This is a genomic window from Thalassolituus sp., from assembly GCF_984348125.1.
Genome location: NZ_CFHJLR010000014.1, coordinates 57,672 through 110,206, shown reverse-complemented (window position 1 = coordinate 110,206; position 52,535 = coordinate 57,672). Strand labels below are relative to the sequence as shown.

Sequence of the window (52,535 nt, the reverse complement as noted above, 5' to 3'; positions counted from 1 at the left end):
AACTGTCGAGGGAATAGCGGTTAACAATGAAATTGAACCATACAAGCCGCTGAAATTCGTTACGGCCACAAGAAAAGCGTGGCCTTCACTAGGACTCGCTTCGCTCGCCGTCTAGCGGGGCGTTATACAGGGCGTTCGTCTTGACGTACGTACCGAGAGGCGTACACTTGGTGAAAAGTTAAACACGCAAGAGGTGCGTTATGACCGGAATCACTGCAACTGAGGCGCGCAGCAACCTTTATCGGTTGATTGACGAGACCGCCGAGTCCCACCAACCAATCGTCATCATGGGTAAGCGGAATAAAGCTGTTCTGGTATCCGAAGAAGACTGGTCTGCTATTCAAGAAACACTTTATCTGCTCTCCGTACCCGGTATGCGGGGGTCTATTCGGGAAGGGATGGATACCCCCGTGGATGCATGCGATGAGGAGCTGGACTGGTGACATGGAAGTTGGTTTACACCAAGCAGGCCCAGAAAGATGCAAAAAAGTTGGCCTCCAGCGGCCTCAAACCAAAAGCCCAGGAACTGTTAGCGCTAATAGCGGAAGATCCTTATCGCAAGCCGCCTCCGTTTGAGAAGCTAATTGGTGATCTTGCGGGGGCCTATTCGCGTCGCATTAATATTCAGCATCGCCTGGTCTACCAAGTACTGGAGGACGAGCAAGTGGTGAAAGTCCTCAGACTCTGGAGCCACTACGAATAATGCATAACCAGCCGCTGTTGCCGGACAATTTTTCCACCGCTTCGCGGCTCCAAAATTGCCGCAAAGCTCAGCGTTAGGCTAAAAGCTTAACTTTCATTATTGCGTCTTTGTTGCTGATAGTTGGAAGGTGTCATTTTCATTTTCTTCTTAAAGAGACGACGAAATACGCTATCGTCCGTATAACCCAGAGAAAGGGCGATTTCCTTTACGGACGTATTGGTGGTTGCTAACAATGTGCAAGCATGGCTTATTCTAACCCCGTCAATAAAGGCTTTGGGGGTTTCTCCGGTTAACTCTTTTAACTTACGATTTAGCGTACGTTCAGATACAGCCATTATTTTTGCCAAATCACCAGCGCTCATGGTTTGGTAGTGTGCTTTACGAATGGTATATTCCGCTTTTGCAAGGAATGGATTGTTTGAAGCCTGATACCCCTCCGGCACATACAGGTTTTGAGATTTTGGTATCGCATCAACGACAGAAAAATCAGCCACAACCTTCGCCGTTTCAATACCAGCAAGCTTTTTCACTACATGCAATGCAATGGTAACCCAGGAAAGGGGGCCACCAGCAGTGATGATACCGTTATCATCAATTAATTCACTTGCCCATACCGCATTCGCCTTTGGGAATCGTTGCTTTAATTCATCATGTAACCACCACGTGGTAGTGCATTTTCGGTTATTAAGTAAGCCCGCCTCTCCAAGTGCAAATACACCGCTACAAGAGCCACACATGAGCGCTCCTTTTTTATATTGTGTAGCCAACCATGAGCAGGTAAGCATATCTGTAGTGGTTTTCGGTGGGTGTCCTTGACCATTTGGAATAAACCCAGGTACCAACACTGCATCGCAATGCTTAATTGAAGCAAAATCAGAGTCGACCTCAAAATTACGCCCATGCCCGTCAGTTATCGGCTGCCCATCATGATTCGCCAAAATCACGTTTGGGTGCCAGTCCACCTTCGAAAGTGCTCCATCTCCAGACTTCTGCACAAAATGCAAACCACTTAATGCAAAGATATCAACCATGCCCATAAGCCCTGATGGTAAGGCGTTATTCACTGAAAGAATCACAATTGTCGTCATTCATACACTCCAAAAAACAATGGCAGATATTGCATGTATGGTGTCTTTTTTGTCACTACTGGTCAAGCTGAGCCAAACCCTACAATGGCACCTCGATTTCAACGTAAGGGGAATTTATGAAAATTTTCAATCCTATGCGTAAAGCAAGTATTTATCTAACTGTATTTCTATTCATTTTAATGAATGCGTCTATATCACGCTCAGAAGTACCAAAACAGGAGACTATCATGAAAGAAGCAACCTATATTCCATTTGAGGCTAAGTCTGGACAAGACAAAGAGCTAACTGCTTTTCTAAAGGAAGGCGCAACATTGGTCGCGCAAACTGAACCCAATACCTTGTATTGGTATGCGCTTAAAAAAAACGATGGCAGTTTCGGAATTTTTGATTTTTTTCCAAATGAAGCGGGCCGGTCAGAGCACTTTGCAGGGAAAGTAGCAGCCGCATTAAATACCAATGCAGATACGCTCGTAGCGCATGGTTGGGATAAGGGGGTTGTTGCTAATATTTCTAACTTTAGCATTTTATCCTATAAAGAACCTGACACAGACTTAGAAAATGCTACAAGCGCAACTTATATAGTGTTAAAAGCCCAACCAGGAAAAGAGCAAGAATTACAGCAGCTATTAATCGGAGCCGCATCTGTTGTCGCACAAACTGAACCAAAAACGTTGTTATGGACATCACTTAAATTAGATAGCAACACTTTTGGTATTTTTGATACCTTTACCGATGAGGGTGGAAGAGAAGCTCACTTTGCCGGGAAAGTTGCTGCTGCCCTCAAGGCCCAAGCGGATGATCTTGTCGTTGGCGGCTGGGATAACGGTGTTCTAAACAACATTCATAATTTTGAGATTATTGCAGAAGCTGGTAAATAATTTTGGTCTTCTAGCTTGTATGCTCACAATTAGCCTGACAAAGTGTTCAACTGGACCCTGAAAAGCGCGGCGGGACGCGCAAAAAGCGCCCGCCCAAAGGCCGAGCGTTAGTTTAATAAGGAAAGGAAATCACTTGTCAGAAACGCTGAGAGCTTTGAAGCCACCTGGACTAAGGTCTGGAATGATTGGCCTGATTTCCCGTTTTCAGGCACCTACTGGCGCCTTCGCCGTGGTGATCTGGTGTTCTATCGCAGTAATACAGGCATAGGCGGGGGATACCAACCACGTTGTTTTATCACTCGGCCCTGACAACGCGGACAATATTAAAGTTATTTCGTTTGGCGAAGGTTTGCAGAATCCGGCGCAGCCTGCCGTCACTCGCGGTAAGTAAGTTGCTCCGCCCTGGTATTGAAGGGTTTTAACTAGCACACTACTACACCCTCTGTGAAAGCTGGCGAATATCTTTCATCGGCGGCGCCCCAAACAGACGGCTATATTCTCGGCTGAATTGTGAGGGGCTTTCATAGCCGACCTCAAAGGCCGCTTTTGATGCATCGAGGTGTTCTGCCAGCATTAGTCGACGCGCTTCATTGAGCCGCATTTTCTTCTGAAATTGCAGTGGGCTCATCGCAGTCATACTGCGAAAGTGGTTATGAAATGCAGAGACGCTCATTCCCGAGTTATTCGCCAGGTCTTCGACTTTTACTGGCTTACTGAAGTTTTCTTTCATCCATTCGATGGTGCGGGCAATCTGGTAGCCATGGTTGGCGTTCGAGGTAATAGCGCGTAAGCGTGGGCCTTGGTCGCTTTTCAGTAATCTATAGAAAATTTCTTGCCGAATAAGGGGGGCGAGAGGCACGATATCTTCTGGCTGACTCGCAAGACTAAGAAGTCTGCAGAAGGCATCATTCAAATTTCCGGGCACCCGGCTGACTCCGATTCCGCAGCGGTCTGTCTGTTTCTTATCCGGCGTTATCTGATTATCTATCATTAGTTGTGAAATCAGGCGAAGGTCGAGTTCCATGGTCAGGCCCAGATAGGGCTTCTCGGGTGAGGCTTCAATAATTTGCGTGACGACAGGAAGCTCAACTGAGGTTATCAGGAAGTGCTCGGCGTCGTAGATGAAGGTCTCTTCTCCAAGGAATAAGCGTTTACGTCCCTGGCCGATCAGGCAAATGCTCGGAGCTAGCATATAACTGGTAGGGTCGGTGGGTTCGGTCCAGCGGTGAAGACTCAGTCCTGGTACATCGGTATCTATGCGGGCTTTCTGTCCGATAAGGCTGGCAATGAGGCCGCTTAGCTTGTTGTCCAAGGCGCTATCTGAACTACTTATTGAGGTGTTTGTGGACATTCGCTCGCCCTGTCGGCTGCTTTCGATTAGGTCTCTTTATATTAGCACTGGCTTGAGGGCAGGGTTGAGGCTCTCTGTTGTTGATTGTAGTAATAGGCAAGGATCGGCAATTTATCGGCAAGTGTGATTGTGTGTGGTGTCTTGAATAATAAGATCTCAACTGATTCGTTTGTATCACCGTTGCACCTTAGGGTTGCGATCTTTCCGCTGGAGATATTACCTATTACACTCTATTCCTCAGGCTTCTATGTTATTCAGTAGCTTCTAAGGGCTTTAATCAGAGTGTATCCAGCGGATCAACATCGATGTGCCAGCGTACTTTGTTGAAGCCTTTTAATTCCTGAAGTTGTTTCAATGCCGCATCGAGCGTCTGGTGCAAGGCCTTACGCTCGCTGCAGAACACCTGTAGCTGAAAACGGTAACGACCGTTTCGGCGTTCCATAATTGCAGGCACCGGGCCGAGCAGTGTGACGGGGGCGTCTTTCTGGCCGTATTGTTTTAACCAGTGTTGCAGTATGTGCCGGGCCTGTTCGAGAAAGCGTTGAGCCGTCGCTCTGTCTTCACATTCGCTGCGTAGCATGGCCATGTGCGAGTATGGCGGCAGTTGCTGATCTAAGCGCTCGCGCAATATCGAGAGTGCCAGCGCGTGATAACCGTCATCGATTAACAGGTTGAGTTGCGGGTGGTCGGCATAGAGGGTCTGAATCCAGACATCGCCGGGAGACTCTGCCCGGCCAGCACGTCCGGCGACCTGCTTAATTAACTGCGCCGAGTGTTCCATTCCCCGGAAATCCGCACTGAATAATCCAGCATCGCTGTCGAGTATTACCACCAGTGTGACATCGGGAAAGTGATGGCCTTTGGCCAGCATTTGCGTACCGACCAGAATGCACGGATCACCAGTATGAATTTCTTCAAATAAATCATCGAACGCCTGCTTCGTACGCACGGTATCACGGTCAACGCGCTTTACGGGTGTTTGCGGAAATAACACGGACAGATGGTCTTCAATGCGTTCAGTGCCCTGACCGATGGGTTCAATATCCGGCGAGTGACACTCCGGGCACACTTTCGGCACGGGTTGCTGATAGTCGCAGTGGTGGCAATGCAGGTGCGGAGGATATTGGTGCAGTGTCATGCGCGCATCGCAGCGTCGACACTCTGCATTCCAACCGCATTGTTTGCACGCTAATAAGGGGGCAAAGCCACGACGGTTTAAGAATACCAAGACCTGCTTGCCGCGATTCAGGTGTTGCTGCATGGCGCTGAGTACTGGTTCGGCAAAGCCGTGCACCAGAGGTTGATGCAGAATACTGTGGAGCTTCATGCCCGGTGGTCTGGCATTTCCGGCACGACGGGTCAGTTTTAAATGCAGGTATTTGCCTGTTAATGCGTTATGCAGACTCTCCAGCGACGGCGTTGCAGAGCCAAGCAAGACAGGTACCTGAGCCTGATGGGCACGCACGAGTGCAAAATCCCTCGCCGAGTAGCGCAGGCCATCCTGCTGTTTAAAGGAGCCGTCGTGCTCTTCGTCGAGAATAATCAGGCCCAGGTCCGGCAGGGGGGTAAACACCGCTGAACGGGTACCGATCAGAATCCGCGCCTGACCTTCACGCGCCTGTCGCCAGCCTTGCAGTCGTTCACGATCATTCAGACCCGAGTGAAGCAGTGCGACGGGCACATTAAAACGTTCCTGAAAGCGGCGCACGGTCTGCGGTGTCAGGCCGATTTCAGGCACCAGCAGCAGCGCCTGTTTTCCCTGTTTTATTACCTTATCGATAAGCTGGAGATAGACTTCAGTTTTGCCTGAGCCCGTCACGCCTTCAAGCAGACAGGCCTTAAATTTCCCCAGTACGTCAGAGACTTTTTTCACCGCCGATGCTTGCTCGTCATTTAGCTGCAATGCCGGTCGGACGGATTCAGGTAGTGCAGGGACTGGCAGTCGCGTCTGTTCCTCGATTAATCCGAGTTCGGCCAGCTTACGGCACTGGGCCAGCGAAAAGCCCTGAGCTGTCAGAAATCGATGAGCAATGTATTCCTGTCGCTGAAACTGCTGCCACAATGCCAGCTGCTTGCTGCCTTTGAGTGCTGGCTCTGTATTGGGTGAGGCGATACGTTGCCAACCGCTCTCATCGGCTTCGTTCAGTCCGGCTCCGCGCCGCAGCATGGTTGGTATCCAGTGTTCGAGCACGTCACCCAGGCTGTGGTGATAGTAATCTGACATCCAGCGGGCAAGACTGAGGTCACGCGGAGCCAGTAACGGTGCGTCATCCAAGCGTGCTAACAAAGGTTTGAGCTTATTCGTGGGAACTTCACTGCTGTCACGAGTGCCCAAGACAATGCCAGTGAGCAGCTGTCTGCCAAAGTCTGCACGAACCCGCTGACCGGGTTGGTAGTTTTCTCGGGCGTCACCCTCTACCGGCAGGTAATCGAAGGTGCGTAACAGGGGGACGGGCAGAGCGACGTCGACAACATAAAAGGACATGAAAAAGCTTGCTGATACGGAATGCTCTGGTATTATGCGCGTCCTTATTGCCCTTGCAAGGGCATATTGTATCTATAACAAGCCAGTAGCGCGGTGCATACCGATATTGGGCCCAGCCTGAGAGATCAGGCGAAGAAAGTGGTCCCCGGGATGTGGCGGCGCGAAGACTGTGAGGTGATTTATGAAAGACGGTATTCATCCTGAGTACGCTACCCTGGAAGCAACCTGCTCTTGCGGTAACGTAGTTAAGACTCGCTCGACCAAGCCAGGCACTATGTACCTGGACGTATGTTCTGCATGCCACCCGTTCTACACTGGTAAGCAGAAAGTTCTGGATACTGGCGGTCGTATCGACAAGTTCCAGAAGCGTTTCGGTGGCTTCGGCGGTAAGAAGTAATCGACGCGTTCTGAAAAAGCCCGCTTCTGCGGGCTTTTTTGTGCCTGCTATTTCTTCTGTATCCATCTTTTCGTTAGCCACCTTCTGTAAGCGCTTACTGACCACTTTGCGCTCTGGTCTCTGAGCCTACTGATTTGATACTCTGAAATGCAGTCGGGACGGCCCGGCCAGCATTCTGCTGAACACCACTGGACGGCCAGTCATCCTGAAGCCTATGGGAGACTGATATGCAAAGCCGCACCAACCCACACAAGCAACCCCCCCTCCGTCGATTCTCATCCATCCCTGTGATTGATATTTCAGGTTTGTACTCCGCTGTGCCTGCTGAGCGTCAGGCGGTTGCAGACAATATCCGCGATGCCGCAAGAGACGTTGGTTTTTTCTATGTCTGCGGACATCGCATTCCCGGGACAGCGACCGACGATCTGGTCGCGTCTGCAAAGCAGTATTTTGCTCAGCCATACGAACAGAAGATGCAGAATTACATCGGTTTGTCGCAGAACCACAGTGGTTACGTTCCAGAGGGCGAAGAAGTCTTCTATAGCCCGGGCTCAAGTTCAGACGTGAATAAACCCCGGGATCATAAAGAGGCGTATGATGTTAACTACGACCTGAGTGATCTCAGGTATCGGAGGCCGATGCTTGGCCCAACGCTCTGGCCAGACGATGCCGATTTCAAAGCGAAAGTGAGTTGTTACTACGGCCACGGAACCGAGCTCGCAAAGGTTCTGTTCAGGGGCTTTGCTCTTGCACTAGGGCAGGAGGAGACCTTCTTCGATGGCAAGCTGATTCGTCCACCGAATCAATTGCGCTTGATTCATTACCCTTACGACCCGGGCGTGCAAGACACCCAGGGCATTGGTGCGCATACGGATTACGAATGCTTCACCTTACTGCTACCCACCGCCGATGGCCTTGAAGTGTTGAATGGTGAAGGGCGCTGGATTGATGCTCCCGTCATCCCCGGATGTTTTGTCGTTAATATTGGCGACATGATGGAAATACTGAGTAACGGCCATTTTAGAGCAACGACTCACAGGGTGCGTAAAGTGAAAGAGGAGCGTTACGCATTCCCGCTCTTCTGTACCTGCGATTACGATACGGTCATTGAGCCTGTGATGGCCCCTTGTGAAGGGGCTGAGAAACAGTATCAGCCGGTCAGGTGCGGTGATCACTTGTACGCTCAGACCATCGATACATTTGACTACCTTCAGAAGCGACTACGGCTGGGCGAAATAGAACGTCCTGAAACACAACCCGACCTTGGCTTTGGCCGCAAGGAGCAGGCTTCATGAAACGGAAACGATGGATAGAAAGCCTGGTGGATATCGCTTGCGGGCAGGGCGCCGTCTGGCCAAGGAACTCGGTTCCTGAGTGGATGTGCGGTGCTTTCAGGCGGCGGTGCATCAGTTTTGCTAATGGGTTAACTGATACAGACACACGGGTGTTCTGGCTTCAGTCTGGAGCGCTGACGATAGATCTACGTTTGCCACTCGAATACGAACAGCAGGCGGAGCCTGAAAATAAGGCGGATTACGAAGGCTGGTACGCGCACAGTGTCTGGCAACATAACCTGCTCGACTGGCAGGGAGGCGTGTCTTCGCTGAGTGAAAACCGTTGGCCCGAGCCCGCAGAGCTAAGGCGTGTGGGCAATTGCATGATGGAGTTCGCGCCAAGCGGCGCCTATGTTGAAGACTGGCGCTTGTTAAACAGTGTGCCGGGTTTATTCGTCGGTCTGGAATTGATCGGTGAAGAAGACCTGACGACCGGTGCCAGCCGCGAATTACAGGGAGCGCTTATCCTTGCGGGTGATTACATGGGTGCTGTGTTAAACAGATCAGCGGAAGAGTTTATTACGGACATCGGCGAGCTTGAGGGCGATGAGTTCGTCGTCCGCCACTCTCGCGATATTCATAGAACAGGGAAGCTGATGTTCAGCGCTCTGTTCGAGGCTGACGACGGAGAATTTTTCTACGATACAAGTCAGCCCGAACAGATAAGGCTGGTGGCTGGTCAGAAGTCCTGGTCGTTTCGTATTGATACTCTTGTTGGTGACTTTCACTTCGCCCCCGGTACATCTCAGTCAGAGAGTGCAGAGCGCTGGTTTAAACAATTTCAATCAACGCTTGGCCGTTACCTCCGGCGGGTTGTGTGAGTGCTCTGTCTGGATGACCTATCGGGGTCAGTTAGCCCATGCCGGGCAATTCTTCCAGCGGCTGCTATGCTTAAAAGTCAGGTAAAGCAGTTGGGTTATGGAGCCTCCAATGGAAGACGAAAAAGAGTTTGATCTCAGTGAGGGGCAGCGTATCGCGCTGCTGGAGCGAACGGTGTCTTTCAATCGAAAGGTTGTGATTGTACTTATTGTGCTCTCGGTCGTTGGGTTATCAGCGTTGTCTACATTGGGCATTGTTTCGTTACTGAAAGAAGACGTCGCCTACGCTAAGGCCGCAGAGCTGGAACTGGTGACAAAAGAAAATGAAGCGTTGCGCATTCAGATGGCGGCGTTTGAAAAATCACTGGTGCAATACCGTATGATTATGGACACCAGTCAGGCGTCTGGCTTTAAAGAAATTCTTCTCGATCAGGAGCAGAGCTATCAGACGCATCTCAGTGCGTTAAAACAGGGGATGCGTGATCTCGCGAAAATGATGCCGGGCTCGCGTACCTGGTTGGAGATGTATGACGAACAAATGGATATCGCATTGGAAGAAAGCCGCCAGCGAGTTCAGAAACTGGCGGCTATTCAGACTTCGGAGCTCAGGAAGAAACCTGCAGCAACGTCGCCCTGAATAAAGATAAGTACTTAGCCGCGATGGTCAGAGACAAAAGGATTGTGCTGACGTTCGTGGCCGAAGGTTGAATTCGGGCCGTGCCCACAAATAAATTCAATATCGTCGCCCAGCGGAAACAGCTTCTCGCGGATGGACGAAACCAGTTCGTCGAAATTTCCTTTTGGAAAGTCAGTACGACCAATCGACCCGTTAAAAATAACGTCGCCGACTAAGGCTTTTTTGCTGTCTTTATCGAAGAAGACAACATGCCCTGGTGTGTGGCCGGGCGCATGGATAACCTCAAGTGTCACGTCACCCACTGTGACCGTATCGCCATCGTTCAGCCATTGATCCGGCGTAAATGACTCAACGTTGGGAAATCCGAACATCATAGATTGCTGCGGCAACGATTGAATCCAGAAGTCGTCTTCCTTATGAGGACCAATAATAGGGAGGCCGAGGTCGCGCGCTAAGACTGCGGTGCCTCCAGCATGGTCAATGTGTGCATGCGTCAGCAGAATTTTGGTGGGGGTCGCCCCCATTTTCTCAATCTGCGCTTTGATTTTATTAATTTCACCGCCGGGGTCTACGATGGCGGCTTCTTTGGTGTTGTCACACATCAGAACAGTGCAGTTCTGCTCAAAAGCAGTGACAGGAACAATGGCGATCTGCAAAGCCATGAAGGCCTCCTTAAAATACTTCTACTACGTCAGGTGACTGACCGGCGAATTGCGGCATGGTCATTCCTGCACGCGCGTTAATATAGGTCGGGTCAGTGACTGTGTACTGGCGGCCATTATAAACGACTGCGTTGCCTTTCACCTGACCTGTAAATTCAACGGCTGCGGCCACATGCCCCGGATAATCCAACAGTACGACGGGCAGGCCCAGCAGGTCGTGCACCAGTAGCGAGAACAGTGCGGCTCTGTCTTCGCAGTCTGAGGCTGCATAGTGCAGGGTTTCAAGTGGGAACAGGTAGTTCTCAGTATTAAACTGCTGCTCGTCGGTCTGATACTGAAAGGCGTTCTGGACAAAGTTAAGCAGGCGGTTTACCGCGACTTCTTCAGAGTGCCCCTGTAACAATGGCTTCAGTTGTCTAGTGAGCTCGGCCCGTGTCGCAGCGGGCAGATCCAGAATCGGATAGCGTGGCAGGTTCAGCTGGGGCATGGAATCCAGATAACGGATCTGCTCCGTTGGGTAGCTGACGACAACATTCACTGTTTCTTCGCCTTCCTCATAACTGAGCGTCCGCTTGCGGATATCTCCCGCACCATTAAAGCGCTCAGGCATTTTGAAGGCCACCGCACGTGACGCTGTCTCGTGCTGCTTGCCGTAGGTGTAGACCTTTCCTGCGATTCGTACATCACCATTGAGTGGCAGGGCGTAGTAGCGTTCACCACTGAGAGTAAAATAGGTGACGCCATACACATCGTCGTCAGCAGGCATTAACAGGTAAAGGCGGTCGTTGTAGGCAAGGCGGGCGTCATAGCCAAGTTTTACGAGCATAAACCAGCTCAACATAATGCGGCTGTCGGCATTTCCCGCTACGGCCTCAGAGTAGTCTGATACAAGCCGTGCTGTTGCCCAGTCGCTGAGGGACAGAGACGTCTTAGTGGCATTGAGCTGCTCTAAGGCGGGTTTGAAATCACTCCGTGCTAACGCTTCCCACGCTGAGGCTATAGCGTCGGAGGAGGGCCTGGATGAAAATGCACGTGGCATGGCTTTGTTGTAGGGCAGGCGTAAAGCGTGACCATAAAAGTTAATACTGGCGGCAGGGCCTTTAATTTGTGGCTGGGGTGCCACTTTGACCGGCGTTTGCTCTGGCGTTGTGTTGTCGGGCAAGTGCGTTGGCGTCGGAACAGGCACACTTACGACTGGCGTAGGTTCGGTTGCTATGTCTTTAGGCTTCTCTTCTGGCGCATCAACAGGCGAATAAATCGGCGGTGCTTTTGGGATGTTTGTGGGTTTTGGGGCCTTATCTTCTTCCTCGCCTGATTCGGTATCGACGGGTTCCCAACGCTGCTTCAGAAATCCGATAAAGGCTTTGTCGTTTTCGTCGAGATAGCTCTGAAATTCTTGCTGAGTCGTGGCGCGCCAGCGTTCGTAATCGCTCATACCTGGGTTCGCGACGACAGAAAGAGTAGCTGCGCTGGCGACGACACCGCTGGCTATCAGGGTGCAACGGATAAGATGTTTCATTGGATCTCCCCCAAAACAAAAAACCGGTACAGAGTTACCCCGGTACCGGTCTGGATATCATACGCTGAGCTGACTCAGTTCATGTTCAGCATTTCTTCGCGCATTTCGTCGAAAGACTTCTGAGCCTGAAACTTCTGCCACAGAGCTTTCTCGTTGTTCATTGAGGTTTTCAGGGCCTCTTCTGCCAACTGGTTAACGGTGTCGGCGTCGAGACCAACGAGAACCACCATGCCGCCGCTAGGCGTAGGCATCTGACGGAAGATCTTGCTGCCAGTCAGTGTCTGCTTGGTGATCTGTTTGGTTGTCACAGAGTTTACCTGATCAACTGTTTCGTCGTCCGCTGTACCCGTGGTTTCGGCGTACTGTTTGATCATGTTCTGAACTTCTACCTGCATGGTCTGAGCAAGTTCAACGCGCGCGGCAGTCGCTGCCATTTGCTTCATGAAGTTTGCGCCAGCGGCAGATTTATCGGCGTAACCGACGGCGGTCAGGTCGACGCCATCAACAGGGGCACCACAGACCCACGCAGGAGCAGGCTGCATGCTGCCATCGGCGAAGACACACTCAGCAACTTGAGGTGCCGGTTCGTTAGAGGAACACGCAACCAGCAGAGTGGCGGCAGCGGCAGTAAACAGGTGACGGATATTCATCCTTAATCTCCTACAGGTATTTTCAAAAGACTCGTTCGAGAATAGCCGAAGCAATATTAAAATACTACCGCACTCAGACGGCTACTCTCACCACTTGTGATCTGAGTCAGAATCAGTGCTGATGCCCGCCAATGCCGTGGGCGTGGCCGTGATCAAGCTCTTCTGCAGTCGCTGCACGAACTTCCAGAATCTCGACGTCAAAATGTAAGGTTTTTCCGGCAAATGGGTGATTAGTGTCAACGTCTGCCATGAAACGACCGACCTTTACGATGGTCACCTGACGCTCGCCCTGATCTGTGTGTACAGAAGCGACCATGCCTTTGCTCCATTTCTTTGAGCCCTGCAGGTGCTTGACTGGGACGCGCTGCACCGAACCTTCAACGCGGTGACCGTAGCCATTTTCTGGTGTTACAGTGATTTCGAGCTTGTCTCCGGCCTGCTTGCCTTCGACAGCTTCTTCAAAGCCCGGGATCATGTTGTTGTGGCCCTGCAGGTAGGCAATCGGATCATGGCCCGCAGTGGACTCAATCTGTTTGCCATCGGCATCTTTAAGGGTGTAATGCAGCTGAACAACCGTATCTTTGGCGACAATCATGAGCGTTTCCGTAGTCTGTGTATGGTGTGGTTAACTGTGATCATTAAGGCGCGAAGTATCCGGTATCCGCGTGTTTACTGCAACGCTGGCGCCTCTGTGCGATAATCCACCCCTGTCCGGACTGGCAAATTTGTCTTGCCAGTCTCAGGAGGGGAACCCGGTGAAAATCCGGGGCTGTGCCCGCAACTGTAAACAGTGGCTTTTATCCGGTCGACTGTCAGCCAGATTGCCTCCCGGACGTGCAAACCAATTTCTATGATCGAGCGGGTTACTCGATGATGAGCTCTCTGTTCGGGCGGCTTAGGCTGCGTTCCCGAAGTGCGTCCATCATCCGTATTCCGCCCATAATGTGACGATTAGCGTGACAATATTTGTACCGATGCGCGGATACCCATGGTGAATCAGTCCTCAAACAACAGCTACACCTCTGGCGATGCTGAACTCGCGTATATCGCTGTTGAGCACTTATCGCTGACTATCGGTGCGAAAGCTACGAACGCTATTCTGCGGGATATTTCGTTCGCTGTGGAATGCGGTAGCCTGGTTGGTATTGTCGGGCCGAATGGTGCAGGTAAATCGTCGTTACTCAGAGCAATCTATTGCCATCGCTACGATCAACCGGCCTCGCTGGCGGGGCAGGTGATGATTGCCGGGCACCCGGTACACCTGATGAGCAGACGCGAGCGAGCCTGTAAAATCGCGGTTGTGCTGCAGGAATCGGCACTGCCTTTCGAGGTGACCGTGCGCGAAGTTCTTGCAACCGGCCTGACGCCTCGTAAGCCACTGCTGTCGTTTACCAGCAAAGATGACACCCGGTTAATAGAAGGGATAGCAGCCGACCTCGATCTGACGCGTTTTATTGATCGTGATTTCGGCTCTCTTTCAGGTGGAGAGAAGCAGCGGGTGTTGATCGCCCGCGCACTGGTACAACAACCTCAGATTCTTCTTTTAGACGAACCTACCAACCACCTCGATATTCAGCATCAGATAGAGACGCTAAGCCTGGTCCGGTCATTGGGTGTTACGGTACTTCTTACCATTCATGATCTGAACATGGCCGCGGCTTACTGTGATCAATTGCTGGTATTGAATAAAGGTCAGCTGGTGGCCAACGGTGAACCCTTCCAGGTGCTTACCAGCGAATTAATTCAGGATGTATTTCAGGTTGCCGCAGATGTTGCTGTGATCCGTAACACTTATACCCATGAACGCCGTATTCGTATTGCCTACGATATGCCTCCGAGTCGGACTATTGCTCCCGGATCAGCTGGAGAGCGCAGGGAATGAAAATGCCGTACGGGTTAACTGTTGCAATAACTTTTTCTGTGCTTTGCCTTTCGGTGATTGGTGCGGCGGCACAAGGCGCCTTTGATCTGTCGCTTCTGAATGTCTTTCAGGGCGTCATTATCTGTCCATGGACGAATGATTGTGCGTTGTCGCCGATCGAACAGCAGATTCTTACGGATATTCGCCTGCCGCGGATTTTTATGGCTTTACTAACGGGCGCTGGTCTGTCGATTACTGGCGCTATTCTGCAATCAGTAACCCGTAATCCGCTGGCTGATCCGTATTTGTTTGGTATTTCATCCGGGGCCGCTCTAGGTGCGGTGCTGGCCATGTCTGCTTTCACTGGGGCCTTTTCTGGGTTTCTGGCGGCGACGGGCCTGAGTGTCGTATTTAACGTGACCACCGGGGCGCTTGCGGGCGGAGCGCTGTCTGTTTTTCTGATGTTGACGCTTGCTGGGAAATCAGCGGTTCAGGTCGAAAAGCTGCTGCTTTCCGGGGTGGCAGTTTCTTTTATGCTCAGTGCATTTACCAGCCTTGTGATTTATTACTCAACGCCAGAAACTGCAGCTACATTATTGTTCTGGCTGATGGGCAGTTTTTCGGGCAGCAACTGGGCTGATCTTATTTTGCCTCTTTTGGCTGTGGTGCTTGGCAGTGGTCTGTTTTTCATATTTTCGCGCTGGCTCGTCGTGATGCAGCTGGGCGAAGAAAGTGCCGCTACGCTAGGTGTGCCTGTACATAAGTTGCGGTTGGGGATGTTGCTGGTGTGCTCGGCAGTAACGGCGATTCTGGTTGCAGAGGTCGGCGGCATCGGATTTGTTGGGTTGATGATTCCCCATATAGTGCGGTTGCTCGTCGGCGGGCAGCTGCACAGGGTACTGCTGATGTCTCTGTTGGTTGGTGCGACCTTTATGATCTGGGTGGATGTCCTGGCTCACTCTTTACTTCAGGATCAGGTTCTGCCCGTTGGTATTGTGACATCCGCGCTCGGCAGTCTTTTCTTTTTTATTATTCTTAAGCAACGACAGAGTCGTTGATGGCAGGTGTTATGTTTTCCGTTTCTCCGGTGTCCCGCTCAAGGGATGCTGCCATTCAGCAGCGTATTGATATGAAAACCAAGCCGCCCGGCAGTCTGGGGCAGCTTGAATCATTAGCGGCTCAGCTGGCAGCGATCACCGGTGTCGAAAAGATCCGACTGCATAAGCCTGCCATGTTGGTATTTGCAGCAGATCATGGCATTGCAGAAGAGGGGGTGAGTATTGCGCCTCCTGCGGTGACGCAGCAGATGGTTAAGAATTTTATTAATGGCGGTGCGGCAGTGAACTGTTTCTGTCAGGTTGCCAGCATGGCTTTGTACGTTATTGATGCAGGCATCCTTAATGCCGTTGAGAGTAGCCGCGTTATAAATCAGCGCCTGGGAGCGGGCACTAAGAATATTGCTAAAGCGCCGGCAATGGCACGCGAAACCGCAGAATCAGGACTAGTACTGGGGGCTGAAATAGTGCGTCAGCGAATCGCAGAAAGCAGTAATGTTTTTGCGTTTGGTGAGATGGGAATTGGTAATACGTCGGCGGCATCGGCGGTGCTCGCTGCTATTCTTGGGCGTTCAGTAGAAGAGACTTGTGGTCGTGGTACAGGCATTGATGATGATGCCTTTGAACGCAAAAAATCGCTCATCGCTGAGGCACTCGAGCGTCATCAGTCGACGCCTGAACCTGACGATACGATGAATATTCTGGCTTCTCTCGGTGGCTTCGAAATTGTCCAGATCACCGGTGCTATGTTGGCCGCGGCTGAGAAGCAATGTGTCATTATGGTTGATGGATTTATCGCGTCAGTAGCGGCGCTGGCGGCGGTCAGAATAGCCCCGCAGGTACGGGATTATATGGTCTTCTGTCACCACTCAGAAGAGCAGGCTCACACTCTGATCCTGGAGGCTCTCGATGCTAAGCCGTTACTGGATCTTGGATTGCGACTGGGAGAAGGAACCGGCGCAGCGCTGGCGTACCCGCTATTGCAGTCGGCGCAGTCTTTTTACAATTACATGGCGAGCTTTGATGATGCAGGTGTCACTGCGGTATGAACAGGTTGAGTGAACAGCTGAACCTGTGGTGGATTGCCGTGGCCTTTTTTACGCGAATACCGGTACCGGCCTCGGTCGAGTTCAGTCAGGCGAGCCTTAACCGCGCCAGCCGTTATTTTCCGGCAGTTGGATGGCTGATCGGCGCTCTGTGTGCGACGGCTCTGTGGTTGTTGATGTTGGTCTTTCCTCAGAATGTTGCTGTCTTGATTTCCATTGCAATCAGCCTGCTGCTTACCGGTTGCTTTCATGAAGATGGTCTGGCAGACACCTGTGATGGGCTGGGCGGCGGATGGACCCGCGAGCAGAAGCTAAGCATTATGAAAGACTCCCGCATCGGCACGTACGGCGCTGCGGCTCTATGGGTGTCACTTACGCTGAAATTCGTTGTTTTATCCCAGTTGATCAACCCGGTTCTGGCACTTCTGGTCGCGCATCCTTTGAGTCGAATTATTCCGACAGTATTTATCGCTGCTATGTCTTATGTCTCTGACGTTGATACCTCAAAAGCCAAGCCTTTGGCTGAGTCAGGCTCGGGTGCGGATACGGCTATTGCGATAATCACAGGTTTAATCGCGCTTATGTTTATCAACAACCCGTTCATTATTCTGTTCGTCTTACTCGTGTTGGCAGGCGTTGCGTACGTATTTCTTAAGCGTCAGATTGGCGGGTTTACCGGCGATGCCTTAGGAGCAGTTCAGCAGGTCAGTGAACTGGCTATTTATCTCTCGTTACTGGCTCTGAGCGGGAGCTTCTCTTGATTCACTTAGTGACGGGCGGAGCCCGATCCGGAAAAAGTCGTTATGCCGAACAGCTTGCTAATGAGCGGGCTGAGATTACCTATGTGGCGACAGCGACACCGGGAGACGACGAAATGGCGGCGCGCATTCAGCGTCACAAGAAAGATCGACCGGCGCACTGGGCGCTGGTTGAGGAGCCTTTTGAGCTGTCCTCGGTCGTGAGTGTGTCGTCGTCAACGCTCCTGATTGACTGCCTGACGTTATACCTCACTAACTGGCTCTGCAATGAACAGCGTTGGCCCGACTTTGAGCAGGAAAAATCCGAATTGCTGAGCGCACTGAAAAAAGCCTCGGAAGTACCAGGGCAGGATATTTTTATTGTCACCAATGAGGTGGGGAGCGGCATTGTTCCCCTTGGTGAATTAAGCCGCCGGTTCGCTGATGAGGCAGGGTGGCTGAATCAGGCCGTAGCCGCCATCGCCGATGACGTTACTCTGGTCGTTTCCGGGTGCCCACTGGCATTAAAACGTAATGGAGTACTGCTTCATGGCTGATGCTCATACTTCGTTGCCGGTAAAAGGCTGCCTGATGGTTCAGGGCACAACGTCTGATGCTGGCAAGAGCCTGTGTGTGACCGCGCTATGTCGGATACTTAAGCGCTGGGGTATTTCGGTGGCGCCATTTAAGCCTCAGAACATGGCATTGAACAGTGCGGTAACGAACGATGGCGGAGAAATCGGGCGGGCTCAGGCGCTTCAGGCCGAAGCCTGTGGTTTGCCTCTGTCGACGGACTTCAACCCGGTATTGTTGAAGCCGAATTCGGATATGCGCTCTCAGGTCATTATTAATGGTAAGGCCGTCAGCGAGCTCGACGCACGACGTTTTGGCAACATTAAAGAGCTCGCATTTGACCATGTCTTAGCGGCATTTCAGCGACTCAAAGAACAGTACGATGTGGTGATTGTTGAGGGCGCAGGCAGTCCGGCAGAAGTGAATCTTCGCAAAAATGATATTGCCAACATGGGCTTTGCCGAGGCGGTAGATTGTCCTGTCGTTCTGATATCGGATATCGATCGCGGCGGTGTGTTTGCGCATCTTACAGGTACGGTAAATATTCTTGCGGCCAGTGAACAGGCAAGAATTAAGGGCTTTCTGATCAATAAATTCCGCGGCCGGATCGAGTTACTCCAGGACGGCCTCGACTGGCTGGAAGACTACAGTGAGAAACCTGTACTGGGAGTACTGCCGTACATTATGGATCTGCGTCTTGATGCTGAAGACGGAATAAACCGGGCTCTGCATGAAGAAAATCTTAATCAGTCAGACCAACAGCGCATTGTTATTAAGGTGCCGGTGCTGCCACGTATCAGCAATCACACCGACTTCGAACCGCTACTTCAGCATTCTGGCGTTGTGCTTGAGTATGTCACTGCTGGTGGTGACCTGTCGGGCGCTGACCTCATTATCCTTCCGGGCAGTAAGAGTGTTCAGGCTGATCTGGCTTACCTGAGGGAGCAGGGGTTCGATCGACAGATTCTTAAGCACCTGCGCTACGGTGGCAAAGTGCTCGGTGTCTGCGGTGGTTTTCAGATGTTGGGTCAGAAAATTTCTGACCCGGAGCAGGTCGAGGGCACGATCACAGAGTCCGAAGGTCTTGGTTTACTTGATGTCAGTACTCGACTCACCGCAGAAAAGCAGCTTAAGAACGTAGACGGTGTGCTGAGTAACTCCGGGAATAAGATCAAAGGGTATGAAATTCACTGTGGTATCAGTGAAGGGGCAGGCCTGCAGACTCCCTTTTGCTGTCTGACCGATCAGCAGGGAAATTCATACACTGACGGTGCCATATCTGGCGATGGCCAGGTGATGGGGACTTATGTTCATGGCCTATTTGACCACCCGGAAACCTGTGAGTTTATTCTTGAGTGGGTATCTGGTTCACCGGGAACGGCAGAAGATTGGCAAGCACTGCGTGAACGTGAAATTGAACGTATCGCTGATATTTATGAAGAGCATATCGATATGGACGACCTGTTGGATATCATTCAGTAGGGCAGCTGTCACAGATCATTTTTTAAAAATAGAAATTATCAAATATACGAGGTCAGGTAATGTCGAAGTCAGAAGAAGAGTTGAAGCAGGAACGCCATAAAAAGAAAGCGCAGAAACAAAAAGAAAAGGTTGATGCCAGTATTGCGAAAGCGACAGAAGAGCGCGGTATCGTGATCGTGGTAACAGGCAATGGCAAAGGTAAATCAACCTCTGGCTTCGGTACGGTTGCACGCGCTGTAGGCCACGGATACAAAGCGGCGGTTGTTCAGTTTATTAAGGGGCAGTGGGACTGTGGTGAAAGAAACCTGCTTGAGAATAATGGCGTACCTTTCGCCGTCATGGGCACAGGCTTTACCTGGGAAACACAGGACCGAACGTCTGATATTGCCGCAGCAGAAGAGGTCTGGGCGCACGCTAAGGAATACCTTGCTGACCCTCAGTACCACGTTGTTCTGCTCGATGAGCTGACTTACATGCTCGGTTACGATTACCTCAATAAAGAAGAGGTGTTGAACGCCATCCGTAATCGTCCTGAAAATCAAAGTGTTGTTGTTACCGGGCGTGGCGCAATCAAAGAACTACGAGACCTGGCAGATACCGTCAGCGAAGTAAAAGATGAGAAGCACGCATATCGCGCGGGAATAAAAGCCCGTAAAGGTGTGGATTGGTGATCCGCTGCTTCTTTGCTTTCGCATTGATGCTGTGTGCGTGTTTCGCAGTAGCATCGAAACCGATAGAGCGAATCGTTGCCCTGTCCCCGTCTTCGACCGAGATGCTGTTTGAAATGGGTCTTGGTAAAAGGGTTGTGGGTACCGTCGAGTGGGCAGACTTCCCTGAAGCGGCAAAAGCTATTCCGCGTATTGGTAGTTACGCCGGTATTAATATCGAGGCGCTTATCGCGTTACAGCCCGATATTGTCGTGGCATGGAAGAGTGGCAATAAAGAATCTGATCTTCAGAAGCTTGAAGCGCTTGGGGTGAATGTTCTTTACATCGACCCCAAAACGATGGATGCCGTAGCTGATGATATGGAGCGTTTGGGTAGCGCCGTTGGAGAACCTCAGGCTGGGAAAGAAGCGGCAGGTCGTTTTCGTGACCGCTACAGCGCACTAAAGCATCAGTTCGCCAATGCCGATCCTGTCCGGGTTTTTTACCAGTTATCTTACGAGCCATTGCGCACGGTCGGGCAAGGCAGCTGGGTCGATGCTCTGATCAAAGATTGCGGCGGTGACAATGTGTTTGGCAAAGCACCGTCACACTACCCCGTTGTGGCTTTTGAGAGTGTGATTGCCCGCGACCCTGAGGTCATCATTATGTCGAGCCACACGAACGTGGTGAACTCGAAAGAGGCTTTGTGGAGCGAATGGCCATCCGTCGCTGCTGTCAGGGAGGGGCACCTTATTCCGGTAAACAGCTCAGCGCTGCTGCGTTCTGGCCCGCGGGCGACGGAAGGCCTGGCGCTACTCTGCAACGCGATCAACCAGGCACGGTGACCTGTCTAACGGTTACCGGCAGATCTTCTACTTGAAATGCCGGTTTCTGCCCCCATCTGTACCGAAAGCGACACATCATTTACATCTGAGACACAAGGTACAGAGTCATGACAACGATTGTATCCGTGCGCCGTGGCGACGAAGTCGTCATTGGAGGCGACGGTCAGGTTTCACTGGGCAATACCGTAATGAAAGGCAATGCCCGCAAAGTCCGCCGCTTATACGACGGTAAAGTCCTCGCAGGTTTCGCTGGTGGCACTGCTGACGCTTTTACCCTGTTTGAAAAGTTTGAAGCCCAGCTGCAGCAGCATGGTGGTCAGTTGACCCGTGCAGCCGTTGAGCTGGCAAAAGAGTGGCGCTCAGACCGTGCTCTGCGCAAGCTCGAAGCTATTCTGGCCGTGGCAGACCACACCGCCTCTCTGATTATTACCGGCAATGGCGACGTACTGCAGCCCGAGGATGACCTGATCGGTGTTGGATCAGGTGGTAATTATGCATTGGCTTCGGCTCGTGCCTTGTTGGAAAACACCGAGCTTGGCGCTCGTGATATCGTCGAGAAGAGCCTTAATATTGCTGGCGAAATCTGCGTGTTCACCAATACCAACCTGACCATTGAGTCGCTGAAAGAGAGCGATGTAACCGGCGACACTTCAGGAGCAAATGCATGAGCCAGATGACACCTCGCGAAATCGTCCACGCACTGGATCAACACATCATCGGTCAGAATGATGCCAAACGCTCTGTGGCTATTGCCCTGCGTAATCGTTGGCGCCGTATGCAGCTTGAGCCAGAGCTGCGTGATGAAGTCACGCCAAAGAATATTCTGATGATTGGCCCGACCGGTGTGGGTAAAACTGAGATTGCCCGCCGTCTGGCTAAGCTTGCGAATGCGCCTTTTATCAAAGTGGAAGCCACCAAGTTTACTGAAGTGGGTTACGTGGGTAAGGACGTAGAATCCATTATCCGTGATTTAGTCGAAACTGGGATCAAGCTTCTGCGTGAGCAGGAAATGAAAAAGGTACGCACCCGCGCCGAAGAACTCGCTGAAGAGCGCATTCTCGATGTGTTGCTGCCACCGGCCCGATCCTCTACCAGCTGGGACACGACCGAAGAACCTAAGCAGGAAGACAGCTCCGCGCGCCAGGTTTTCCGTCGTAAACTGCGCAACGGTGACCTTGATGATAAAGAAATCGAGATCGATGTCGCTCAGGTGAATACTGCCGGTGTAGAAATCATGACACCTCCAGGTATGGAAGAGATGACCAGCCAGTTGCAGAACATGTTTGCCAACCTGGGCGGTGATAAAAAGTCCAAGCGTAAGATGAAAATTGCGGATGCCTTTAAGCAGATCTGCGATGAGGAAGCCGGCAACCTACTGAACATGGAAGAGCTGAAAGTCCGTGCGCTGGAGTTGGTCGAACAGAACGGTATCGTCTTTATTGATGAAATCGATAAAGTCGCTAAGCGTCAGGACAGCGGTTCTGGTGGCGATGTATCCCGCGAAGGGGTGCAGCGCGACCTCCTACCGTTGATCGAAGGCTGCACTGTCAGCACCAAGCACGGTATGGTGAAAACAGACCATATTCTGTTTGTTGCCTCGGGCGCGTTCCATCTTGCACGGCCTTCGGATCTGATTCCCGAGCTTCAGGGCCGTCTGCCTATCCGTGTTGAGCTTGAGGCGCTCACTCCGCACGATTTTGAACGCATTCTGACCGAGCCTAACGCGTCTTTAACAGTGCAGTACAAAGCGCTGATGAAGACCGAAGGGTTGGACATCGACTTCACTGCGGATGGTATTAAACGCCTGGCGGAGATCGCTTATCAGGTCAACGAGAGCACCGAGAACATCGGCGCCCGCCGCCTGCATACACTGATGGAACGCCTGCTCGAGAGTGTGTCGTTTGACGCAACGGACCTGACCGAACAAGTGACCATTGACGGAGCTTACGTCGATCAGAAGCTGGGTGCTCTGGCACAGGATCAGGATTTGAGTAAGTTTATTCTCTGATAATGCAGCACTTATAAAAAAAGCCCCCGTTTAAACGGGGGCTTTTTCGTTATCTATATTCTGAAACGAGCAATCTGCTCAGACAGTCTGTTGCTGCATTTTTCACGGCATCAGCGGCCTTGTCGGCGTTATCAGCAATTTCCTGAATGGTCTGACTCATCTCGGTTGCGCCTGTGGCGACGTGGTCGCTTTCCTGCATCTGTTCGGCATTCAGTTTTCGTGTCTCTGAGCCCATTGCCGCGATCTCACGTCCCAGTGATGCGACTTCGTTGGTGGCATTCACACTTTCACGGATAATGTCGTGAATCTGACTGATAAACTGATTGAAGGATTGACTAAGTCGTGTGATTTCTTCCTCGCCAGTGATTGGAATCCGTTGGGTAAGATCACCGTCTCCTTTGGCAATACTACTCATGGTGTGACGCAACCGGGGAGCGGTCGTGCACCCAGAAATAGATATTACCATCGCGAAGTGAACGCAGAGCATCCAGTGCAGCCTCTTTGGCACCTTCTTCACTTAATACGCCTTCCCGAACCATGCGTTGATAGCGTTCCAGCAGGCTATGGGCACTGTTCACGAGTGACTTAGCGGTGTTTTCTTTGGCGGTGTATTCGGCAGCGAACATAACATCGTACTGACTTCTCAGTGCTTTTGCTTCGAGGAGTAGGATACAGATCCGTGCAGCGGCCATTATCAGCCATAAGCGGGCGCGAATGGACAGGTTTCGCAGAAATGTCATGGCGTAGCATCTCCGGGATAGTAAACTTAGGAATTGAAATGAGTATAGAAGTTGAAACCAGGTCTGCTGGTTAAATTGTAATTTGGAGTCTATGTGGTCCCTGAAGCCATCAAAGTAAAGAAATCCAGTCGCTGCGTTGCATTGACTTACGCCGGTGTTGAGTACGAGCTCAGCTTTGAAATGCTGCGTGTGCTGTCACCGTCAGCCGAAGTGCGTGGGCATGGTGTCGGCAATGAAGTGCTGCAGTTTGGCAAGAAAGACGTCGGTTTGCTGAGCATGGAGCCAGCCGGTAACTATGCACTCAAGCTGACTTTCGACGATGGACATGACTCCGGGCTTTACGACTGGAAGTATCTGCACCATCTGTGTCTCAACCAGGATACGCTCTGGCAGGACTACCTTGACCGGCTGGAAGCTGCGGGTAAGAGTCGTGAATCCTCACAGATCAATTTCAAGGCGTTATGAACCCGGACGTAGCTCGTTGAGCCTTCTGTGCCTGCATGGGGCCTTTGAACACTGCGCCCGTGCTGTATACTGACCCAAACTTTTCCTTCCAGGAGTGATCGCTTGAGCGATACCAAGAAGACAAAAACCTTCAAAGACCCGAATGCTGCCGCTGAGGCTGAAAAATACGACAACCCGGTGGCGAGCCGCGACGCACTCTTGATGGTGCTTGAAGAAGCGCCCAGCCCCCTGACGCACCCTGAAGTCTGTGAAGTACTTGGGGAGACCGACGAAGATCGCGTTGAAGCAGTGCGTCGTCGTCTGATTGCCATGTGCCGGGATGGCCAGCTGATCAGCAACCGTCGTAATCAGTTTATGCCGATGAAAAAGGTCGACCTGGTACAGGGCACCGTCATGGGGCATCGTGATGGTTTCGGTTTTGTGCTGCGTGACGAAGGTGATGACGTCTATCTGTCGAATCGACAGATGCGGAAGGTTTTCCATGGGGACAAGGTCGCTGTGCAGATTCTGGGGCTGGATCGTCGTGGTCGCCCGGAAGGTAAGATCGTTGAGGTTTTACAGCGCAACACGCAGCAGATCGTTGGGCGTTACTTCGAAGAGTCGGGCGTGGGCATTCTACAACCCGACAACAAACGCATTTCGATGGAAGTTCTGATTCCGGCGGATGGCCGTAACGGTGCGGAGCACGGTCAGTTCGTTGTGGCGAATATTACCCGTCAGCCGTCACCGAAAGGTCTGCCGGTGGGGGAAGTCATTGAGGTACTGGGCGAACATCTTGCGCCGGGTATGGAAATCGACGTGGCGATCCGAAGCCACAATATTCCTCACGAATGGCCAGAGGAAGTCGAGGCTGAAACTAAGAAAATTCCGGATCAGGTAAAAGCAGCAGACAAGAAAAACCGCATCGATCTACGTCATCTGCCATTCGTCACTATTGACGGTGAAGACGCCCGCGACTTCGACGATGCTGTGTACTGCGAGCGCAACAAGAACACTGGTGGCTGGCGCTTATGGGTGGCCATTGCCGATGTCTCGCATTATGTGAAGGTGAAATCTCCCCTCGATAATGAGGCGTATCAGCGCGCGACGTCGGTGTATTTTCCGGGCTTCGTTGTACCGATGCTGCCAGAGAAACTGTCCAATGGTTTGTGTTCTCTGAACCCGCACGTCGACCGCCTGACCATGGTCTGTGAAATGACCATCTCCAAAGCCGGGCGTATTTCAGGCTACAAGTTTATGGAAGGGATTATTCACTCCCATGCCCGCCTGACGTACAACAAAGTCTGGGACATGATTAATCCGGATGCCGACAAAGAGACTCAGGCCCAATGGCGTGAACATTACGCCGATGTCGTGCCTCACGTCGATGAGTTGTATCGCTTATTTCATATTCTCCGCGAGCAGCGTGAAGTCCGTGGTGCGATGGATTTTGATTCGGTCGAAACCCGTATCGTGTTCGATGCAGAACGCAAGATTCAGGAAATTGTACCGACCGAGCGCCATCACGCACACATGCTGATTGAAGAGTGCATGTTGGCGGCGAACGTCTGTGCGGCTGATTTCTTCACTCGTTATGAGATTCCGGCACTGTACCGCGTTCACAAAGGCCCAAGTTCAGAGAAGCTCGAAAACCTCGGCGCTTTCCTCGGTGAAATGGGGCTGACGATGCCAAACGGTAAAGATCCTGCGCCTAAGGATTACCAGACGCTGCTCAGCCAGATTGAAAAGCGCCCGGATTCGCACTTAATACAGACGGTGCTACTGCGCTCACTCAGTCAGGCGAAGTACGAGCCTGAGAACGAAGGTCACTTTGGTCTGGCGTACAAAGCGTACACGCACTTTACGTCACCGATCCGTCGCTACCCGGACCTTCTGGTTCATCGCGGTATCCGCAGCGTTATCCGCAGTGAGCAGGAGTGTAAGCACGTACTTCGCGCAGAAGGCACGAAGAACATGGCCAAACGTACGATTTATCCATACGACCTGCAGGCCATGGTCAATATGGGCGAGCACTGCTCTATGGCCGAGCGCCGCGCAGACGATGCTACCCGTGATGTCACCGACTTCCTGAAGTGTGAATATATCCGCGACAAAGTGGGTGAAGATTTTGAAGGTGTTATTTCTGCCGTAACAGGGTTCGGTTTATTCGTTGAACTTAAAAATGTTTACGTCGAAGGCCTCGTGCATGTCAGCACACTGCAGAATGATTTCTATCAGTTCGATGCGGTTAAGCATCGTCTTATCGGCGAGCGCACGCGTCGCAGCTTCCGTCTCGGTGACAACATCTGGGTGAAAGTGGTTGGCGTTGATCTGGATGATCGCAAGGTCGACTTCGAATTAACTACCGCGCCTGTTAATGCCGGACGGAGTGCTGATAGCCTGGATATGCCGAAACCCGCTCGCTTACCGCGCAAGCGCCCTGCTGGTGGCAAGGCGGGCGAGAAAAAGGGCATGACCAAAGAAGAGCTGATGAATCCGGGTAAAAAGAAAGCCGGTTCAGGTAAATCAGGCGGACCGGGCTCGACCAGGGCCGACAGCAAAAAAACATCGAAGAAAAAGCCCAGTAAACGCCAGAAGCTGAACGCTAAGAAAAGTGCAGGAGCATCGGGCAAAGCTGCTTCTAAATCGACCGCTAAGAAGAATCCACGTAAGAAAAAATAAATGAAGCTTGAATCGGTTTACGGCATCCACGCCGTTACAACACTGCTGCAACGATCCCCTGGTCAAGTGGTGGAAATCTGGGTTCAGAAAGGTCGGGTTGATGCAAAAATGCAGAAAATCCTCGATCTGGCAGAGGCCGAAGGCTTGTCCGTCATGGAAGCCGATAAGGGGTTGCTTAACCAGAAGGCGGAAGGCAACCATCAGGGTATTGTGGCACTGAGAAAACCCGTGCAGGGGAAGTCAGAAAAACACCTGCCGGATATCCTCGATAACATCACTGGCGACCCGTTTGTATTGATTCTCGATGGCGTGACTGACCCTCATAACCTGGGGGCCGTATTACGTACCGCCGATGCGGCAGGTATTCATCTGGTCATCGCTCCGAAAGACAAGTCGGCACCGTTGACGGCAGTGGCTGCTAAAGTCGCTTGTGGCGCTGCAGAAGCAGTGCCGTATATTCAGGTAACGAACCTGGCGCGGACCATGAAAGACCTGCAGGAGCGTGGCATCTGGATTATTGGTACGGCGGGCGAAGCAACCACCACGATTTACCAGCAGGACTGCAAAGGCCCTCTGGCGTTGGTCATGGGCGCTGAAGGCCCGGGCATGCGTCGCCTGACGCGAGAGCATTGCGACCACCTTGTGAAGATCCCCATGGCCGGTGAGGTCAGCTCACTGAATGTGTCAGTAGCAACCGGTGTCTGTCTGTTCGAAGCGGTGCGCCAGCGTGGTGGTGCCTCGGGTAAAACGTCCGGATAAGTCAGGAATACAAAGTAATGGAAATATACATGAGCTGGTGGAACGAACTGGCGGGTCAGGACTACGAATGGTTCTGGAATGTCGGTATCGCTCTGACTCTGACACTGATAGCAGGCCTTTTCTGGCGCATGTTGCGCAAACGTCTGGTACAGCTTGTCGCAAGCACGGAGAACCACTGGGACGACGTGGTCATCAATGCGATTGCAGTGCCAGTTAACTGGATGATTGTCGCGGTTGGCCTGACCTGGGCCGGAGACATCACCGCCGCGTATTACGATAAAGAAGTGCAGGGCAGCATCTCGGTGGTGCGCCAGTTATCGCTGATTATTCTTGCCGCCTGGGCCATGTGGCGCTTAATTAACCGCGTCGAAGAAAAACAACTCGAAGGTGGCATGGACCCGACGACGGTTCAGCTGGTCGGCAAACTGGCTAAGCTCGCCGTGACCATACTCATCATACTGCCGGTTTTTCAGTTGTTGGGGATTTCAATCTCGGGGATTCTTGCCTTCGGTGGTATGGGCGGCCTGATTGTTGGTCTGGCGGCGAAAGATCTGCTGGCGAACTTCTTCGGTTCGCTGATTATCTATCTCGATAAGCCATTCAAGGTAGGTGACTGGATACGTTCACCGGATCGTTCAATTGAAGGTACGGTCGAAAGCATCGGCTTTCGCGTGACCCGCATACGTACATTCGATAAGCGTCCGCTGTATGTCCCTAACTCTGTGTTCACCAGTATCTCAGTAGAGAACCCGTCACGGATGCTGAATCGTCGCATCTATGAAACCATTGGTGTGCGCTATCAGGATGCGCAAGTCGTACGGGGCATCATGGAAAAAGTACGCGACATGCTGCGCCAGCATGGTGAGATCGATCAGGATCAGACCATGATTGTAAATTTTAATGCGTTTGGTGCGTCGAGCCTTGATTTCTTTATTTACACCTTCACTAAGACTACTGACTGGGTGCATTACCATGAGGTGAAGCAAGACGTACTGCTCAAAATAATGGATATCATCCATGAGAGTGGTGCTGACTGTGCCTTTCCGACAAGGACATTGCACCTCGAAAGCATGCCTGCGGAACTCTCACGCAGAGAGACTGCCGCACAGGGTGTCACACAAGGGTAATCCTGTGTTGGTAGCTTGATAGGCTATTGCTATCAGATGGTTTGAAAAGATCAATTTAACGTATAAGCTCCATGCTTCTAGTATGGAACTCGTTCAAACATAAACCTAATGGAGAAACATCATGATCGATACAGAAATTAAGCCATTTAGCGCAACTGCATTCAAAGATGGCGAATTCGTTGACGTAACTGACGCTGACGTAAAAGGTAAGTGGGCTATCTTCTTCTTCTACCCAGCTGACTTCACTTTCGTTTGCCCAACTGAACTGGGTGATGTGGCTGACAAATACGAAGAATTGCAGAAGCTGGGCGTAGAGGTGTTCTCTGTTTCTACCGATACTCACTTCGTACACAAAGCATGGCACGATGCTTCTGAAACCATCGGTAAGATCAAGTACTACATGCTGGGCGACCAGAACGGCACTATCACCAACAACTTCGGTGTAATGCGTCCAGGCCAGGGTCTGGCAGACCGTGCTACTTTCCTGATCGATCCAGACGGTGTTATCCAGGCAATGGAAATTACTGCTGAAGGTATCGGCCGTGACGCTGACGACCTGATGCGTAAAGTGAAAGCAGCTCAGTACGTTCGCAACAACCCAGGCCAGGTTTGCCCTGCTAAGTGGAAAGAAGGCGACGAGACTCTGGCTCCTTCACTGGATCTGGTTGGCAAGATCTAAATCTGACTTCTGAGCTAGCTGCGTTGCCTGCGCGGCGTTAAAAGCCAGTTTCGGAATGCTCATTTAGGCTAACTAAACTCCGCTTCCTCAACTGGCTTTTGCCTTGCACAGCCTTCCTCGCCAACGCTCAGATGTACGATGAAAACCTCAGCTTCGGCTGGGGTTTTTCTTTGCGCTTTTGACATCGCAGGAACTAAATACCAATATATACCTATATTTGGTATTGGAGGTGTGGGCATGCCGAAGAATACAAGTGTCACCTTGGGTGATCATTTCGATAATTTTGTGGCTGAGCAAGTACAGAGCGGGCGTTATGGCTCGGTCAGTGAGGTCATTCGAGCGGGTTTGCGCAAGCTTGAGGATGATGAGCAGAAGTTGGCAACATTGAGAAAGTTGATTTCAGAAGGCAAGGAGAGCGGTGTTGCTCAATACAGCTACAGTGCTCTGATGCAGGAATTTGATAACTAAGCAGGGAACGCTTACAAGTGAATGGATTCAGGATTTCAAATGCAGCCATGAATGATCTTCGGGAGATCGCTGCATACACAGAGAGAACTTGGGGAGGTCAGCAACGGCGAGAATATCTCAGACTAGTTGATGAGGCCTTTAACCTCCTGGCTAACAATCCTTCCCTTGGTAGTCACTGTGACTACATTGCAGAGAACTTGCGGAAGTATCCTTGCAGGAGCCACGTTGTCTATTATGAGCTTGATCCACCAGGTATCTTTGTTATCAGAGTCCTGCACCGTAAGATGGATGTTAGCGCCGCCATAGGTTGCAGTTAAACCTCGGGTTCTACCTCTTCCTGCTGTGTTTTTTATCGTCTGAAAATACCTGAAATCTGACCCCACTTCGGGGCACAGTTAGGAAAATAGTTAAGAAAGAAAGTGCCACGAGTGCAATCAAAACCAGAGCAGCTTTGCTACCAGTTGCCCACCCCAAGTGATAACAGAGTACAACCCAGAACATGCCCGTTGCTCCCAGGCCAAACCACACGATAAACCTGAGGGATCGCTGCTTTCCCAAGACCCCGATTTCTTGAATAGGCTGGTTAAGCTTCTTTCTCAAACGACCATTCTTCACAGTCACTCCTTAACTTCTCTGGTCTTGAGCGGGATCATCACCTTGTGCTCCCGTCATGCTAGTTTAAATCGCACTATAGGTTATAACTATGGTCGGGCTTTAGCTAATACCTATCACCCTCTTAGAAAAGATTGATTTATCTTATCAATACTGAGGCGCTACTATAATCCTGTACTTTGAATTAAGGCGCTTCCGGCACCATATAAGTAGCAGCCAGAAGCCGAATCAACATAAAGGAAACCATCATGCTTGATGCAAACATGAAACAACAGCTGGGCGCATACCTTGATAACCTGCGTAACCCAATTTCACTGCTGGTCGCTGTGGATGGTTCGCCTAAGTCGAATGAACTGGAAGAGCTGGCGCGTGAGATCGCAGAGCTGAACGATAAGATTTCTGTCAGCACGACTGAAGACAAAATTAATGGTCGTGCACCGGTGATGGCGATTGCGAAAGAAGACAACGCTCCGCGTGTATTCTTCGCGGGTATTCCTCTGGGCCATGAGTTTACGTCTCTGGTCCTTGCACTGCTGCAGGCAGGTAGCCACCCATCGAAGGAAGACCAGGCATTACAGGATCAGGCGAAGGCACTGACTAAAGAGCTGAACTTTGAAGTGTACGTGTCGCTTTCGTGCCACAACTGCCCGGATGTCGTTCAGTCGATTAACCTGATGGCGGCTCTGAATCCGAACATTACCGCAACCATGATTGATGGCGGTGTATTCCAGGAAGAAGTGACCAGTAAAGACATCATGGCGGTGCCTGCGCTGTACCTGAATGGTGAGCCACTGGCGAACGGTAAGCAGACTCTGGCAGACATCATCAACCTGGTTGATGACGATGCCGACGAGAAAGCCGCCGCTGCACTGAAAGACAAAGACCCCTTCGACGTTCTTGTTGTCGGTGGTGGCCCTGCAGGCGCGTCTGCAGCAATTTATGCGGCTCGTAAGGGTATCCGTACCGGTGTCGTTGCAGACCGCTTTGGTGGGCAGGTCTCAGACACTGTGGGAATTGAGAACTTCATCTCTGTACCTTACACCGAAGGTCCGAAGTTGGTGGCGCACCTCGAAGAGCATGTCAAAGAATATGACGTTGATGTGATGAAGGCCCAGAAAGCCGTTGGTGTTCGTAAAACAGACAGCGGCCTGACCGAAGTTGAGCTGTCGAATGGCGCTGTGCTCAGTGGCAAGTCAGTGATTCTGGCTACAGGCGCTCGCTGGAGAGAGATGAACGTTCCGGGTGAGCAGGAATACCGTAATAAAGGTGTGGCGTACTGTCCACACTGTGACGGTCCTCTGTTCAAAGGCAAAAAAGTGGCTGTGATTGGTGGTGGTAACTCAGGTATTGAAGCTGCAATTGATCTCGCAGGTATCGTTGAGCATGTAACTGTACTTGAGTTTTCAGACACACTGCGTGCGGATGCCGTACTGGTGAAGAAAGCAGAATCTCTGCCGAATGTTGAAATCATCAAACAGGCAATGACCACAGAAGTACTGGGCGATGGTCAGCGTGTTACCGGTCTGCAGTATAAAGACCGCGAAACAGACGAAACTCATATCGTCGAGCTCGCTGGTATCTTCGTACAGATCGGTCTGGTGCCAAACACTGAGTTCCTTAAGGACACAGTGACACTGACTGAACGCGGCGAAGTGGTGATTGATGACCACGGGCAAACCAGTATTCCGGGCATATTTGCCGCGGGTGACTGTACGAATGTACCGTACAAGCAGATCATCATCTCGATGGGGGCCGGTGCAACGGCCGCGCTTGGCGCATTCGATCACCTGATTCGTAACTGATTTTAATTAAAGCACCCTGGCCACCGTAAAGTGGCCTTCCTCTGAAAAAGAGGGAAAAAGCCGCAAGACATGAAGTCTTAGTGGCTTTTTTTATGCGTGCTGATTCAAGCCAAATATAGTTCCTTAAAATTCAAAAAATATAATTCGAACTATTTTCGATATGAGCTCTCCGATTACGTACTCGTTTTTTATTACGGAGATGTTTTTATGAAAATGGTCATGAACACACTGACAAAGAAAATGGCAATTCTTGGTATCGCTGGCGCCTGTGCCGCTCCGGTAATGGCGGATCGTGCAATGTATGCCGGTGGTGGTCTGGGAATGGCAGAGCTGGGAGACGACAATGACGTCACCATGCCATACGGTCGTTTTGGCATGTACATCAATGAGAACTTTTCCGGTGAAGTTCGTGCTGGTTTTGGCCTTGATGACGATGGCGTGGAGCTGGACAGCCTGCTGGGCGGTTATGTCCGTGGTGGTATTGCCTTATCTGACGTATTTTTTCCATACGCTATCGTCGGTCTGACCCGTGCGGATTACAGCTATGACAATGGCGTCTTCAGTGATTCTGACGATGAAATGGGCCTTTCTATGGGTATTGGCGCAGACTTCAACATCAATGAGCGATTAGAAATTAACGCAGAATATATGAACTACATCGACGACGATGATGTAGAACTGGATGCTCTTGGTGTTGGTCTGGCCGTGAACTTCTGAGGTATGCTCTGGGGTATGACTGAATCGCATACCTCTCATAATTCGCATGCCTCTTCACCTCGGCCTGAGCACAGCTGCCCGCTGTGCGGCGCTGACAACCACTGTCAGCCCGCCGCTGCGGGCTCTTTCGATACTCTATGCTGGTGTATGACTGAGACAATCAGTCAGCACGCTCTCGACCAGATCCCCGCTTCAAGCCGGAATAAAGCCTGTCTTTGTCCCTCCTGTGCCACTGATGGCAATCAAACCCAGCAAAAGTCCCGACATACGTAAAACTGTCATAGTTCACTGGTATCCCTGACCTCTGGTCGAATAGCTGGTTTGGCGTATCAGGTTCGGCCAAGTAGCTGCATTGTTCAGACCCTTGGCATAGGGTGACATTAGCAGTACTGACGAAATGGCCTTCGGGTTCTATAGAATAATGACAGTGGCAGCTGAGTTCTGTAGCGATGCCACTCTGAATAGGCAGGGATACTATGTCTGGTACACACTCAGTTCTGGCGCACGTGCAGGAAGCAGATAACGCGCCGGTCAATACAACTTTTCTTAACGATGTTCTGCGTGGGCTTAGTCAGCCTCAGAAGTCATTGTCATCCAAATACTTCTACGATGAAGCCGGAGATCACTTATTCCAACGTATTATGCGTTGTGACGACTACTATCTGACCCGTTGTGAAATGGAAGTGTTTCGCGAAAAAGCGAACGAGCTGGTGTCCGAGTTGAATATCGACGGAGCCGGATTTGACCTTGTAGAACTTGGGGCCGGTGACGGAATAAAGACACGTCATTTGCTGCGGTACCTGTCAGAAGCGAGTGCTGACTTCCGATACTTACCGGTCGATATTTCTGGTCACATTCTCGATGTGTTGTGCGCGGGTATTCAGCAGAATGTTTCAGATGTCGATATTCACCCGTTCGAAGGCGATTACTTTGCTGCGTTAGGGGAAATTGACCGGTTTTCTCAACGTCGCAAAGTTGTACTGTTTCTCGGCTCTAACATCGGAAACATGCCCGTCGAGGACTGCCACACATTCTGCCTGCGTCTTGGCGAGCACATGCACCCGGGTGATTTACTAATTACAGGCTTTGATCTTAAAAAAGACCCCCGCACGATATTAAAAGCATACGACGACAGCGACGGGCTGACACGGGAATTCAATCTGAATTTACTCCGCCGTATTAACGGTGAATTAGGTGCCGATTTCCGGTTAGAAAACTTTGAACACTTTCAGACCTACAACCCTGTCAGTGGCGCATGTCAGAGCTATCTTATCAGTCAGAAAAACCAGACAGTGAGCATTGCAGGGCGCTCGATATCATTCGAGAACCACGAGCCTGTGTTTATGGAGGTTTCGCGCAAATTCAGTCTGACAGAGGTCGATGATCTTGCTGTGACAACCGGATTTTCACCAGTAAAACACTGTCTGGATAGCAAGGGCTGGTTCGTAAATGCTGTCTGGATGAAGAACTGATGTCAGACCTGTTGAATCAATATCGCCTGGTCCGGGCTGCCTCTGAGTCGATATGCCGGAATCTCTCGGCTGAAGACTATGTTGTTCAGCCTGTTGTGGATGTGAGCCCGCCGAAATGGCATCTCGCTCATACCACTTGGTTCTTTGAGACCTTTATTCTTTCACCGCACTCTTCCGGCTATCAGGTATTTCATCCGGCGTGGGGGTATCTGTTTAACAGTTACTACGAAACGGTTGGCGAGCGCGTACCGAGAGCAGACCGGGGAAACCTGAGCCGTCCAACGGTCGATGAAGTCTACGCGTACCGGAGTTACGTTGATGATGCCATGGCTCAGTTTCTGGAGCGTAACGAACTCTCCCCTGAGCTCGAAGCATTGGTGGTACTGGGCCTGAATCACGAGCAACAGCACCAGGAACTGCTGATTACGGATATTAAATACATCCTTGGCCATAACCCCTTATACCCACCTCTGGAAGTACCTGAACTGCGATCGGCTCAGGCTTTCGCCTCCGAGTTAACAGAGCAATGGGCTGCCGTGGGAGGTGGTGTTTATTCGGTGGGTGTCCCGGCCAGTCATAAAGGGTTTTCGTTTGATAACGAACATGGAGCACACAAGCAGTACATCGAAGATTTTGAAATACGTCGCTCTCTGGTCACTAACCGTGAGTACCAGGCTTTTATAGAAGACGGTGGGTATCTACGGTTTGATTTATGGCATTCCGACGGATGGAGTTGGGTGCAGGAAACAAATGCAGAAGCGCCTCTGTATTGGCAGAAGCCCGAACAGGAATGGATGGTTTATGACTTCAATGGATTGCGTCCTGTTCAGCCTGACCTGCCAGTAGCGCATGTGAACTTTTACGAGGCATCGGCGTTCGCAGCATGGAAAGGCTGCCGCTTGCCAACCGAGTCAGAATGGGAAGTCGCTTCTCATAAGATCCAGTGGGGCGAGCGCTGGGAGTGGACCAACAGTGCCTACCTACCTTACCCAGGTTTCAGTACAGCCAGCGGCGCTGTTGGTGAGTATAACGGCAAGTTTATGGTGAACCAGATGGTGCTGCGCGGTGGTTCAGTCGCGACGCCAGAAGGGCACAGCCGGAAAACCTATCGCAACTTCTTCCAACCCTGGCTCAAATGGCAATATATGGGAATCCGTCTGGTGCGTTGAGCTGCGTTTGTCGCGCTTGCTTCTTTACCGGCTTGGTGTAATCTCACGCTTCGAAATTCGTTAACTAAGAGCTAGTTTTCATGCCTAAGGCCAGTGAAATTAAAAAGAATGCTGCGGTTGAGTACAACGGCAGCGTGTACTTCGTAAAAGACATCGAGCGTTCTGTGCCCCAAGGCCGCGCCGGTGGTTCTATCTACCGTATGCGTATGTACGATGTGGTGACTGGCGCTAAGCTGGATGAGTCTTTCAAAGACAGCGATATGCTGAACCTGGCGGATCTGGTTCGTCGCCCCGTGACTCTGTCGTACATTGATGGTGACGAGTACAACTTCATGGACTCTGAAGACTTCACCATGTACCCGCTGAACAAAGAGACCATCGCTGAAGAGTCGATGTTTATCAATGAAGAGACTCAAGGGCTGCAGGTGGTTGTTCTTAACGAGTCTGCGGTAGGTGTTGATCTGCCAACTATCGTTGAGCTGGTGATCGTTGAGACTGCGCCAGCAATGAAAGGTGCGTCTGCGACATCCCGTACTAAACCTGCGACATTGAGCACAGGTTTGGTCGTGCAGGTGCCTGAGCATATCGCAGAGGGCGACCGCATTAAGGTGAATACCGATGAAAGCAAGTTCACAGGTCGTGCGAACTGATCTGAGTTTCTTTCATACTGAGCCCGGATTATCCGGGCTTTTTTGTATCTGAGACGTGGACATACTTTGGCTTCAATATTTCTTAAAAAGCCGCCGGTGCAGGCAGTACGTGATGACTTGCGTCTCGGTGACTTTTTAGACCTTCCACCTGAAATACGTTTTCCCGGACGGTTGCTACTTGTTTTTGTACGGCATACCGGGTGCCCTTTTGCTGAGCGCGATATCAAACGCGTGAGTGGCTGGGCGGCAGAGAATTCTGAGGTTCATGTGGTTATCGTTACGCATGGTGATGAGGCGTTACGTGACGTCTGGTTGGAAGATATAGGCGGCGCCGAGGGGCTGACCTTCTATCATGATCCAGAGCGTCACCTTTATGGTCAGGCAGGTCTGGGCTTCAGCGCTGCGTCTCACTTTATGGGCTTGCCCTCGTTATTGGGAGTCATGCGTTTATGGCGAGAGGGCATCCGCAACCGAAGCGCATCAGGCACCCGCTGGCAGCGTGCGGGCGTCTTGCTACTGGAGGATGGCAAACTGATCTGGAGGTATATTCCTGAATCTGCCGAAGGCTTCCGCTTACCTTAGAAATCCTCGTGTGGAAAGTAGTGGCTCTGTTTATCGAACTGTCTGCTGAATTCTCCGGCGTTTTGCTGAATATACTCAACAAATGCCCGCGCTGCTGGCGTCAGACTTTTGTTTGCGGGGTGTACTAGGCACCAGCTACGGCGCAGTGGAAAGTGCTCAATGGGAAGAATCTGCAGGGTACCTAGCTGAAGTTCGGGCAAAATACTCAACTTCGGTAAGACAGCGACGCCAAGACCGGCAATGACTGCATGTTTAATCGCATCGTTTGAGCCCAGAATCATAGCCTCAGGTATCTTCAGTCGGGTTTCATGGCAGTGAACCTCGAGTGCGAGCCGGCTACCTGAGCCCGCTTCCCGCATCAGTAACCGGCTGTTGAGAAACTCTTCGGCGCTGACGGTTGGTTGGCTGAGCAATGGGTGCTCTGCCGGTGCGACTGCTACCAGTTCGTTATCGAGGAAGGGGATTGAGATCAGCCCTTTGCCATCTGGCACCATCCCCATAATGACAAGGTCGTCGACGTTATCGCTTAAGCGCTCGATTGCTGTTGCCCTGTTAACCACCCGTACACTGATCCGCACGTCAGGGTTTTTATCGAGAAAGGGGCGCATGAGGTATGGCACAACGTATTGCGCAGTATTTACTGCGGTAATGCGCAATTCGCCGGCGACCCGGCCTTCCAGAGCTGCAAGCTCTGTTTGCAGGTCGAGGATCTCTGCGAAGATGCCTTTCACTGCATCGTACATACGCTCGCCAGCCGCTGTGGTGTAAAGCTTGCGGCCTATGTATTCGAACAGCGATGTGCCCAACGCTTGCTCAAGCTGTCGTACCTGACTGCTCACCGCCGGCTGGGTCAGACCGAGCAGGTCGCCTGCCTGGCTGTAACTGCGCAGTTCATAGACGGCTTTGTATACCTGGAGCTGGCGGAATGTCAGGCGACTGGCAAGTTTCTGGATGGTGAGCGGCATCAGGTTTCTCTATAAGATTCAGCTTATGGATGGTATTAAATATATCAGTTTTGATTTTGTTGTACGGACTTATAATGTTGCTCTGGCGACAGATGCAGCAGAGCAGCTTGTTTGGGCTATGTTGTGATGTGGCTAAATCATTTAGGCTACGCAACCCTGAAGAAGAGGAATGACAGTGAAAGACGTTATCAATGGTGTGCTCAACTTCCGTAAGAATGTTTATCCAGAGCGGAAAGACCTGTTTGGTACCCTCGCGGGTGGGCAAAGCCCCGAGTTCCTCTTCATCACTTGTTCGGACTCGCGTATTGATCCTAATCTGCTGACAGGGTCCGATCCGGGTGACCTGTTTATCTGCCGTAATGCCGGTAACATCATTCCACCACACTCTAACGAAACGGGCGGTATGACGGCCTCTATCGAGTATGCAGTTGCTGTGTTGGGTGTACGCCATATTATTGTGTGTGGCCATACAGACTGTGGTGCGGTGAAAGGTGCTCTGGACATGGATGGCCTGAATGGCCTACCTCACGTTAAAGAGTGGTTGGGGCATTGTCGCTCGGCGATGGAGATTGTGCGCGAGCGAAACGGCATTGAAAGTGGCGCCTGTCTTGGCCATGAGCACTTGAATGAAGCCATTGAAGAGAACGTTCTTCAGCAGGTTCAGCATCTGCGTACACATCCCGTTGTCGCTGCCAAACTTGCCACAGGTAAGGTAGAGATTCACGGTTGGGTGTACAATATCGAGACCGGTGGCATCCGTTGTTCAGTAGAGACCGGTACTTCCTTCGAAAATTTCGAGTCTCGATACCAGAAAGAGATTGCTGAAATTAAGTGACTAAAGTCACTACATTATGTAACAAAACGGGCCATTGTTTCTGTGGCTCGTTTTACCCATTGGCTATGGCCTGAAAAGGCGTAAACTCCTCAGTCAGTTAATAGACAAATTTTAGTTTAATTAACAGTTGTTTATTTTCTTGTCATCACAGTGATGACGTCAGATGGTGGGGCACTGCCCCGATAATAAAAATAATAAGAACATAATTCACACTACGTCTGCGCGCCATTGATGGCGATTCCCGTGGTGGTGTTTCTGACTCTCTTATTATTTTTTGTCGCATTGGGACACCTCCCTTTTGCCACCTTTCTGACACTGCTTGAACAATAAAATAAATGAGCCCTATGAAAAGGGACAGGAGTTCTCACTATGTCAGCGAACAAAGCAGCGCAGAAGAAACTGCCTCCGATCAAAATGCGCTTCAAAAAGCGTGAAGACATTACTCTCGACGAGTGTCTGGGAATGTACGAACTGTTTAAGGTGTACTACCAGAACACGCCGTTTGAACAGTTCCTGGAAGACTTCTCGAATAAAACCGGTGCTCACATTGCTAAGCGCAAAACCGACGGCAAGGTCGTGGGTTTCTCGACGGGTGTTGCCCGCACCATTGAAGTCGACGGCAAGCCAGTCCGAATTCTCTTCAGCGGTGATACTGTGATGGCAAAAGAATACTGGGGGCATTCTGCATTCCCTCAGTCATTTTTCCGCTGGTTGCTTTCAGAGCGTCTCCGTCATCCGACTCTGCCGATGTACTGGTTCCTGATTTCTATGGGCTACCGTACCTACCTGATTCTGGCAAACAACTTCTACAAGTATTACCCGAACATTGACGGTGATGATCCGCACCTGAAGAATGTTGCTTTTACTGCTGCGGATAACATCTTCCCGGGCGCACTCAATCGTGAAACGGGCCTTCTGGACTTCGGTGAGGACGCCTGTACACTGTCAGACTTCGTAACACCGATCACTGACAAAGAGCGTGCTGTGCCTAAGATCGCTTTCTTTGAAAGCCGTAACCCAAGCTGGCATAAAGGCGATGAAATGGCCTGTGTTGGTTCTCTGGACTGTGGTTCGTTTGGTCGGGTTATTCTGGATGCGCGTCGCACCCTCTTTAAGAAGGGAACACGCAAGACCCAGAAACAGGCAAGTTCGGCTGTGGTTAACCACAAACCTGAGAACATTGAGGTGACCGTAGACGATATTTACAACAAAGAATCTGACAGTAAGACTGCCTGATAACGTTGTGAACTCCTGAAAAAGCCCGGCTGTTTTGCAGTCGGGCTTTTTTATTTCTCATTTACTTAGTTCGGATAGCGCTGACGCAGATACTCGAACATGGCTCTCATGCCCATAGCTTCACCACCGACAGGTTTCCCACGGAGTGCTCGGCGATTCCAGGCCATAACGTCGAAATGCACCCATGGAGTTTCTTCGACGAATGCTTCCAGATACAGCGCGGCTGTGATTGCTCCCCCGAATGGGCCGGGAACGGAGTTGACCATATCGGCAACTTCGCTGTGCAGGGCTTCTTTGTACATGCGGAACAGGGGCAGGTTCCAGACAGGGTCCGATATCTTTTCACCCGCTTGCATAAGGTCACCAGCCAGCTGCTTCTGATTCGTGAAGAAGCCGGGCAGGTCCGTGCCAAGTGCAACACGGCATGCGCCCGTTAACGTTGCGAAGTCGATCATCAGGTCAGGCTTTTCGCTGGCACCTTCAAACAATGCGTCACACAGCACCAGGCGGCCTTCCGCGTCAGTGTTGTCGATCTCGACGGTCAAACCTTTGCGAGTCGGAATAACATCGCCGGGTCTGAAAGCATTGCCACTGACTGCGTTCTCAGCGGCGGGGATAAGCAGACGCAGGCGCACTGGTAGCTTATTGGCCATGATCAGGTAGGCCAGACCGATCGTGTGGGCTGCACCACCCATGTCTTTCTTCATAAGACGCATGGAGTCGCCAGGTTTCATATTCAGACCGCCACTGTCGAAGCAGATACCTTTACCTACTAACGTGACCTTAGGGTGGTCTGGATCTCCCCAGGTCATATCAATCAGGCGAGGGTCATGCTCGCTGGCGCGGCCTACCGCATGGATCATAGGGTAGTTCTGTTCAAGCAGTTCTGAACCCACGATATCCCGGACTTTTGCGCCGAATTCATCGGCCATGGAATGAACCGCTGATGATATGTTCTGCGGCATCATGTCAGACGCAGGTGTATTGATCAGGTCTCGAACGCGTTTAGTACCTTCTATTAAGCGGCCAGCTTCCTCAATGATAGCTTCGTTATTCAGGGCCAGTTTTGCGGTGACTGCCGATTTCTCTGTGTACCGGTCGAAGCGGTAGGCGCCAACGCCCCAGCCGAAAGCGAGAGCCAACAGGCTTTCATCGGAAAGGTCAGAAACGGGAGTGTATGTTCCGGCTGGCAATGCACTGGAAAGGTTGCCACAGACGAAGAAATCTTCGGTAGATTCGACCACGCACAGAACGCTATCAATGCTGCCGTCTGTTGCTGGAATAATGGTGTGGCCGGAGCCGGTGTAGCCCGAATGCAGAAGCCATTGTTTGACGTGTTCCGGCTGACTATCGAGCCAGTTGGCGTAGTGCTCTTTCTCGATCAGGTGAAGGGGCGTACCTTCCTGGCTATGCATCAGTACTGCAGACATCGTTATTTCCTGTTTCTGGGTATTCGCTTAGTAGTATAGGAGTATAACAAGGGTAACAGAACCGGACAGATATACAGGGTTCGGGTAAACTAAGCCGCTTTTATTCTGGGCCTTGGGAGGCAGAATGTGGGATGAAATTGGCGGTGGCTTTCTGATCGGTGCCGCCGCGTCTTTGCTCTGGGTGGGCATCGGTCGCATCAGTGGTATGACCGGGGTGCTTTCCAGTTTGTTTCTGGTTATGGACTCAGGGCGCCATTGGGCACTTGCGTTTCTGGTCGGGCTATTGGTTGCCTGGCCGGTGATGCAGGCGATAGGTTATTCAACTCCGATAAACATCACTGATAGCACAGGGCTTCTGATTACTGCAGGGCTCCTTGTGGGGTTTGGTACCTATATTGGCAATGGCTGTACCAGTGGTCATGGAGTGTGCGGCATGGGCCGGCTTTCGTTCCGTTCATTTGTCGCCACGCTGACCTTTATCGCAGCCGGTATTGTGACCGTCGCGATCATGAATGCAGTGGGGTTGAGTCTATGAGGTATGTTATCCCTTTTCTGAGTGGTCTCCTTTTTGGACTTGGCCTGTTGGTCTCAGGTATGAATGATCCACAGAAGGTCCGGGCATTTCTGGATGTGTTCGGTAGCTGGCAGCCGGAACTGATCGCAGTGATGGGCGCCGCAGTGGTTACCTTCTTCATTGTTTTTCAATTAAGTAAAGCCCGGACCAAACCTCTGTTCGCTTCGAGTTTTCACCTGCCAAGCCTGCAGGATATTGACCTTCGTTTGGTTGCTGGTGCAGCTATGTTTGGAATAGGTTGGGGGCTGGTCGGGCTATGCCCGGGGCCCGCTCTGGTTGACGTATTGTCTGGTAATGAGAGTGTACTTATTTTCGTGGGTGCGCTGATTGCCGGCAACCGCTTGGCTCACTATTTTGTTGGACCGGTAAAAAGCAGCTAAGAGTAGCCAGGAATAAACAAGAATAACTAAGAAGCTTTGATCAGAATTTGCTATCGGGCTAGTAGTTAATATCTGTTTCTGTTTGGTGCTGACACACGGTTAACTGTGAATATCGTTAATTGAGGGCCAGCACCATGCATCACATTTCTGATTCCGCTTTATTCATCCTGTCTGTCTTCGGCCAGCCTCATCTTTGTATTGACGAGGCGGCACATTCAGATTCAGAGAACGCGTGACAGAAACTCTTCGGCGTCTTTCACAGACTGTTCCGGAATTTCTTCCATCGGTACATGGCCGACACCTGGGTAGGTAATCAACTCTGATCCTTTGATGTCCCGATGAAACAGCGGCGCGTTCTTCGGCGTGATCCAGATGTCTTTCTCACCCCACTGAATCAGAGTGGGGGCGGTTACGTCAGAAACTCTCTCAGGCGTCATATTGTCGAGCTCCTCAAAGATTTTCAGCAGCGATAACGGATTGCCTTTGTGCAGCATCATATCCTGATAACACGGGATTTTTTCTTCCGCTATGCGTCGCTTGTCCCCGTAAACCTCGCCGAGAATGTATCTGACAACAAACTGAGGCGTTGCTACCCGCACCAGGTGGCGAAGGTAGGGCGTTGTGAAAAGCTTCATGATCAGAGGAAGCTGCATCGGGTAGCCCGCTGCATCCAGAAGTACGAGCGCCTGAACTTTTTCAGGGTGCTCTGCCGCGAAGCTCCAGGAGATATAGCCACCTAGCGAGTTTCCTACCAGTACAGCCTTCTCCAGCTTCAGGTGCTCCAGCAGCGCATTGATACGGTCGACAATTCCTTCGATGGAGGTATCACCGTCACTGATAGCACCGCTGAGGCCGAAGCCAGGCACATCAAGGCGAACAATCCGGTACTTCCCCTTCAGGTGTTCAACCCAGCCATCCCAGGTCTGGAGCGAGGCCATGATGCCATGCAGCATGATGAGGACTGGTGCGTTTTCGTCCTGACTTCCCTCAACCCGGTAGTGAATATTGTCACCACGGTAATGGAAGAATCGGGAGTTATCGTTGGTATAGATCTCGGCCAGCTCTGCTGTACTCAGTTTCGTCAGGCCCAGGTAACGCATCAATGACATGCTGCTTTCCTTTATTTTCTGTTCTGCAGAAGAATGCCCGTCTCTTGGTGTGACCGGTAGGTTGAATAGCGACAGCATTGACTGCGAAATTGTCATCGTTTTGTCAGATGGGGGCCATCTGACTGTCATTTGCAGAGGGTTTACTGTGCGCGTCAGTCACAGAATGAGCCGACGATATGCCTCTGTCTCGCAGGGAGTTTCTGATTGATAGTCTCGCCAGTGGTTTTCTGTTCCCCGGCGGTAAAGATCAGAGAAAACAGGCTGGATTTCCTTTTCGCCACGGCATTGCCAGTGGTGACCCTCTGACCGACGCTATTATTCTCTGGACGCGAATCAGCCCTGACGGCGACCGGGATCTTGTGCCATATCGGTGGGTAGTAGCAACCGATCGCTCTCTTCAGGGTATTGTTGCCTCAGGAGAGGGGCTGGCTTCAGCAGAGCGGGACTTTACTGTTAAACATGATGTTCGTGGTTTGCTCCCGGGCAAAACCTACTTCTATGCGTTTTACGCCCGCGGGCACTGGTCTGATACCGGTCGATTCCGGACACTGCCAGAAGGGAACGTCGATCACCTCAGGCTTGCCTTTACCTCCTGTTCAAATTACGCCGCAGGCTATTTCAATGTATATCGCGAACTGTCACATCGTCATGACCTCGACGTCGTACTTCATCTGGGCGACTACATCTACGAATACGCCAATATTGAAGAGTCGCTGGCATCCGGTCGGGTAAATGAGCCTTTGGGCGAAACCGTGTCGCTGGAAGATTACCGGGCCCGGCATGCCTGTTATAAGGCGGATAAAGATCTTCAGGCAGTGCACCGCCAGCATGCTTTTATTGCCATCTGGGACGATCATGAAGTAGCGAATAATGCGTGGCAGGGCGGTGCTGCTAATCACTCGTTAATACAGGGTGAGTGGGGGCAGCGCTTAAGTGCAGCGGTACAGGCTTATTACGAATGGATGCCGGTTCGCGAAATCAGCCACACCGGCCGACTGGCTCTGTATCGCGGATACCGCTTCGGTAACCTTCTGGATCTCTCGGTGCTGGACACCCGCCTTGCAGGACGGGATGCACCGGCGGAAACCCCCGACGCAATCAATGCGGAGGAAAGAACCTTACTTGGCGCAGAGCAGGAAGCCTGGCTGGAGACCCGATTGGCTTCAGCACAGCAGGAGGGGGTCACCTGGAAGCTGCTTGGTCAGCAAGTGATGATGGCGCAATTCGGACTGGCGGAGCAGCCATTTAATTACGATCAGTGGGATGGTTATCCTGCGGCACGTCGTCGCTTATTCGATTGTATTCGCCGGCACAATGTAGAAAATTTTGGTGTGCTGACCGGCGATATTCACTCAGGTTGGGCTATGACACTGAATGATGACCCATTCACTTCAATCGACACTCCGATAGGCTTCGAATTAGTCACACCCGCGGTGACATCGCCGGGAATCAGTAATAAAACAACGGCTGCGTTAGCGGGCTCTTCGTTAATGCAGGTGATGCCTCATCTGGAATTTATCGATTTTTATTATCGCGGGTTTGTCTTACTCGACATTACCCATGACCACTTGCAAGCCGAGTGGTGGGTGGTTAACCGTGTTGATAGCCCACGTTATGACTCCGCTTGTCTGAAAGCATTGAAACTGAAGCGTGGTGAATATCGATACATCGAATCTCAGCCTGTTAAGCCTGCGACATCGTCGATCGAACTAGCTGATTTCTCAGAGGACCTTTCGTACCTGAGAAACTGGTCTGCGGGTGATGAGCGGGCAGCAACTGATATGATCGCCGCCCTTCACTCTGGAAATTAATTCGCTCTTTAGTGTGCTGGTTTCAGGGTCTCAATAAAAACTCGCGGGCATCTTTGACACTGATTTCCGGAATTTCTTCCATCGGCATATGACCTGCGTCGTCATAAATAACAGACTCTGAATTACGGATCTTTTTCATAAAAGATTTTACGTGGCGAAGAGGAATCCAGCGGTCTTTTTTACCCCACATAATCAAGGTCGGTTGATTCATATTTTTCATGTAGCCAGTGCGGAAGCCACCAATATTTCGTATGTAATGAACAACACGGGCGGAAGCAGCTCGGTTGCCTTCCCGCATCGACAGGTCGTAATAGAGATCTACTTTTTCTTTTTTGACCTTAGAGCGGTCGCCGTACACATCTTTAATTACCGCCCAGAATGCAGCTTTAGGGTACTTCACGGTCTGGCTTAAGAAGGTTGCACCCGGCAAGGCCAGCGATATCAGGAGCCAGGGAGTAACGAACAGAAAACCGGCCGAGTCGATAAGGATAACTTTTTTGACTTTCTCCGGATAACGGCCCGCAAACTCCCAGCTCATCCAGCCGCCTAGCGAGTTGCCCGCGAGCATGCATTCACTGATGCCGAGAGCATCGGTAAAGTCGTTCAGAAAGTCACTGTAGATATGTTTAAACATGCCTTTTGGGTGAGCGCCGGTTAAGCCATAGTTCGGTGCATCGAGAGCGATTACCCGGAAGTCTTCTTTCAGGCTATCTATCCACTCTTCCCATGTGTGCAGCGACGAGAACATGCCGTGTAACAGAATGAGCACAGGGCCTTCACCAACATCACGGTAGTGCACATCCATTCCCTGAACCTGAATAAACTTAGAATCAGCGTAGGCGTGACGACGCTTGATCTCGTCCAGTGGAATGCCGTACTTCTCTTTAAACAACGACTGCAGCATGTTGGCCTCTGATATCCGCAATGTTGGCGACCGTAGACGCCCTGACTGGTAAAATTGGGTCTTATTTTATCAGACACCTGTATTATCACTATGGTCGAAAGGGACTTTTTTGAAGTTATAGCAGAAGCCAGCCTTATGTTCTTGCTGGCGTTTGCCGCGGGCTCAATCCTTCCTGTCGGATCTGAGTGGTATCTTGTGTTATTGCTGGAGCAAGGCGCGATTGCCTGGCTGGTGACTACTGCTGCGATTCTCGGGAATACATTCGGGGGCTGGCTAACCTTTGCGTTGGGGGTGGGTGGAAGGAAGCTCTATGAGCGTTCACACGAGTTACCGCGCCGCTTCCAAGTTGCCGAGAGCCTTTTTGCGCGTTACGGCCGTTGGTCGTTATTGTTCAGCTGGGTGCCTTTGCTGGGTGATATCCTCGTTGGGCTGGCCGGTGTCGCGAAGCTGCTGTGGAAGTCTTCTTTTGTGCTTATTTTTATCGGCAAAGCATTGCGCTACCTTCTTATCTACAGTGTCTGGGCTGGGCTTACCCATCTATGAGTTATCTATTGAAGGCGACTTTGTGCGCGGCGGACGAAGGGCGTACACCTGATGACTTTCTCTTCTGGCTTCTCCCCCGACATTCGGAGTACGAACGTACTCAGCTTCTTGTCAGGGCCACTCTGGGCAGTACGCCTTTGAGCGAAATTGAGTACTTACCAGGTAGCGGCGAGCTTTCAGTGCTCCTGGAGGATCATCAGGAGGATGCAGTAGCGGGCGGTTGGCAGATCGTCTGGGAACGTCACGACCTGATGGTGATATGTAAACCCCACCAACTGCCCGTAAGCCGCACCACCCGTAACTTGTTCGGTACTCTGATCTCAGAAATACGCAGGCATACCCCGTGGCGGGATGCGCGCCTGATGCATCGGCTTGATGCAGAGACTGCAGGGCTTATCCTTATTGCCAAACATGAGGCTGCAGACCGGCGCTGGAAGAAGCGCCTGAACAGGCTGGTGGCAGTTAAGGAGTACTATGCCTGCGTCTGGGGAGTACCTTCCTGGGATCACCTGGAAGACTTTACCCCTTTGTCAGAGCGTGCCGACAGCGAGATCCGGACGCGTATGTATCCGGTCTTTGATGGAGATTCTGACGTATACCGGAGCGTGAAACAGTGCCACTCGGAGTTTGATGTTATCGAAAAAGAGGGGGAGAGTGCTTTAATCCGGTGTCGGATTCATACCGGTCGAAAGCATCAGATTCGTGCTCACCTCGCAGCGCAGGGGCATCCCATTGTGGGTGATAAGATCTATTCAAATGACGGCAGTTTTTACCTGAAGAGACTGGAGGCCCCGCTAACAGCTGAGGATCTTCGGGAACTCGGTGCCAGTCATCAGTTATTGGTGGCGAGCAAGCTGGTACTTAACCTTCCGGGTGAGGACGTCACCGTTACTCTTCCTTCAGCGCTTGATCAGCCGACGGAGATTGAGCTGGCACGAGAATACTTGTCGTATAAGTGACTGCTGGCACAACTTCGTTTTGAGCCAGGCGTTTGAGTTGTTCGTACACAAGGTGTCCCATGTTTTCGAAGTCGATGCTGACCAGCCCATGAAGCAAGCCTTGTCGAAGCATCTCTCGGTGCCCGGTACTGATCTGGCCGACACCCGCAATGATCCGGGTATCCAGGTTTTCCTCCTCAAGCGCAGACATGGCTGCCTTGAACGCTCTTTCATTGACCACAGGCCAATGCCCGACTGAGACCAGAAGGTCAGGCCGAATATCACGCAGGATACCTGTTAACTGATGCAATGCTTCTCTGTGATGGGCGTTAGGAAGTTTTGGGCAACGGGTCGGTTCTGCCCAGCCCCCTTCGCCCGATAAACGCTGCCCGGATTCAAGTGGGATATCGCCGGCGAGATAGCGACGCAGCGCATCGACACGAATAGCGAGGTTCGGGTCGTGATCCACTGTCATGATACAGATGCTGCCTGCCTCAGGGGCCGTTGCAAGCGCAAGCCTGCCCAGATCACGACCAAAGGCTTCGTTGTCGGCGCCGACGTATGGGAGTGAGGCGAGCTTGTCCTCCTTTTTGAAGGGGGAATCAAACGTCATGACTGGAATGCTGGCCTGAGTCAGCCGGTCTGCAATGAAGGATGACTGCGTCACCGAAACCGCAATTGCAGCGTAGCGCTCACTGGTGAGCGCCGCCTCAATAGCTCTGGCCTGTAAGTGCGCGTTCGTTGGTTCTGGGGAGCCCAGTAGCTCGCAGAAATTACCTTCCTTCCGCGCTGCTTTATCGCATGCATTCCAGGCCAGTACGAAGTTTGGGTCTGACGTGCTCTTAGCAAGCAGCCCGAAGATCTGCGCTTCAGCGACAACCTGAGCAGAAAAAGCTGAGAGTACAATACTGAGAAAATATTTCATTGATAATATTATCAATTCTCATTAGCTAGTGTTTGTCCAAGATAAACCTTGTGGCCTGTTTAGCAAAGGGTGGGAAGGCAGTATTTTTTCCGGGTTGATTAAAGAGGGTTACTGGCTGGTTCTGTTGGGGTAAAAACTGGCAGGAATAAAAAACCGGGCACTCGGCCCGGTTCTTTTTAACTCTTTGCTTGCAGTCTCATACTGTCAGGCGCCGACGTGATAGCAGGCTAAGAGAGGCAAGCATCAGCCAGAACAGGTTGACTGCGCCACCACCGCCGCCACCGGAAGAGGGCTCTGTCTCTACACTCTCTGTCTGTTCTTCATCCGGCAGAGCTGCGGCAACCGCCTCGACATCAACCCGACTGTTTATCTTATAGTCGACCAGATTCATGTAATGCGTGCCGTAAAGCCCGATATCTTTGAGGTATATGTAGTACACATTTTGACTAAAAGCTCGAGACGCCAGCGTGACATATTCATGGGGTTCACCCTGAAACTCCATAGTGCCCTTATCCAGCATGACCAACCAGTGGTGCACGCAATCTTCCTCTATAGTGCAGCCCTCAGGTCTGTCTGTTGAAACCATACCCCCCTCCTGAATCTCGAAAGGAAAATGTGGCATATCTATAATCTCAGCTTCTCTCGTGTATGGGTTATCGACACTATGAAAGTAGATACCATTTTTACCTACGGAGTAGGTCATCCTTGGCTCACCGAAATATGTGAGCGTCGAGTCTCCATATTTATTTTCATTTTCGGGTGACACGCTTTCAATGTATTCGACGAGGTATTCCGGAAAAATAGTCGGATAATTAGACCGATAGGTATACGTTATTTCTCCCAGAGGTAAATAATCAACGAGCGACACTGTATTAAACTCATCGGGCGTGAAAGGATCTGTCCCTGTATTAATCTCATAGATATCGTGGGCGCCGTCGTTATCAGAGTCGAGGCCGACATCGTACATAAACCCACTCCAGGGGAGAGGAATCAGATCCCCGCCCCGTGAGTCCCGGTAATCCAGCTGATCTTCAATAGCATCTGGAATACCATCAAAGTCGTCATCGGGGTTACAGGCATCGCCAAAGAAATCGTAATCTTCAATTAAGGCTTCCTGAAGTGGATTGTATACGTTAGGGCAATTATCACCGCCATCAGGAACCCCGTCTGAATCTGAATCTGCGTCGTCGTAGTCGCACTCGTCTTGCAGACCGTCGCCGTCGCTGTCTGTTAAGCCAGACTGCACCATCGGACATGTATCCAGAGGAGCAACGAGATTATCAAGTTCATCGTAGTAAGGCTCCGTATCTTGTCCACTAACGAGGCGTTTTACACTCAGGTATGGTGGTGTCTCGCCATCCACTAGCTCATAAGAGAAAGAGACCGAGATTAAACGGGGTCCGTCCGTTATCAAAACTGCAGTTACTGATGGGTCATAAGTAGGTAACAATGTCTCACCATCAATGGATAGCTCGGTAATTGCAACGGTATCTGGGGCAGTTTCGATCGCTATAAGGAGGTTGATGATTTGCGTTTCAGTAAAGTTAGTTGCGAAAACAAATCGGCCGTTTGCTGAGGGATTTGAAGAATAGTCTTCTTCTAACTCATATGGGGGCAAAAAGAAGTCAACATCATTGTCGTTTGTTATCAGACCCCCTCCCTGGCTCACCATAAGGAAGGACTGTGCTGTACTTCCGAATTTTACGTCGAGATTGTCTTTCGTCTCTGGTGTTGAAGCCGATGACATGGGGTCAGACTGCAATAGCACTTCGATAAGATTGCTTACCCCATCGCTATCGCTGTCCATGTCATAATCGTCGGGGTTTAAATAATCTGAGCCTAGATCAGATTCAAGCTGGTTGGTTAAGCCGTCATCGTCTGCATCATCGTCGCAGAGGTCACCAATATTGTCTTTGTCTATGTCTAATTGATCAGGGTTAGAGGTGTTTGGGCAATTATCCCGGCTGTTAGAGTGGCCATCTTCATCTGAGTCCTCTTCGTATAAGATATTCCCCATCACCAGGCGATCTCTCGCTTCTGTTGGCTCGTTGTATCTGATGGAAACTATTGAGATGCCCGCAGGTATCGGTAAGGAAACGAGTTCATCGAAATACCCGCTAATATTTACACTGACTGGATTCCCATTGACGAAAAACTCAAGCTGATCTTCGATTGCGAAAGCAAAAGACTCCAGATACAAAACGCTGCTATTCAAAGGCCTGACTGCAAGATCAGCTTGAGTTATTACGCTTCCGGCAAGGTCGTGTTCAAAAGGGGCTGGTATTGAGAATGTATTTCCATTCACCTCCTGAGTCCCTTTAATACCAGTAAAATGAATGACGCTATCGAGATCATCAGTGATGTTGAAGTCTTTAGATTCTATTGAGTCAGGAGTCGATGTCTCGTCATTTGGATCTGAGCCGAGCAGAAGCTCCGCAAGATTGCTGCTATCGTCATTATCGGTATCGTTAAGTCGATCAGAAAAATCGGTTGGGTCAGTACCTAGCTGCGCTTCAAGTGCATCACTGAGACCGTCGTTATCGTCATCATCATCACATGCGTCGCCGAACTGGTCATTATCAGAGTTAGTTTGGCTGGGATTGGCAACTTCCGGGCAGTTGTCCAACTCGTTAGCGATAAGATCTCCATCACTATCAGTATCTGAAAGGACGAAGGGTGAACTAAGAAGGGAGAGAAGTATTGTGAGGCTGATGACTCTGGACACGGATATTTCCTTATTAGTGTTTGAGTAGAGCTTATCACGGCAGTGAATCTGGTCGACTGGCTTTACGCGACACTGTCTTTTCAGACATAAAAAAACCGGGCACATGGCCCCACTGCTGTCCCACAGTTTTGGGATCATATAACGAGCCTCATCTGAGGCTCGTTTTTGTTTGGGTCGGGTGGTGACGGACTTAGCACCTCCTGAAGCGTCTTTCGCTCAAACAGATTCATCTGTAAGACCCTTAACATCCTCAACACCGTCCAACCCGAGCGTGCTGCATATCGCGCGTAAGCAACCAATAGATAGACTGTCATCGCTATCCATATCTGTGTCATCACTGCATTCCGGGATCGCCCCAAAAACGTCTTAATCGATAAGCTCTGTTTGATGGCTTTAAAGAAGAGCTCAACTTGCCAACGATCCTTGTAAATCCCTGCAATGGTTTTAGCCGAGAGATCAAAATGATTGGTTAAAAACTCATAGGTTTTGTCTGTTTCTGAGCAACGGTAGACCACTCGCCTCATGGGGGGAGCACCTCGCTTCAGTGCATGTGCGCTGTTAGGTTGTATGTCTTGATCCGCTAAAACCCCGCTGTTTGGCTTGACTGGATACTCGGCGTTAATCTCATAGACAGCATTGGCTCGTAGTCGAGTGACAAAGAAAACTCCTTTATCTGTCAATGTCTTATACCACTCGTAGTCAAAGTAGCCCTTATCGAAAGCAACGATACTTCCCTTAGGGAAATCAAACTTTCGGCCCTCGATCATATCGCTTTCATTGCCATCGCTGAGTGCCACGAACTCTGGAATCAGAGTGCCATGATTCAGACCGACACTCAGTTTGACGTTCGCGGTGTCTTCCCGATGTGCCGCCCAGGGAAATAGATTCATGGCCAGATCAATCGCGCTGGCATCCAGTGAATAGAGAGGATTCTTGAATCGGAATTTGTGCTTGCCCGGTGTGTTTTTGCAACGTGCAAGCAACTTTCCGAACAGTCCCTGATAAAGCTCCGCTGGTTGTTTTTCATTAAGTCGAGCGAGTGTAGACCGAGCAATAGGCTTGGCTCCAAGGTGGTAGAGCTTGTGGCGTTGAGCTTCCAGGTTGGAGTGAATATCCCTCAAGCTCTGTCGATCAGAAATCTGGGATATGAACATGCCAATGAACTGGTCCCATCGAGTAGCAGAGCGCAGTTTCTGGCCGGAATGATGGATTTTTGCGAGGGACTCAAACTCATGTCTCGAAACAGGTTTGAGCAACTGATGAAAAGCGGTGTTATGATGTGACAAAGCCTGATTCCTTGGTTTTTCTGGTGTGTGGTAACAACAGAATAACACTTGGAGTCAGGCTTTTTCATTTGCTGTCCCAAAACTGTGGGACAGCAGTGGGCACATGGCCCGGTTTTTTTAACGACGTTGAGTACTACCTAATAAGCAGTTACAACAGGCCGTTTACGGCATCAACGACCGCATCGGTGGTGATAC

Annotated in this window: 55 protein-coding genes and 1 riboswitch (1 of these 56 only partly in view); of the genes, 38 read left to right on the top strand and 17 right to left on the bottom strand. The window is 51.1% G+C overall.

Annotated features, from left to right (window positions below):
* Positions 1 to 200 precede the first annotated feature (200 nt).
* Positions 201 to 443 (top strand): type II toxin-antitoxin system Phd/YefM family antitoxin, encoded by a 243-nt coding sequence (locus AC5E51_RS11390; RefSeq protein WP_022990187.1) that lies wholly within the window; start codon positions 201 to 203, stop codon positions 441 to 443.
* The gene (locus AC5E51_RS11385; protein WP_068440496.1) at positions 440 to 703 is read left to right on the top strand and encodes a Txe/YoeB family addiction module toxin; all 264 of its coding nucleotides are present in this window, start codon (positions 440 to 442) and stop codon (positions 701 to 703) included. The genes AC5E51_RS11390 and AC5E51_RS11385 overlap by 4 nt, the downstream gene beginning before the upstream one ends.
* A gap of 86 nt (positions 704 to 789) precedes the next feature.
* Here the strand turns inward: AC5E51_RS11385 and AC5E51_RS11380 are convergent, their stop codons facing one another.
* Positions 790 to 1,791: a GlxA family transcriptional regulator gene (locus AC5E51_RS11380; protein WP_297530850.1), complete on the bottom strand. Its 1,002-nt coding sequence runs from the start codon at positions 1,789 to 1,791 to the stop codon at positions 790 to 792.
* A gap of 116 nt (positions 1,792 to 1,907) precedes the next feature.
* On the opposite strand from AC5E51_RS11380, the gene AC5E51_RS11375 reads away from it, so the two are divergent.
* Positions 1,908 to 2,669: a putative quinol monooxygenase gene (locus AC5E51_RS11375; protein WP_301376756.1), complete on the top strand. Its 762-nt coding sequence runs from the start codon at positions 1,908 to 1,910 to the stop codon at positions 2,667 to 2,669.
* Between the two features lie 433 nt (positions 2,670 to 3,102).
* Here the strand turns inward: AC5E51_RS11375 and AC5E51_RS11370 are convergent, their stop codons facing one another.
* Both AC5E51_RS11370 and AC5E51_RS11365 read right to left on the bottom strand, forming a co-directional pair.
* Complete coding sequence (locus AC5E51_RS11370) at positions 3,103 to 4,020, bottom strand: AraC family transcriptional regulator (RefSeq protein WP_491227456.1); 918 nt, start codon at positions 4,018 to 4,020, stop codon at positions 3,103 to 3,105.
* A gap of 277 nt (positions 4,021 to 4,297) precedes the next feature.
* Positions 4,298 to 6,505, bottom strand: a complete 2,208-nt coding sequence (locus AC5E51_RS11365) for a primosomal protein N' (protein ID WP_297530858.1) — start codon at positions 6,503 to 6,505, stop codon at positions 4,298 to 4,300.
* A gap of 181 nt (positions 6,506 to 6,686) precedes the next feature.
* On the opposite strand from AC5E51_RS11365, the gene rpmE reads away from it, so the two are divergent.
* The 4 genes from rpmE (at position 6,687) to AC5E51_RS11345 (ending at position 9,691) form a co-directional block, all read left to right on the top strand.
* Positions 6,687 to 6,902, top strand: a complete 216-nt coding sequence (gene rpmE, locus AC5E51_RS11360; protein WP_068435180.1) for a 50S ribosomal protein L31 — start codon at positions 6,687 to 6,689, stop codon at positions 6,900 to 6,902.
* Positions 6,903 to 7,129: 227 nt separating this feature from the next.
* Positions 7,130 to 8,197 (top strand): isopenicillin N synthase family dioxygenase, encoded by a 1,068-nt coding sequence (locus tag AC5E51_RS11355; protein WP_374964905.1) that lies wholly within the window; start codon positions 7,130 to 7,132, stop codon positions 8,195 to 8,197.
* On the top strand, positions 8,194 to 9,057 hold the full coding sequence (locus AC5E51_RS11350) for a hypothetical protein (protein WP_301387968.1): 864 nt from the start codon (positions 8,194 to 8,196) through the stop codon (positions 9,055 to 9,057). The genes AC5E51_RS11355 and AC5E51_RS11350 overlap by 4 nt, the downstream gene beginning before the upstream one ends.
* Before the next feature lie 109 nt (positions 9,058 to 9,166).
* Entirely contained in the window at positions 9,167 to 9,691 is a 525-nt protein-coding gene (locus tag AC5E51_RS11345; protein WP_301387970.1) for a hypothetical protein, read from the top strand.
* A gap of 14 nt (positions 9,692 to 9,705) precedes the next feature.
* Here AC5E51_RS11345 and AC5E51_RS11340 read toward each other — a convergent pair whose 3' ends face one another.
* The 4 genes from AC5E51_RS11340 to AC5E51_RS11325 all read right to left on the bottom strand — a co-directional run bounded on the left by AC5E51_RS11340 (position 9,706) and on the right by AC5E51_RS11325 (position 13,117).
* On the bottom strand, positions 9,706 to 10,347 hold the full coding sequence (locus AC5E51_RS11340; protein ID WP_301388011.1) for an MBL fold metallo-hydrolase: 642 nt from the start codon (positions 10,345 to 10,347) through the stop codon (positions 9,706 to 9,708).
* Positions 10,348 to 10,363: 16 nt separating this feature from the next.
* Complete coding sequence (locus AC5E51_RS11335) at positions 10,364 to 11,872, bottom strand: transglutaminase-like domain-containing protein (RefSeq protein ID WP_301387972.1); 1,509 nt, start codon at positions 11,870 to 11,872, stop codon at positions 10,364 to 10,366.
* Between the two features lie 74 nt (positions 11,873 to 11,946).
* A complete protein-coding gene (locus AC5E51_RS11330; RefSeq protein WP_076515723.1) occupies positions 11,947 to 12,522 on the bottom strand; it encodes an LPP20 family lipoprotein in 576 nt (191 codons plus the stop codon).
* A gap of 112 nt (positions 12,523 to 12,634) precedes the next feature.
* Positions 12,635 to 13,117, bottom strand: coding sequence for an FKBP-type peptidyl-prolyl cis-trans isomerase (locus tag AC5E51_RS11325; RefSeq protein ID WP_491778608.1), 483 nt, complete (start codon positions 13,115 to 13,117; stop codon positions 12,635 to 12,637).
* Between the two features lie 100 nt (positions 13,118 to 13,217).
* Positions 13,218 to 13,369, top strand: a riboswitch (cobalamin riboswitch).
* A 144-nt stretch (positions 13,370 to 13,513) separates the two neighbouring features.
* Between AC5E51_RS11325 and AC5E51_RS11320 the strand changes: the two genes are divergently transcribed.
* From AC5E51_RS11320 to hslU, 10 genes are all read left to right on the top strand, one after another.
* Positions 13,514 to 14,404, top strand: a complete 891-nt coding sequence (locus AC5E51_RS11320) for an ABC transporter ATP-binding protein (protein WP_301387974.1) — start codon at positions 13,514 to 13,516, stop codon at positions 14,402 to 14,404.
* Entirely contained in the window at positions 14,401 to 15,441 is a 1,041-nt protein-coding gene (locus AC5E51_RS11315) for a FecCD family ABC transporter permease (protein ID WP_297530871.1), read from the top strand. Before AC5E51_RS11320 ends, AC5E51_RS11315 begins: the two co-directional genes overlap by 4 nt.
* On the top strand, positions 15,441 to 16,487 hold the full coding sequence (cobT, locus tag AC5E51_RS11310) for a nicotinate-nucleotide--dimethylbenzimidazole phosphoribosyltransferase (protein WP_301376748.1): 1,047 nt from the start codon (positions 15,441 to 15,443) through the stop codon (positions 16,485 to 16,487). The genes AC5E51_RS11315 and cobT overlap by 1 nt, the downstream gene beginning before the upstream one ends.
* Entirely contained in the window at positions 16,484 to 17,245 is a 762-nt protein-coding gene (locus AC5E51_RS11305) for an adenosylcobinamide-GDP ribazoletransferase (RefSeq protein WP_301376747.1), read from the top strand. Before cobT ends, AC5E51_RS11305 begins: the two co-directional genes overlap by 4 nt.
* Entirely contained in the window at positions 17,242 to 17,778 is a 537-nt protein-coding gene (cobU, locus tag AC5E51_RS11300) for a bifunctional adenosylcobinamide kinase/adenosylcobinamide-phosphate guanylyltransferase (RefSeq protein WP_301376746.1), read from the top strand. Before AC5E51_RS11305 ends, cobU begins: the two co-directional genes overlap by 4 nt.
* Positions 17,771 to 19,276 (top strand): cobyric acid synthase, encoded by a 1,506-nt coding sequence (locus AC5E51_RS11295; protein ID WP_491778607.1) that lies wholly within the window; start codon positions 17,771 to 17,773, stop codon positions 19,274 to 19,276. The genes cobU and AC5E51_RS11295 overlap by 8 nt, the downstream gene beginning before the upstream one ends.
* 59 nt (positions 19,277 to 19,335) lie before the next feature.
* Positions 19,336 to 19,947 (top strand): cob(I)yrinic acid a,c-diamide adenosyltransferase, encoded by a 612-nt coding sequence (gene cobO / locus AC5E51_RS11290; protein WP_068436697.1) that lies wholly within the window; start codon positions 19,336 to 19,338, stop codon positions 19,945 to 19,947.
* Positions 19,944 to 20,768 (top strand): cobalamin-binding protein, encoded by an 825-nt coding sequence (locus AC5E51_RS11285; RefSeq protein ID WP_301376744.1) that lies wholly within the window; start codon positions 19,944 to 19,946, stop codon positions 20,766 to 20,768. The genes cobO and AC5E51_RS11285 overlap by 4 nt, the downstream gene beginning before the upstream one ends.
* A gap of 107 nt (positions 20,769 to 20,875) precedes the next feature.
* Complete coding sequence (hslV, locus tag AC5E51_RS11280; RefSeq protein ID WP_076515703.1) at positions 20,876 to 21,436, top strand: ATP-dependent protease subunit HslV; 561 nt, start codon at positions 20,876 to 20,878, stop codon at positions 21,434 to 21,436.
* Entirely contained in the window at positions 21,433 to 22,776 is a 1,344-nt protein-coding gene (hslU, locus tag AC5E51_RS11275; RefSeq protein WP_297530887.1) for an ATP-dependent protease ATPase subunit HslU, read from the top strand. The genes hslV and hslU overlap by 4 nt, the downstream gene beginning before the upstream one ends.
* Positions 22,777 to 22,825: 49 nt before the next feature.
* Here hslU and AC5E51_RS11270 read toward each other — a convergent pair whose 3' ends face one another.
* Together AC5E51_RS11270 and AC5E51_RS11265 are read right to left on the bottom strand one after the other, a co-directional pair.
* Entirely contained in the window at positions 22,826 to 23,191 is a 366-nt protein-coding gene (locus tag AC5E51_RS11270; RefSeq protein WP_297530889.1) for a HAMP domain-containing protein, read from the bottom strand.
* On the bottom strand, positions 23,184 to 23,516 hold the full coding sequence (locus AC5E51_RS11265) for a cache domain-containing protein (RefSeq protein WP_301376743.1): 333 nt from the start codon (positions 23,514 to 23,516) through the stop codon (positions 23,184 to 23,186). The genes AC5E51_RS11270 and AC5E51_RS11265 overlap by 8 nt, the downstream gene beginning before the upstream one ends.
* A 93-nt stretch (positions 23,517 to 23,609) precedes the next feature.
* Between AC5E51_RS11265 and AC5E51_RS11260 the strand changes: the two genes are divergently transcribed.
* The 14 genes from AC5E51_RS11260 (at position 23,610) to AC5E51_RS11195 (ending at position 36,679) form a co-directional block, all read left to right on the top strand.
* A complete protein-coding gene (locus AC5E51_RS11260; protein WP_301376742.1) occupies positions 23,610 to 23,981 on the top strand; it encodes a gamma-butyrobetaine hydroxylase family protein in 372 nt (123 codons plus the stop codon).
* 102 nt (positions 23,982 to 24,083) lie between these two features.
* A complete protein-coding gene (rnr, locus tag AC5E51_RS11255; protein WP_301376741.1) occupies positions 24,084 to 26,642 on the top strand; it encodes a ribonuclease R in 2,559 nt (852 codons plus the stop codon).
* Entirely contained in the window at positions 26,643 to 27,401 is a 759-nt protein-coding gene (rlmB, locus tag AC5E51_RS11250; RefSeq protein WP_297530895.1) for a 23S rRNA (guanosine(2251)-2'-O)-methyltransferase RlmB, read from the top strand.
* A 29-nt stretch (positions 27,402 to 27,430) separates the two neighbouring features.
* Positions 27,431 to 28,528, top strand: a complete 1,098-nt coding sequence (locus AC5E51_RS11245) for a mechanosensitive ion channel family protein (protein WP_068435400.1) — start codon at positions 27,431 to 27,433, stop codon at positions 28,526 to 28,528.
* A gap of 121 nt (positions 28,529 to 28,649) precedes the next feature.
* Positions 28,650 to 29,207, top strand: coding sequence for an alkyl hydroperoxide reductase subunit C (ahpC, locus tag AC5E51_RS11240; RefSeq protein ID WP_068435382.1), 558 nt, complete (start codon positions 28,650 to 28,652; stop codon positions 29,205 to 29,207).
* 237 nt (positions 29,208 to 29,444) lie between these two features.
* Positions 29,445 to 29,675, top strand: a complete 231-nt coding sequence (locus AC5E51_RS11235; protein WP_491778606.1) for a type II toxin-antitoxin system ParD family antitoxin — start codon at positions 29,445 to 29,447, stop codon at positions 29,673 to 29,675.
* Between the two features lie 17 nt (positions 29,676 to 29,692).
* Positions 29,693 to 29,992, top strand: coding sequence for a type II toxin-antitoxin system RelE/ParE family toxin (locus tag AC5E51_RS11230; protein ID WP_368043851.1), 300 nt, complete (start codon positions 29,693 to 29,695; stop codon positions 29,990 to 29,992).
* A gap of 543 nt (positions 29,993 to 30,535) precedes the next feature.
* On the top strand, positions 30,536 to 32,089 hold the full coding sequence (gene ahpF, locus AC5E51_RS11225) for an alkyl hydroperoxide reductase subunit F (protein WP_068434626.1): 1,554 nt from the start codon (positions 30,536 to 30,538) through the stop codon (positions 32,087 to 32,089).
* A gap of 207 nt (positions 32,090 to 32,296) precedes the next feature.
* Positions 32,297 to 32,806, top strand: a complete 510-nt coding sequence (locus tag AC5E51_RS11220) for a porin family protein (RefSeq protein ID WP_491778605.1) — start codon at positions 32,297 to 32,299, stop codon at positions 32,804 to 32,806.
* A gap of 3 nt (positions 32,807 to 32,809) precedes the next feature.
* Positions 32,810 to 33,079 (top strand): cysteine-rich CWC family protein, encoded by a 270-nt coding sequence (locus AC5E51_RS11215; RefSeq protein WP_369598042.1) that lies wholly within the window; start codon positions 32,810 to 32,812, stop codon positions 33,077 to 33,079.
* 203 nt (positions 33,080 to 33,282) lie between these two features.
* Positions 33,283 to 34,278, top strand: a complete 996-nt coding sequence (locus tag AC5E51_RS11210) for an L-histidine N(alpha)-methyltransferase (RefSeq protein ID WP_491778604.1) — start codon at positions 33,283 to 33,285, stop codon at positions 34,276 to 34,278.
* A complete protein-coding gene (egtB, locus tag AC5E51_RS11205; RefSeq protein WP_068434636.1) occupies positions 34,278 to 35,447 on the top strand; it encodes an ergothioneine biosynthesis protein EgtB in 1,170 nt (389 codons plus the stop codon). The genes AC5E51_RS11210 and egtB overlap by 1 nt, the downstream gene beginning before the upstream one ends.
* Before the next feature lie 80 nt (positions 35,448 to 35,527).
* A complete protein-coding gene (efpL, locus tag AC5E51_RS11200) occupies positions 35,528 to 36,097 on the top strand; it encodes an elongation factor P-like protein EfpL (RefSeq protein ID WP_068434639.1) in 570 nt (189 codons plus the stop codon).
* A gap of 66 nt (positions 36,098 to 36,163) precedes the next feature.
* On the top strand, positions 36,164 to 36,679 hold the full coding sequence (locus tag AC5E51_RS11195) for a thioredoxin domain-containing protein (RefSeq protein ID WP_068434643.1): 516 nt from the start codon (positions 36,164 to 36,166) through the stop codon (positions 36,677 to 36,679).
* On the opposite strand, the gene AC5E51_RS11190 is transcribed toward AC5E51_RS11195, so the two are convergent.
* Positions 36,676 to 37,644: a LysR family transcriptional regulator gene (locus AC5E51_RS11190; RefSeq protein WP_068444063.1), complete on the bottom strand. Its 969-nt coding sequence runs from the start codon at positions 37,642 to 37,644 to the stop codon at positions 36,676 to 36,678. The genes AC5E51_RS11195 and AC5E51_RS11190 overlap by 4 nt on opposite strands.
* A gap of 175 nt (positions 37,645 to 37,819) precedes the next feature.
* Between AC5E51_RS11190 and AC5E51_RS11185 the strand changes: the two genes are divergently transcribed.
* Positions 37,820 to 38,479, top strand: coding sequence for a carbonic anhydrase (locus AC5E51_RS11185; protein ID WP_139325816.1), 660 nt, complete (start codon positions 37,820 to 37,822; stop codon positions 38,477 to 38,479).
* 369 nt (positions 38,480 to 38,848) lie between these two features.
* Positions 38,849 to 39,715 (top strand): hypothetical protein, encoded by an 867-nt coding sequence (locus tag AC5E51_RS11180; RefSeq protein ID WP_068444061.1) that lies wholly within the window; start codon positions 38,849 to 38,851, stop codon positions 39,713 to 39,715.
* 65 nt (positions 39,716 to 39,780) lie between these two features.
* Here the strand turns inward: AC5E51_RS11180 and AC5E51_RS11175 are convergent, their stop codons facing one another.
* Entirely contained in the window at positions 39,781 to 41,145 is a 1,365-nt protein-coding gene (locus AC5E51_RS11175; RefSeq protein ID WP_068443034.1) for a leucyl aminopeptidase family protein, read from the bottom strand.
* 124 nt (positions 41,146 to 41,269) lie between these two features.
* On the opposite strand from AC5E51_RS11175, the gene AC5E51_RS11170 reads away from it, so the two are divergent.
* Both AC5E51_RS11170 and AC5E51_RS11165 read left to right on the top strand, forming a co-directional pair.
* On the top strand, positions 41,270 to 41,680 hold the full coding sequence (locus AC5E51_RS11170) for a YeeE/YedE family protein (RefSeq protein WP_068444057.1): 411 nt from the start codon (positions 41,270 to 41,272) through the stop codon (positions 41,678 to 41,680).
* Positions 41,677 to 42,099 (top strand): DUF6691 family protein, encoded by a 423-nt coding sequence (locus AC5E51_RS11165; protein WP_068444054.1) that lies wholly within the window; start codon positions 41,677 to 41,679, stop codon positions 42,097 to 42,099. The genes AC5E51_RS11170 and AC5E51_RS11165 overlap by 4 nt, the downstream gene beginning before the upstream one ends.
* Before the next feature lie 221 nt (positions 42,100 to 42,320).
* Here the strand turns inward: AC5E51_RS11165 and AC5E51_RS11160 are convergent, their stop codons facing one another.
* The gene (locus tag AC5E51_RS11160) at positions 42,321 to 43,208 is read right to left on the bottom strand and encodes an alpha/beta fold hydrolase (protein WP_068444051.1); all 888 of its coding nucleotides are present in this window, start codon (positions 43,206 to 43,208) and stop codon (positions 42,321 to 42,323) included.
* 176 nt (positions 43,209 to 43,384) lie between these two features.
* On the opposite strand from AC5E51_RS11160, the gene AC5E51_RS11155 reads away from it, so the two are divergent.
* Complete coding sequence (locus AC5E51_RS11155) at positions 43,385 to 45,019, top strand: alkaline phosphatase D family protein (protein WP_068444047.1); 1,635 nt, start codon at positions 43,385 to 43,387, stop codon at positions 45,017 to 45,019.
* A 22-nt stretch (positions 45,020 to 45,041) separates the two neighbouring features.
* Here the strand turns inward: AC5E51_RS11155 and AC5E51_RS11150 are convergent, their stop codons facing one another.
* Positions 45,042 to 45,923, bottom strand: a complete 882-nt coding sequence (locus tag AC5E51_RS11150) for an alpha/beta fold hydrolase (RefSeq protein WP_491778603.1) — start codon at positions 45,921 to 45,923, stop codon at positions 45,042 to 45,044.
* Positions 45,924 to 46,058: 135 nt separating this feature from the next.
* Between AC5E51_RS11150 and AC5E51_RS11145 the strand changes: the two genes are divergently transcribed.
* Positions 46,059 to 46,466: a YqaA family protein gene (locus AC5E51_RS11145; protein ID WP_491778602.1), complete on the top strand. Its 408-nt coding sequence runs from the start codon at positions 46,059 to 46,061 to the stop codon at positions 46,464 to 46,466.
* Complete coding sequence (locus AC5E51_RS11140; RefSeq protein WP_491778601.1) at positions 46,463 to 47,425, top strand: RluA family pseudouridine synthase; 963 nt, start codon at positions 46,463 to 46,465, stop codon at positions 47,423 to 47,425. Before AC5E51_RS11145 ends, AC5E51_RS11140 begins: the two co-directional genes overlap by 4 nt.
* On the opposite strand, the gene AC5E51_RS11135 is transcribed toward AC5E51_RS11140, so the two are convergent.
* The 4 genes from AC5E51_RS11135 to tkt all read right to left on the bottom strand — a co-directional run.
* Complete coding sequence (locus AC5E51_RS11135) at positions 47,355 to 48,329, bottom strand: substrate-binding domain-containing protein (protein ID WP_491778600.1); 975 nt, start codon at positions 48,327 to 48,329, stop codon at positions 47,355 to 47,357. The two genes, AC5E51_RS11140 and AC5E51_RS11135, sit on opposite strands and share 71 nt — an antisense overlap.
* Positions 48,330 to 48,525: 196 nt before the next feature.
* The gene (locus AC5E51_RS11130; RefSeq protein ID WP_491778599.1) at positions 48,526 to 51,054 is read right to left on the bottom strand and encodes a thrombospondin type 3 repeat-containing protein; all 2,529 of its coding nucleotides are present in this window, start codon (positions 51,052 to 51,054) and stop codon (positions 48,526 to 48,528) included.
* A gap of 134 nt (positions 51,055 to 51,188) precedes the next feature.
* Complete coding sequence (locus tag AC5E51_RS11125) at positions 51,189 to 52,340, bottom strand: IS4 family transposase (RefSeq protein WP_068438871.1); 1,152 nt, start codon at positions 52,338 to 52,340, stop codon at positions 51,189 to 51,191.
* Positions 52,341 to 52,488: 148 nt separating this feature from the next.
* Positions 52,489 to 52,535, bottom strand: the final stretch of a protein-coding gene (tkt, locus tag AC5E51_RS11120) for a transketolase (RefSeq protein WP_068444036.1). The gene runs 1,942 nt beyond the window's last position; only the last 47 of its 1,989 coding nucleotides appear in the window; the start codon falls outside the window, past its right edge; its stop codon occupies positions 52,489 to 52,491.

Coding starts and splice junctions, on each gene's coding strand:
- AC5E51_RS11390 (WP_022990187.1), top strand. CDS start 201: ATGACCGGAATCACTGCAACTGAGGCGCGCAGCAACCTTTATCGGTTG.
- AC5E51_RS11380 (WP_297530850.1), bottom strand. CDS start 1,791: ATGACGACAATTGTGATTCTTTCAGTGAATAACGCCTTACCATCAGGG.
- AC5E51_RS11375 (WP_301376756.1), top strand. CDS start 1,908: ATGAAAATTTTCAATCCTATGCGTAAAGCAAGTATTTATCTAACTGTA.
- AC5E51_RS11370 (WP_491227456.1), bottom strand. CDS start 4,020: ATGTCCACAAACACCTCAATAAGTAGTTCAGATAGCGCCTTGGACAAC.
- AC5E51_RS11365 (WP_297530858.1), bottom strand. CDS start 6,505: ATGTCCTTTTATGTTGTCGACGTCGCTCTGCCCGTCCCCCTGTTACGC.
- rpmE (WP_068435180.1), top strand. CDS start 6,687: ATGAAAGACGGTATTCATCCTGAGTACGCTACCCTGGAAGCAACCTGC.
- AC5E51_RS11355 (WP_374964905.1), top strand. CDS start 7,130: ATGCAAAGCCGCACCAACCCACACAAGCAACCCCCCCTCCGTCGATTC.
- AC5E51_RS11350 (WP_301387968.1), top strand. CDS start 8,194: ATGAAACGGAAACGATGGATAGAAAGCCTGGTGGATATCGCTTGCGGG.
- AC5E51_RS11345 (WP_301387970.1), top strand. CDS start 9,167: ATGGAAGACGAAAAAGAGTTTGATCTCAGTGAGGGGCAGCGTATCGCG.
- AC5E51_RS11335 (WP_301387972.1), bottom strand. CDS start 11,872: ATGAAACATCTTATCCGTTGCACCCTGATAGCCAGCGGTGTCGTCGCC.
- AC5E51_RS11330 (WP_076515723.1), bottom strand. CDS start 12,522: ATGAATATCCGTCACCTGTTTACTGCCGCTGCCGCCACTCTGCTGGTT.
- AC5E51_RS11325 (WP_491778608.1), bottom strand. CDS start 13,117: ATGATTGTCGCCAAAGATACGGTTGTTCAGCTGCATTACACCCTTAAA.
- AC5E51_RS11315 (WP_297530871.1), top strand. CDS start 14,401: ATGAAAATGCCGTACGGGTTAACTGTTGCAATAACTTTTTCTGTGCTT.
- cobT (WP_301376748.1), top strand. CDS start 15,441: ATGGCAGGTGTTATGTTTTCCGTTTCTCCGGTGTCCCGCTCAAGGGAT.
- AC5E51_RS11305 (WP_301376747.1), top strand. CDS start 16,484: ATGAACAGGTTGAGTGAACAGCTGAACCTGTGGTGGATTGCCGTGGCC.
- AC5E51_RS11295 (WP_491778607.1), top strand. CDS start 17,771: ATGGCTGATGCTCATACTTCGTTGCCGGTAAAAGGCTGCCTGATGGTT.
- cobO (WP_068436697.1), top strand. CDS start 19,336: ATGTCGAAGTCAGAAGAAGAGTTGAAGCAGGAACGCCATAAAAAGAAA.
- hslV (WP_076515703.1), top strand. CDS start 20,876: ATGACAACGATTGTATCCGTGCGCCGTGGCGACGAAGTCGTCATTGGA.
- hslU (WP_297530887.1), top strand. CDS start 21,433: ATGAGCCAGATGACACCTCGCGAAATCGTCCACGCACTGGATCAACAC.
- AC5E51_RS11270 (WP_297530889.1), bottom strand. CDS start 23,191: ATGAGTAGTATTGCCAAAGGAGACGGTGATCTTACCCAACGGATTCCA.
- AC5E51_RS11265 (WP_301376743.1), bottom strand. CDS start 23,516: ATGACATTTCTGCGAAACCTGTCCATTCGCGCCCGCTTATGGCTGATA.
- rlmB (WP_297530895.1), top strand. CDS start 26,643: ATGAAGCTTGAATCGGTTTACGGCATCCACGCCGTTACAACACTGCTG.
- AC5E51_RS11245 (WP_068435400.1), top strand. CDS start 27,431: ATGAGCTGGTGGAACGAACTGGCGGGTCAGGACTACGAATGGTTCTGG.
- ahpC (WP_068435382.1), top strand. CDS start 28,650: ATGATCGATACAGAAATTAAGCCATTTAGCGCAACTGCATTCAAAGAT.
- AC5E51_RS11235 (WP_491778606.1), top strand. CDS start 29,445: ATGCCGAAGAATACAAGTGTCACCTTGGGTGATCATTTCGATAATTTT.
- ahpF (WP_068434626.1), top strand. CDS start 30,536: ATGCTTGATGCAAACATGAAACAACAGCTGGGCGCATACCTTGATAAC.
- AC5E51_RS11220 (WP_491778605.1), top strand. CDS start 32,297: ATGAAAATGGTCATGAACACACTGACAAAGAAAATGGCAATTCTTGGT.
- AC5E51_RS11215 (WP_369598042.1), top strand. CDS start 32,810: ATGCTCTGGGGTATGACTGAATCGCATACCTCTCATAATTCGCATGCC.
- AC5E51_RS11210 (WP_491778604.1), top strand. CDS start 33,283: ATGTCTGGTACACACTCAGTTCTGGCGCACGTGCAGGAAGCAGATAAC.
- egtB (WP_068434636.1), top strand. CDS start 34,278: ATGTCAGACCTGTTGAATCAATATCGCCTGGTCCGGGCTGCCTCTGAG.
- efpL (WP_068434639.1), top strand. CDS start 35,528: ATGCCTAAGGCCAGTGAAATTAAAAAGAATGCTGCGGTTGAGTACAAC.
- AC5E51_RS11190 (WP_068444063.1), bottom strand. CDS start 37,644: ATGCCGCTCACCATCCAGAAACTTGCCAGTCGCCTGACATTCCGCCAG.
- AC5E51_RS11180 (WP_068444061.1), top strand. CDS start 38,849: ATGTCAGCGAACAAAGCAGCGCAGAAGAAACTGCCTCCGATCAAAATG.
- AC5E51_RS11175 (WP_068443034.1), bottom strand. CDS start 41,145: ATGTCTGCAGTACTGATGCATAGCCAGGAAGGTACGCCCCTTCACCTG.
- AC5E51_RS11170 (WP_068444057.1), top strand. CDS start 41,270: ATGTGGGATGAAATTGGCGGTGGCTTTCTGATCGGTGCCGCCGCGTCT.
- AC5E51_RS11165 (WP_068444054.1), top strand. CDS start 41,677: ATGAGGTATGTTATCCCTTTTCTGAGTGGTCTCCTTTTTGGACTTGGC.
- AC5E51_RS11160 (WP_068444051.1), bottom strand. CDS start 43,208: ATGTCATTGATGCGTTACCTGGGCCTGACGAAACTGAGTACAGCAGAG.
- AC5E51_RS11155 (WP_068444047.1), top strand. CDS start 43,385: ATGCCTCTGTCTCGCAGGGAGTTTCTGATTGATAGTCTCGCCAGTGGT.
- AC5E51_RS11150 (WP_491778603.1), bottom strand. CDS start 45,923: ATGCTGCAGTCGTTGTTTAAAGAGAAGTACGGCATTCCACTGGACGAG.
- AC5E51_RS11145 (WP_491778602.1), top strand. CDS start 46,059: ATGTTCTTGCTGGCGTTTGCCGCGGGCTCAATCCTTCCTGTCGGATCT.
- AC5E51_RS11140 (WP_491778601.1), top strand. CDS start 46,463: ATGAGTTATCTATTGAAGGCGACTTTGTGCGCGGCGGACGAAGGGCGT.
- AC5E51_RS11135 (WP_491778600.1), bottom strand. CDS start 48,329: ATGAAATATTTTCTCAGTATTGTACTCTCAGCTTTTTCTGCTCAGGTT.